Here is a 57,671-nt window from a genome sequence, read left to right as displayed (position 1 = left end):
AATTGGTCAATTGATGCATTTGAATTAACCAGTGACATAATGCGGTCTATCGAACTGCTTAACATATTTTCTTGCATATTTGCTGCTGCTGAACTACTAGGTGAGACATATCCAACCCTTTCTACAAACTTTGAGATTTCTGTTTGTATGTCAGGACTAATAGATTTGTTTAAGGATGCAGCTAATTTCATCTGCGCAGCTTTTGCTGCTAACATATCAGTGTTTGCATGTCTGACCTGACTTTTTGTTGCGACTTCGGACATCCTATTGACAGATGCATTTGCAACAATTAACCATACAACAAATACGAAAAGGAAGCATGCCTGCAAAAATAATTGCCAATTAAAGGATACTCTATATGCATATCCCATAACTATGCACGAAAATATTAAAGGCACGTAAGTCCACAATGCGTACATTTTTACTCCAGTGGCTGGCACATCGCTTGCAAATTTTTCTGTAGAAACAAACAGACCGCCATATACATAAAGAGCTAGTGTGTACGCAATAACCAGCACACTCCCATCTAGAATCAGTACTTTTTTATCTTCAAATGCGCCTGAGAGTAAAACACATAAAAATACAATAAGGCCTACACCTATCAGCCAAATAAAGAAATTGGATATTTTCATAATGCTACCTTATTTTATTACCACATTTGGGACAGAAATTGGAGTCATTAGGCACTTCTGCTCCACATCTTGAACAAAAACTAGATGCTACAGGAGCCGTTTGCAATGGTGTACCGCAATTAACGCATCTTCTACTATTGTTTAAATTGTCAGACCCACATTTGGGGCAAGGAAAATATTGCTTACCACAATTTGGACAGAAACGACTTACATTTGTGTCATATTTGCGGCCACAATTTCCACAGTACACCATATGTGCATTGGGATTTACTTGCTGCTGGGGTTGTTGTGGTTGCATTTGCTGGGGTTGGTTATAAGATCCACCTTGTCGCGAAGATGAATTCATTGAATTTACCATACCCATTGCAAGTACAGCTCCCAAAAGCCCATTGCCACCACCTGATAAATTATTGATGGCTTTTTCCTGTATATCAAGAATACGCTGACGTTCAAATGATTCTCTATCAGTACCAAAACCACTGGCCATCATAAGTCCTTCTTGACTGGTATCTTGAGTAATACGTACGTTGAAGTCAACAAATTGCAATCCCCAATCTTGAATAAGTTGTAGGCAAACATTTTGTGATTGCTGGGAGATAATGCTTAATCGTGAGTTGATTTCTGCTACAGTTATACCAAGTTGATCTACCAATTGTGATATTTTTTCTGAAATGACCCGAGTAACTCTGCCTTGAATTGCTTTAATCATATCAGATTCGCTGAAACATGGATTCCCATTGACAAGTTTTAAAAAGAATGGTTCACCTTCTTCTACTTTAATGCCGACATTAGCGATTGCAATTGCTGGAAATCCTTGTGGTTTAGTAGGATCCTTCAACAAGAAAGTGTCTGTCACAATTTCCATGTTAACTAAATCAGCCTTATTGATAAACCATACTGCGGCCAAAACAGGATTACTGCCGCCGAATGGCAAGCCAAAAAGTTTTCTCACAATGGGCAAGTTAGCCGAATCTAGTGTATAAGGTCTTGGGCCATTTGGAGGGAATTTCATTTCTATCCTTCCTCCTAAAACCAGAAGCGCTTCCTGACCTTGACGTACATTCAATTGCGTGTTCGATGAAAGATTCTTCTCTGGATATTCATAAGCGAAGATTTTTCTTCCCCCGATATCAAAGTTAGCATGATCAATGATAGCCATAGGCTTTCGACATCTTTATGTCTCGCAGCTACCCCTATACAAGACGGTTTTAGCTATTGATCCCTCACATATAATAAAAAGTGTGGGTCGCTGTACATGTTGCTCGTCCCACTCGCTAGGGCGTCTCGCATTGCCCGTCTCTCAAGGAAGAGCAACGCAGAAGCCCACACATGTATGCAAAGACACACACATACACGTCTCATATTGACGTAATGTGGGCATTCGTTTACATACCCTATGAGCATCTACTGTTGCTTTGGTTCTGAGAGACTCTTTTCTTGTTTGCGAGACAATTTAGCGAGTCAAAGAACAAAGCGCCATAGTAGACACTTTTCTATATATGTATCCCCACTCATCAGCTTCAGCTTTCGCATAGCGTCAACGCGGAGATGCTGCAAATATACAAAAATTTATCCGTATAAGTTTTTTTTTTACCATTTTTTTGCAATTTTTCTTTCCAAATATGATGCCAACATTTCATATTTTGGATAAATTTTGTCTCCTTATATCAAATTGATGGATGTACTATTAGTCAATATTAGAAGATTTAATGGTGCTAGATTGATCGCCCATTTCCGTATTTTCTGTTATAGGGATCTCCGGTACGTAGTTCTTCAAGCGCATTGAAAGTACCATCACGCCAATAGTATTCTATCATGGGGCTTGCAGCATCTATTACTCCTCAGCATACAGTGAGATATGGGGCAATCCCGACTTGAAACCCATGTCGCAATACAGCGTCAATCTGATGTGGCAACTCAACCACAAATACACATTTACAGCCTTTGCTATGATCGAACCCGACTATTTTGTGCAACTCGCCTATCAGCCTTCCGACCGCATGGCAGTCATCATGAAGGAAACAAATTTCAACTACTCCAACTATTATGGACTACAAGCCTCGGCACAGTTCCACATCGGCAGTTGGATCAACGGCAATGTGATGACCACCGCACTCTATCGCCACGACAAGAGCGATAGTTTCTTCGACCTTCCCATCGACCGTACTTGCATCTCTGGCATCTTCAGTGGTGTGGCTGTAGTCAAATTGTCTCAGCGTCATAACATCCGTTTCACCCTCAATCCGTTCTTCCAGTCGAAAGCCGTACAAGGTGTGTATGATATTGATCCTCTGTTTCTTCTCGATGCCACACTCCGCTACACAACCTCTAATGGCAAATGGAGTCTGGTGGCAAAGGGTACGAACATCCTCAATGCCCACATTGATACTCGCTCTTGCATAGGCAATCAAGACTATGCCATGCGTGTATGGAAGCCCTACACCAACTATTCTCTCACCGCCATTTATCGCATAGGCAATTTCAAGGAAAAGGCGAAAAAGGAGGTCGATACCTCACGAATGGGACATTAGTTTGGCTTTCGTGGTCACACTTAACTGTGGGATCACGGAATTACGGGATTACGGATACACTCCAGAATTGATGGCATTGATCTGTTTTTATAGCATCCAGAATCTGCCAGTTCTCCAATTGGTGCCCCTTCTATTGGAAGGTAAGTATAGTGACAACAATCATCTCAGATGGGTGGCATGTTGCCTATACTTGAAATCCATAAAATTTTAGTTTTTCTAAAAATTTCGACCACACGACCACAGATGTGGTGTAATCTGTTATGAGACAGTAGTATAGACTGTGGTCGATTGCTCCGAGGCGCGTGCTTTCGACCACGCTTCGACCACACATGATTTTCCCGATAATCATGGTGGATATTCACACAAAGTAAACAAAAATTATTTTCAGGCATTTTCAAACGGCTGACAAAGTTATTGTCCAACGTTGGATAAAGGTGTTATCCAACGTTAGATAAGAGTATTGTCAAACGTTAGATAAAAGTGTTGTCAAACGTTAGATAAAAGTGTTATCAAACGTTGGATAAGAGTGCTGTCAAACGTTAGATAAGGGGCTTTTCAACGTTGGAAAAAAGTTGTTTCAACTATCGGAAAAGAGTGGTGTCAAATATTATGCAATAGTCTTGTCCAACGTTTGACAAGGGTGTTGCCCGACATCAGAACATACAAAATCGTGTATTGGCGGCTATTCCGGTTGGGCTGTTTCTGTGATGGCAACGGTAGAGAACCTGGTGGTCGAATGGTGGTCGAATACCGCGAGTCAGCGTAATCGACCACCCACGTAAACAGCATACACATAGCGTGTTATGCTGTTGTGGTGGTCGAGTGGTCGAAATTTTGCGACATTGCGTGTGCGCGTGCATACATGCGCGTACCTATTATATAACTGAACTTTCGCATGTGGGGAAGTTAAGGGAAGTTAGAGAAGTTAGGGAAGTTAGGGAAGTTAGAGAGAAGTTAGAGGGAAGTTAGAGAGAAGTTAAGGGACAAATCCCTCAGTTGCGAAACTTGAATTATATAACATATAAAAGGATTGCCTCAGTCTTTCTGCCTACATGGGAAGAATTGCTGTCCTCCGCGTAGCGCCTAAACATCCGATGGCTTCTTTTCTAATTGACTTCTGGTTTTGGGCATGTCGGCAAATTCGGAACTTAGATTGTCGAACAGAATCTTTTGCTCGTCGGTAAGTGCGACGAGTCCGTGGCCCACTTCTCTGAACCATTTTCGCAATTCAATCTCATTGCGATCGCCATCCATGAAAGGATAACGCTTGTTTTGGATGACAAAGAGACGGAAGCGGGAAAGTATTTCATAGAATGATCCTGTGGGGAACGGTACTGCTTGTCCGTCTTGGTCGTAATCGTATTTTTGAGGTATTATCACTTTGTGAGTCTGCTCATCAATGTTCATGTTGTAGGCTTCCTTCAGTAGCTGGCATAGGGTAGCGATAATCCGATCCTGATGCTCTGTGCCTGGAACTACATAGTCACTTAATGGAATTTCAAGGGTGTTTTGATAATTCCAATATGCTTTCGTTGTGATCTCTTTCAGCACCTTTCGCCAGTCTATTGACTCCCAGATATCAAGGTCGATATTGTAGCAGACTCCTTTTATGGTAATCTGGTTTTTGATTTTCTTCTTCTTTTCTTTGGGTTCTGCAGGTGTTTCGGGCGTGACAGAAACGTCTGGAGTCTGAGGCTTCTGATGTGCTGATACATATTGTTGGATTAGTTCGATAAACCGTTCGCCGTAAGTATTGCATTTGTGTTCACCGATGCCATAGGTGTTGCCGAATGCTGATAGTGTTGTGGGCATATCTGTGGCCAGGGCATGGAGAGACTTGTCGGACATCACGACATACGCAGGATAGTTGTTCTCATTGGCAATTTCCTTTCTCAGCGTTTTCAGTTGTTCAAACAGTTCCATGTGCTCTGTTGTTGCAGATGCTGTTGTCGTTGCCTCTTCAGCAGTCTGTTTCTGACGACCTCTTGTGCGAGCCTCCCTACTGACAACTACCAATTGCACTTTGGCTTTTCCGTGAAGCACATCCTGTCCGAGGGGGGTGACGTGTAGATGGTTGTCTTCGTTGTAGGCAATCTCTATATATCCCATTTGCAACATTTGAAGCAGATAGTCGCGCCAGTCTCTTACAGGAACATCTCTGCCGGCTGCAAAGGTCTTGATTTGGTTATAACCACGTGACACGAGTTCCGGCGAGAAGTTTCCGTGCAAGATGTCTATGGTGAGCGTGAATCCTATTTGCTCATCGGTTCTGATAATGGCAGAAAGCGCCTTTTGTACCAGTTCTGTACCGTCGAATGTCGTTGGTGGAGTCTGGCAGACGTCACAGTTGCAACAGTTCATGTCGCTTGTTTCTCCAAAATAGTTCAACAGAATGCGTCGGCGACATATTTGTGCTTCGGCATATTCCTGCATGCGTTGTAGCTTTTCGGTGTTGATTTCGCGTTGTCCGCTTTCCTCTGCGAAATGGCGTAGCGTGATAATATCCTGCAAGTTGTAGAACAAGATAGTCTCGCAAGGCAGACCGTCACGTCCGCCACGTCCAATCTCCTGATAGTAGTTCTCTATAGTTTTGGGCAGATTGTAGTGGACAATGAAGCGCACGTTGCTCTTATTGATGCCCATACCGAATGCAACAGTAGCACAAACCACCTGGATGCGATCGTTGATGAAATCCTCTTGTATTCGATTGCGTTCGTCGGTGGGTAACCCTGCATGATAAACACCAACGGAAAAACCTTCTTTCCTAAGTTTCTCTGCAACAGTCTCGGTGGTCTTCTTTGCCAGACAATAGATAATGCCGCTATCGCCCTGATGACGCTGAATCAGATTGGTTATTGTGCGTAGCTTCTCTTTGGCAGAGTATCCCCTTCTGACATCCAGACTCAGATTAGGCCGGTCGAATGAACTGATAAAGGTTTCGGCATTTTGCAGACGTAACTGTTCTATAATGTCGGATCGCGTAATTTTGTCGGCAGTAGCCGTAAGTGCCATTATGGGAACATCAGGAAACAGTTCGTGCAGATTGCCCAACTGACTATACTCTGGTCTGAAGTCGTGACCCCATTGTGAGATACAGTGTGCTTCGTCGATAGCAAAGAGAGAAACTTTCAGCATGGTTTTCATCCATCCCAATTCCGTGATGAGTCGCTCGGGCGAGATGTACAGCAGTTTTATTTCACCTCGCAGACACCTTTCAGTAATTTGCCGATTGGCAATCTCGTCGTTTGCGCTATTCAGTGCCTCCGCTGCAATACCGTTGGCTACCAGCGTTTCCACTTGATCTTTCATCAGCGAGATGAGTGGGGAGACAACTATGGCTGTGCCCTCCATCATCAAGGCAGGTATCTGAAAGCAGATGGATTTTCCACCTCCAGTGGGCATGAGTACCAGTGCATCCTTGTGTTGCAGCACGTGATTGATGATTTCTTCCTGTAAAGGACGGAAGGAATCGTAACCATAATATGACTTGAGAGTTTCTAAAGCTGTATTCATCGTTGTAAAGAACTTGTGTTGTTTGTATCTTGTCATTCCCTCCTATGTACCTACCTATTCAGTCCCAATGATCGATTGGGGTTAGAATATAGATTCCTCGGTTTCCGAGGTGAAGAGTTCGAGAGCTTTCATGCCCATAATAGAATTTCCTTTGGCGTTGAGGCGCGGACTCCATACGGCAATGGAATAGCGGGAAGGATAGATGGCAACAATGCCTCCGCCAACACCACTCTTGCCAGGTAAACCGACCAGAAAGGAGAACTCGCCAGCCTCGTCATAGAAACCACAGGTTTGCATGATGGCATTGATGCGCTTCACTCTCGATATGGTGAGATTGACACCTGCATGGGAGAAGGGTTCGTTGCTCTTGGCAAATGTCATGAAGGCGCGTGAGAGATCCTCACAACTCATCTCCAACGAACACATCCTGCAATAGAGGTGCAACACTTGGTTGACATCGTTGTGCAGATTGCCGTGATGCTTCAACAGGTAGGCTATCGAGGCATTGAGGTAACTGCAACTCTGCTCTGACTGCGCCACCTCGTCGGAATAGTCGATGGTGGGGTTGCCGCTGATGGTGCGCACGAAATTCAGGTAGAATGCTTCGGGATCGTCAAGATTGGAGAGCAACACATCGGCAGAGACCAGAGCTCCTGCATTGATGAAGGGGTTGCGAGGAATGCCGTGCTCATACTCCAACTGCACCAATGAGTTGAAGGCAGACCCAGAAGGTTCTTTCGCCATGCGCTGCCATAGGTCTTTACCCATGATGCTCAGGGCAATGGCGAGGGAGAATACTTTCGAGATACTTTGTATAGAGAACTTCGTGGCGGAGTCTCCTAAGCGGTAGGTCTTACCATCGAGCGTGTTGAGGCATAAGCCAAACTGGTCGGGGTTGACACGAGCCAGTGCCGGGATGTAGTCGGCTTGTTTTCCTTCGTGTGCATATACCTCTATTTCCTTCCTTATTTTGTCTAATATAGGCTGATAGTCCATAGTTCTTTTCGGTTGTTGGTGAGCCTTGCAATTGCAAAGCTAAACATTTTTTTTCAATCCTCAAAACAGTATTGCTGTTTTTTCGCCATCGGAGAGGTTTTTATCATCGGAATTTAAACAGAATCTAAACGGATTTTTGGAATTATGAAACTACGGATATATAGAAAATATGGGAAATCTGTACAAATCTGTATGCTCTGTGGATTTCGGTTCCGTGTATGATGACTGATGAACGAAAGAATTTCGCGAGAGATGTGTGACATTACAGATTTTATTTGTAATTTTGTGACATAAACTAAAAAAACGAAGTATTATGATTCAACGACTATTATCCTTTCTCGATGCTTCGCCAGTGAATTTTCTGGCAGTGAAGAACATTGCTGATGAACTCGAACGTCATGGCTTCCGCCGTATCAATCCTAAGAAACCACTGGGGAAACTGGTGGCTGGCGACAGATTCTATGTCACTAAGAACGATTCTGCGGTCTTTGCCTTCCAAATCGGGAGTATGCCGATGGCTGATCGGGGCTTCCACATGATTTGTGCGCATAGCGATTCACCGACCTTCCGCATCAAACCGAATGCTGAGATGGACTGTGAAGGCGGTATCGTGAAACTCAATACTGAGGTGTATGGTGGACCTATCATGTCCACATGGTTTGACCGTCCGCTGACTCTTGCGGGTCGCGTGATAGTGAAAGGTGAGGATGCGATGCACCCACAGACTCGGCTTTTGCATATCAAACGGCCTCTGTTGCAGATTAGTAATCTCGCCATCCACTTCAACAGACAGGTGAACGACGGTGTGAAACTGAGCAAACAGAAAGATGTGCTGCCTATCCTTGGCATCATCAACAATGAGTTGGAACGTGGCAATCTGCTGATGAATATCATTGTGGAAGCACTCGACGGAGTGAAAGCCAGCGATATTCTCGACTTCGACCTCTATCTGGCTGACACCACACCTGCCTGCACTTTCGGTGCACACGATGAGTTTATCTCCTCTGGCAGGCTCGACGACCTGTCGATGTGTTATGCCGGCCTTGAGGCTTTGCTGGCATCACAACCCACCACGACCACGCAGGTACTTGCCATCTTCGACAACGAAGAGACGGGATCGCAGACCAAACAGGGTGCGGGCAGTCCGTTCCTATCTTATATGTTGAAGCGCATTGCCCTGGCACAAAGCGGTAGCGAGGAAGCATACTACCAGGCAGTGGAGCGTGCGTTTATGATTTCTGCAGATAATGCACATGCTTGGCATCCTAACTACAGTGAGAAATTCGACCCCACCAATCATCCTAAACTGGGCGGTGGTCCCGTCATTAAGTTTAATGCAGCGCAGAAATATGCCAGCGATGCGGTGTCGGCTTCTATCTTCGCCAGCATCTGTCAGGAGGCAGGAGTGCCTTGCCAACGCTTTGTGAACCATAGCGATGTGGCAGGAGGAAGCACGCTCGGCAATATCCTGGCATCGAGCATTCCTGTGAAGGGAGTGGATATGGGCAATGCCATCCTCGCTATGCACAGTTGCAGGGAGACCGGAAGTGTTGCCGACCATGAATACTGTGTGAAGGCTTTCACTGCGTTCTATGGTATGGAATAATATCTCAGACCGAACGAACAACCCTTTCACACCATCAACGACAACGATACACTAAAAGATGAAACAACAATACACCACGCTGCTATTCGACCTTGACGGAACCTTGGTGGATAGTGGCGAAGGTATTATGCGCAGTGCCGAACATGCACTCAACCATTTCGGCATTGAGGTTGCCGACTACCGTACGTTGCGACCCTTTGTGGGTCCGCCACTCGAAGACTCGTTTATAGATTTCTACGGCTTCACTCCAGAACAGGCTGCTGAGGCCGTCGAGGTCTATCGCGAACGCCATGCTGCCATCGGTATGTATGAAGAGGAACTCTATCCCGGCGTGCTCGATTTCCTGCGTGAAGTGAAACGCAGGGGTTATACCACCGCTATTGCCACGAGTAAGATGCGCGGATATCGTCGTGAAGGAGATCTTTCCAGAACTATCTCCTTATATCGATGATGTGTTTGGCAGAGATGACGAAGGACTGCTCCACACCAAGGCGGACGTGATCAATGACGGACTGAAACAGTTGCAGATTACCAACCTCCATGAGGTGTTGATGATAGGCGACCGCCGTTTCGATATTGAAGGGGCGAAGGTCTGTGGACTCGATTCCATGGGTGTGCTCTTTGGTTATGGTGATCGTCCTGAGATGGAGCAAGCCGGTGCCGATTATATCTGCGAATCGTATGACGAAATGCTGCAATACCTTTAAACTCCAACAATGATGAAGACAAAGAATAATCATGGAATGAGGCTGATGGCGGTGACGGTGACAATCATGCTGCTGACGGCAATGTCGTGGTCATCTTGTATCAAGCGACTGCCCGGTAGTGACCAACAACCGCGCTCTGCCAGCCGCCCACTTATGGGAGGTAATCTGCATCAAGAGCGTAAAGCGCTGAAAGCTACGATGGCTTCTCTGCCTCCTGACAAGCAAAGGGCTATGTCAAGGGAGGAACTTACATATACCCTGACGCGTACTGCCAAGGGAGTGAAGGCGCAGGAGATACGTCACTTTGGCTATTTGACTTGTTGGAACTCGGATTGGCTTATCCCCAACTGGGTGGCGTATAGTCTGAATCCAAGGAAGGTGACTGGTAGCGTGAAACGTCCTAAACGCCAGTTTGAACCCGACCCACAGGTGAAGGGTCGTTCGGCAGAACATAGTGACTATACGCATTCTGGGTATAGTCGTGGTCACATGGCTCCTGCTGCCGATATGAAATGGAGTGAGCGGGCGATGAACGAGAGCTTTTATCTGAGTAATGTGTGTCCGCAGGTGCAAGCCATGAATGGTGGTGTATGGGAACATGTGGAGCGCAAATGCAGGCAGTTGGCAAAAGAGACTGAGATTTTTATCTGTACAGGTCCTATCATGGGCAAACGTCCAGAGCGCATCGGTAGAAACGGTGTGGCTGTTCCGGAACGATTCTTCAAGGTGGTTTGTATGCAGCGCAACGGTAAATGGCAAGCCATCGGCTTTGTTGTTCCTAACAGTGATTGCAAGGGAAGTATGTTTCGCTATGCTTGTTCGGTAGATCAAGTTGAAGCGTTGACAGGCCATGATTTCTTCTATGAATTGCCTGATTCGATAGAAAACAAAATAGAGGCGGCATGGGGAACGCAAGCCGATTGGCAATAACTTATTCGCGTGGATAAGTTGAATGCCATATAGATATTATAGAGCAGCGAAAGCATAGTGAAATTGAATTTTCACTTTGCCTTCGCTGCTTTATTATCGAGATGTGATGTTAACGATTGGCGATTAGTAGTCGTAAAGACGGATGTGGAGAATCTTCCAATCGTCGCACGAGATGCGAGCGTGACGGCCCTGATGGTCTTGGTCGCCATTGTGGCGACGCAAGAACTGTAGGCTTCCATCGGAAGCAATAGTTACCTCATCCACAAAACCGATACCTTTGCGCTTGCCAGTGAAACGACCTTTTTGTTGTTTGGCGGTCTGTTGACCAGCCAAGGCAAAACCATCTTCACCCAGCGTTTTGTGTTCTTCGCGGTTCTTCTCGTATTCGGTGGCAAAGCTCACGACGATGCCAGAACCCGCCAACAGATATTCGTTGGCTGCCAAACGGATGATCATAGCACCACCTTCGGGCCATGTTGAACCATCGGTGGCACGAGCGTCCCAAGGTAAGGTGTAGTAATGGCGCGCGGTAATCATCGTGCCTTTATCGTTGATGATGCGCTCTTTGTCCTCTTGGTCGAAGAGCAGTCCCCACGAAGGTTTGTTCATCAAGGGGCGCAACTGGCGTAAGAGGTCGTACGACTTGCTGATGCCATTGGTTTCTGCCTTACTGGCTTGGTCGATGGCAAAGGGTGAAAATCCCAATGCCTGATGTTCGCCGAAGGCATACATGGCACGCACACCACTGTTGGCGCAGCAACGCGTTTCGGGAATAAACAGACGATTGTTGGCAAGCGCATATTGACTTGCCCAACCCTTGAAGCCCGTGTCGTAGATGTCGGGAGCCAGCAACAACAGTTGTGGAGCTCCAGCATGCCAGAGGTCGATGAGGTGGGCGAGCGGTCCTGCCGAAGGATATTGTCCCGGCAGACGTCCTCGGCTGTTCATGGCAGCATTGACATAGAACGGAAGCTGTGTAATTTTTCTGCCAGCCTCACACAGTCTGCCTACATATTTCGCATAGTTGTAAGCCATAAAGACCTCGTCGGCATAGACATCGGTGCCAAACATGCCATTCCATGTGCGTTCCTTGAGGTTGAGACGATTCGTCAACCAAGGGTGGAGCGACTTCTGGTGTTTCTTCAGATAACTTATCAATTCGTCGGGCACAGGCTTTTGCCATTCGCGTTCTGCCAATGGTGCATGGTCGCGAGCATCTTCCAACATACCTATTTCATTCTCCACTTGAATCATGATGACCACATCCTTACCTTGTTCTTCCACTCGTTTGAGCAGTGCTTCGAAGGCACGGCGGTCTGCTTGGAACACCTCTTCGGAGAAGCAACTGGCAATTTCCAATGGTTTGCCATCGGCTGTTGTGGCGCGAGGGAAACGTTTGGTGTCTTCTTTGAACCATAGTGGTGCGTAACACGACATGGAGTTTTTCCATGCTCCAAACCACAATAATACGAGTTGCAACTGATTCTCACGTGCTTGGTCGATAGTGCGGTCCAAGAGTGTAAAGTCGAACTTTCCCTCTTGTGGTTCAAGAAATTCCCAGTAGATGGGCGCCAGTACGGTGTTCAGTCCAAGGGCTTTCATGCGAGGCATGACCTTGTCTATGTCGGCAACCGATGTGGTTGCCGAGTTGCTGAGCTCTCCGCCGAGCATGAAGAAATCGTTTTTCTGCTGTGCATGAACGGGCGACAGCAGACATAAGAATAATATAAAGGAGAGTGGAATCTTCATATACTATTGTTTTTTATTTGCGAATCCACCGAAATACTTCAAGCAAACATCGCGCCATTCACGTGCATTCTGCACCTGATCTTCCAAGCGATCATCCACTTCGCGCCATCGCTGTTCATCAACATAATGGCGCATCTTGTTGTGCCAGATGTTATGATAGGTCTCTACGTTGATGACACCTTGGTTGTAGTGATACTGCAGCGACTCCCACAGGGTGCTTCCGTCTTTCATTTGATAAGTCCAAGGCACATGATGGAACCACAGCAGGAGATTCTCCGGACAGGTCTCCAACTTATCGTACATCGACGCATAGGGTTCGCGATACTGGCTCACAGCATCGGTACCCTTAGACGAACGGTCGAAACCAATGCCGTTGGCGTCAGCCTGATGATAATATACCGGGCACCATTCCAATGGATATTCAGCCTTGAAGCCATCGGGTTCTGGACCATAATGGTGGTCGAACTTGAAGATATGGTGTAAGCCCAATGGCATCATGTAATCGACACAGGTCTCACGACTCTCTTCCATGATGGTTGACATCATATAGACGAAATTCTCATCGGTACTGAAAGTTTGTCCCAACCATTCTTTGGCAATATCCTCAGACGATAGTGATGGATCCCATGCCAAACGTCCGAAGGCATACCAGTTGGCTTGCGAGAAATGGTGACCACACCAGTTGCGGTCCTTGCCGATATTGGCTACGCCTGAAATGCCCGCCAGCCATTCGGGTTCCACATACTGGAAAAACTCTTTCCACATAGGACCGAGATAGACCAGATGGTGTGACTGACCAGTGTATTCCTGTGTGATTTGCAGTTCAGCCATATTGGGCGTCTCGCTAATCTGATCGAATACAGGACTGTAAGGTTCACGTGGTTGGAAGTCGAGCGGACCGTTTTTGGTTTGCAGAATGACGTTTTCGCGGAACTTACCGTCGAGCGGTTTAAACTCCGACACCGCCTGTTTTACGCGGTCTTCCCCTTTATGGTTAGCGCCATAGACGAAGCAACGCCAGATGACGGTACCGTTGAAAGGTGCTAAAGCATCAGCCAACATATTGGCACCTTCGGCATGTGTGCGATGATAGTCGCCCGGTCCGGGTTGTCCTTCACTATTGGCTTTCACCAAGAAACCGCCGAAGTCGGGGATGATACTGTAGATTTCCTTTGCCTTTCGCTTCCACCATTGACGCACACGCTTGTTTTTTGGATCAGCGGTGCGTGTATCGCCAAGTGCCATTGGTGTGGCGAAATTGATAGAGAGATAGACGCGAATGCCGTAAGGGCGCAACAGATCGGCAATCTTTCTGACCTCGTCGAGGTATTCACGCGTCAGCATCTTAGGCGAAGCGTTGACATTGTTGAGCACCGAACCATTGATGCCGATAGAGGCATTGGCGCGTGCATACTGATGAAGCAATGCTTCATCGAGGTGGAACCACTCGAAGATACTCTCTCCTGCATAGCCACGTTCGATGCTTCCGTCAAGATTGTCCCAGTGGTTGAGCATTCTCAAACGAAACCTTGGGTGCTGTTCCACGTGGTTCATGTTGCCTTGTGTGGCTTGACGACGCAGTACGTCGTAAGCGCCATAGAGCAGACCGATGTCGCGTCGGGCACGTACCACGACGCTGTCTTCATTGCCATTGATGGTAAAACCCTCGTCGTCTGTAAGGGCAGGGTCGATGAGTAATGTTGCCTTTGTACCAGCGAAATAGTCGGTAAGTTCTTGTTTTGCCAAGTCTATCGTTGCCGATTGTGCATTGGTGCTCACGTGTGCTGTTTGGCTTTTCTGTGCCGGCAACCATAAACGATGGCCGTCTTCAGCCCATGAAGATAGGGTGAAGACGGTCAGAGTAAGTAGTGTGAATAGTTTTTTTTTCATTTGCTTTATTGTTGTTTCAACAGGTTCATGGGTTGTTGCAGTGGCAGAGCATCGGTTGTTTTCTCAGTATATTCTGTGAGTTTCAATGTGGCAGAAGCCTTGATGGTCTCTACATCAGTACCGATTTGGAAGGTATAAACGCCAGCATCAACTTTCCATTGGCATCCAGCTTCATCGTAGCTTGCCAAGTCGCGCTTGTCAATTTGCATGGTGAGGGTCTGACTCTCGCCTGGCTTCAACTCTTTGGTTTTGCCGAAAGCCTTCAACTCGCGAGTTGGTTTCTCATAGTTGCCTTTAGGTGCTTTCACATAGACCTGAGCCACCTGCTTACCAGCAACGTCACCCGTGTTTTTCACATTGATGCTCACATTGATGGTGTTGCCGTTGAGTTTCACTACCGGTTTGGTGAGTTCGAAGGTGGTGTAGCTCAGACCGAAACCGAAAGGATAAGCCACCCGCTTGTTGAATGTGTCGAAATAGCGGTAACCTACGTAGATATCTTCCTCGTGGTTAGTGTAATCCACATTCTTCACATGACCACTTCCCTCCATATTTTTATAGGTGTACATATCGTAGTCTTGTGGGAAATTGGCAGTTGAAGGATGGTCGGTGGCAGCGATGGGCCATGTCATGGTGAGGCGTCCAGAAGGATTTACCTTACCTGTAAGAATGTCAGCCACAGAGTTTCCACCCTCAATACCCGGTTGCCAAGCCACGAGAATGGCATCTACACGGTCGCGCCAACTGGCAGTTTCCATGACCGAACCAGAGTTGATGATGACAATAACCTTTTTGTTTTTAGCGTGGAAAGCATCTGAAACGCGGAAAATCATGTCTTGCTCGTCCTTGGTGAGATTAAACTCGCCGTTGATGTTGCGGTCCATTCCCTCGCCAGCTTGGCGTCCGATGGTGATAATAGCCGCGTCAGCCAATGGTTCTTCATGGGCTACACAACGCTCAGTAATCTCTATTTCATCGTATTTGGGCTGTCCCTGATTGAGGAACCACATCATCGGATTCTTGTCAGCTTCAAGTTTTGCCTTGGCATACTTCACATAGCTCTGGTAAATCTCCGTCAGTTGTGGAGTGGTGTTGACGCCGATATTCTTCAGTCCTGTTACCATATCGACAGAATATCCTACGTTGACACAGCCGCTACCGAGACCACCCGACATGAAGTTGTAGGAGCTGACACCAAACAGCGCTACTGTTTTCAGCGAACGTATAGGCAGTGTATTGTCGTTTTTCAGCAGTACCATACCCTCAGTGCTACTTTGTCTGGTGATGGCAGCATGAGCTTTGAGATCGGGTTCGCTACTGAATTTATAACCTTTGAAGCGTGGTGTTTTCACGATATACTCCAGCATGCGGCGTACATTGCGATCTACATCAGCCACATCGAGACGTCCAGCTTTCACCGCAGCCACGATATCTTCCACCTGAGCAGGGAATCCCGGCATCATCAAATCGTTGCCGGCAGCCACCTCTGTTTCTACGGGAAGGTCTTTGCGCTTGCCAATCCAGTCGGTTTCTACAATACCTTTATAGCCCCAATCCTCGCGGAGCACCTTGGTAAGGAGGTCTTTGCTGCCTTGTGCATAGTGTCCATTCACTTTGTTGTAAGCCGACATGATGGTCCAAGGATTGCTGCGGCGCACCACCATCTCAAATCCTTTCAGATAGAGTTCTCGCAGTGCACGTGGGCTGACGCGCTCATCCACACGGGTGCGGTCAGTTTCTTGTGAGTTGGCAACATAGTGCTTTGCACTGACACCAACGCCCTGACTCTGCACACCTTTGACGAAGGCAGTACCGATGAGTCCCGTCACGATAGGATCTTCTGAATAGTATTCGAAGTTGCGTCCGCATAGCGGATTGCGGTGAAGGTTGAGGCCAGGACCCAGAATCACATCACATCCGTATTCCAGAGTCTCGTTGCCGATGGCTTGTCCCACCTGTTCTACGAGGTCGGTATTCCATGTGGAAGCGAGACAAGTGCCGATGGGGAATCCCGTAGCGAAATAGTTTTTACTATCGCCCTCACGGTGTGCATCGATATGTACGCCGGCAGGACCGTCGCATTGTACTGTCGATGGAATGCCCAGTCGTGGTATGGCTACGGTGTAACCAGCCGCTCCAGGTACGAATTTCTTCTGGTGTCCCAACATGGCACCACTACCCACGAAGCCGTCGTTGCCGCCGCCTACCAGCAGTTGTGCCTTTTCTTCCAACGTCATGGCTTTAACGATTTCGTCGATGTTGTCAGCAGTTAGTTTGGGCTGCGCCGTCATTGATGCAGCCGTCATGGCAATTGCAATACCTGTCATCAGTGTTCTTTTCTTCATAGATGTTATTGGAATTTTGGTTATTATCGTAATTGTTGTAGTTGTATATTGCCTACAAAATTACGATATTTCTGTCATATTCGCAAATTTCCGATAGTGTTTCCCTAAAAAATAAAATGTCCGCAGGGATGCTGCGGACATGATGTATGGTAGGAGGTTCCCGTATGTCTCTCTTATTCGTGGACGTAGATGTTCCATCCGAGATAGGTCTCGATGGCCTCTTGCAGAATATCAACAACATCGGTGCGACACATGGCAACGTGGTGTTCGAAACCGTTTTTGCAGATGTATTTCATCAGTTTTTGCAGGTTATCTACCTTTGTTACAGCGATGCAACCGTCCATTCCGTAGGGATCGTCGGTCAGTTCGCCCTTGCCCAGATAGGTTTTGATGCAGCCCTTGGTATCGTCGGTGGAAAGTCGGAAAAAGGTGAAGTCGCCCTTCGACACTTTCGCATAGACCGCACCAAAGGTGTTGATCTTGCCCAAGGTGCGTCCGAGCACACCGAGAGGACCGAGCCGGAGTTGGTCGTTGCCGATAAACGAGCGTGGGAAGTTACCGCAGTGGGTACATACACACTTATTGCGGTCGTCGGCAAAATTGTTGTTCCAGTCGAGCAGGGCAGGAGCTTGTCCTGATGCCAGACTGAGTGCATACATCGATACAGCGCCAGCCAAGTCTGTTTCGCAAGCCGCAGGAATGAGTCTGTCGCTGAGCATTGACATGGTGACGCACGCTGCACAACCATAATTCTGCTCCAGCGAATCCCAACACTGAATGGCAACAGCCTGCACATCGTTGTCAGCAATCCAGTTTTCCACTGCCACTCCAAACTTCACTTGCAGTGCCAGTTTGCTGTTGTAAGCCTCAGGCACTTCAGCATAGTGGCGTATGCGGTCGCACATGGCTTTGAATTTCGGGTTGTCATCGCTGATGCGTTGTGCCGCAAAGAGAATTTCCGAGAGGTCGGCAGGCACTACGGTAATGCCTGAACGCTGTAGGAGTTTCTCACTGGCGCGGCATGTATTGAATCCTAAGGGACGTGTACCAATCTGTCCGATACGGCAGTGTCGCAGTCCGTTGACCACGCGGCAGATGGCAGCAAAGCGGTTGATGTCCTGTAAGAGTAGTGGACTGTAGATGGAATAAGTATGCAGCGAGGTGTCGGTAAAGGGGATGCCATACTGATAGAGGTTGTTGCAAACCGATATTTTACCGCAGAACGCATCGCGTCTGCTATCCAAATCCACTTTATCGTTATCATCGTCGCAGGCTTGAACCATGACGGGCACGTTGAGATCAGCATCGCTGATGGCATTGATGATACCGATTTCAAAACCGAAGTTTGGCAGTGAAACGATGATACCATCTATCTCGTCGCGGTGTTCGCGAAACTGTTTTGACACCTTCAGACCGTCTTCGCGTGTTTCAATGCTACTGCTTCCTGTGGGTGTAGCATCCTCTGGAAGGATGACATATTCATAACCATTGGCATCGAGAGTAGCCAGTAATTGTTTGCGAACATCGCGTGCCAGTTCTGAATTGAAGTATGCTCGTGTGCCAATAATCACTCCAAAGCATGTTTTTCCATTTCTCATATAGTAGTGGTTTTAGTTTAGTAATTCTTATTTGCAGAGTTGTCCGACAGCCTTTCGCCATTCGCCATAGAGTCTGTCGTGTTCTGTTGTGTGGTGAGGCAATACCGTGCGCGTCACTTTTCGTAGTGATGCGACCTTGTCGAAACTGTTCCACAGTTGGCGTGCAAACCCATTCATCACTACAGCTCCCAGTGCCGAAGCATCTTCCACCTCGGTGCAAACGATGGGAGTTCGCAGCATATCGGCTTGAAACTGCATGAGGAAAGCGTTTCTCGTAGGTCCACCATCGGCACATATCTCAGTGAGTGCGCCCCCCGTGGCTTGTGCCATAACGTCAGCCAAGTCCTTCACTTGATAGGCAATAGACTCAAGTGCTGCCCTCACCACATGGGCTTTTGTGGCAGCAAAGGTCAGTCCGAAGACCGCACCTTTCACTTGGCTGTTCCACCATGGAGCGCCCAAACCTGCAAAAGCCGGTACGATATAGACTCCACCGTTATTATCTACCGATGTGGCGATGGCTTCCATTTCAGCCGGATGATCTACGAGTTGCAGTTGGTCAGCCATCCATTTGAGTGTGGCTCCTGTGCTGTAAATGTTTCCCTCGTAGCCATAGAAGGTGCGTCCCAATGCTGTGAATGCCACACTGGTGACGAGTCCTTGTGGTGCCGGCAACGGATTTTCTCCGATGTTGACCATCACGCTCGACCCTGTGCCATAGGTCACTTTTCCCTGTCCGGTATTGAAACACATCTGTCCCACCAGTGCACCGTGAGAGTCGCCGAGTACTCCTGCAATCTTGATGGGTGCAGTGAAGATGCCTTCCACGGTTGTTTCGCCATAACAAGCATCGCATGGGCGCACCTCCGCCATCATTGATCGTGGAATATTGAACAGTCGGAGCAGTTCGTCGTCCCAGTCCATGGTATGGATATTGAATAGCATGGTGCGTGATGCGTTAGTATGATCGGTGGCAAATACCTTGCCTTGGGTGAGCCGCCACACGAGCCATGTGTCGATGGTGCCCATCAGCAAGAGTCCCGCTTCGGCTTGTTGCCGAGCCCCGTCGATATGGTCGAGCAACCATTTCACACCACTTGCCGAGAAGTTTGGATCGATGAGTAGTCCGCTGCGTTGCATCACCATCTCGGTCATGCCCCGTTGGCGCAGGTCGTTGCAACAGTCTATACCGCGTGTGTCCTGCCATACTACGGCATTGGCGATGGGGTGTCCGGTCGTTTTATTCCATACCACAGCCGTCTCTCGCTGATTGGTAATAGCAATAGAGTAGGTGTGTTGGCCGGTCTTTGCCTCGTCACCCACCAGTTGGTGGATAGCCTCTACCATGTTGCGGTATATTTCTTCGGCATCGTGTTCCACCCATCCTGTCTGTGGATAGTACTGTTGGTGATCCACGTTGGTGCGTGCCAACAGTCGGCACTGATCGTCGAACAGCAGTGCTTTGGTCGATGAAGTGCTTTGGTCGATGGCTATGATACGCTGGCTCATGATGGTTGTTATTTACGGATGAAATCGAGAGTTTTCTTCACTATGCCTGCGGCATCGAGTCCGTAGTGATGGAATATTTCGGTGTTGGAACCGTGTACTACGTTCTCGTCGGGAATGCCGATGATGCGCACCGGAACAGGATTTTCTGATAATGTTTCGCAGACCATGGCACCCAATCCACCATATTGGCTGTGTTCTTCAACGGTGATGATGCGTCCAGTCTCTGCAGCTGCGCGTCGAATGGCAGCTTCGTCGAATGGTTTCAGCCATGAGCAATCGAGCACACGGGCGCTGATGCCCTGTGCTTTGAGTTGCAGTCCAGCCTGCCAGGCATGATAGACAGTTTCGCCAGTGGCTATGATGGTGAGATCGGAACCATCGAGTACGGTGATGGCTTTGCCCACTTCAAAATCGAAATTATCGTTGGCATAGACGTCGGGCACAGCCGCACGTCCCACCCGTACATAACACGGTTGTTGGAAATCGACCAGTGTGTTGACCAGTTTGCGAGTCACTCGCCAGTCGCTGGGCAGACAAATGGTCATGCCAGGGAATGTGCGCAACACGGCAATATCGTGGAGCGAATGGTGGGTAGCACCGAGTGCACCGTATGCCACGCCGCCGCTAACACCGAGAATGGTCACAGGATTCTCGCTATACGCCAAATCCACTTTCACCTGTTCGAGTGATCGTGCCACATAGAAGCATGCCGGTCCGCAGCAGAATACCTTCTTTCCACTGTGTGCAAGTCCAGCCGAAATACCCACGGCATCCTGTTCGGCGATGCCACATTCCACAAACTGTTGGGGCAATGCGGTAGCATAGTCGCCCAGTGTGACCGAACCACGTGCATCGGTGGTAACGGCTATAATATCTTTGTCCTTACGTGCCAGTTCGAGCAACGTATCGGTAAACATCTTTCTGCAAGCAATCATATCTGATGGTTTAATGCGTTAATTATATAGAAATCAACTCTTGAGGGCGTCTATACGCTGTTGTATTTCAGCCACAGCAGCCTCACACTGTTCGGCATTGAGCACGCCGTGGTGCCATTTGGCAATGCCCTCCATGAAGCTGACCCCCTTACCTTTCGTAGTGTCTGATACGAGGAGATGAGGCTTTCCGTTGTTATAGTCGATGTTGTCGAAGGTGCGTATGATGTCATCCATACTGTCACCGTTCATCAAAATGACGTCCCAACCGAAGGCAGTCCATCTGTCGTGGATATTGTCGATAGGCATTACATCCTCTGTGTTGCCACTGATCTGCAGGTGATTGCGGTCTATGATTGCCACGAGATTGTCGAGATGATAGCGATTGGCAGCCATTGCCGCCTCGTAGATAGACCCTTCGCCCTGTTCACCATCGCCCATCATGACATAGGTGCGCCATGGCTGTTGGTCCATTTTTGCAGCGATAGCCATGCCCACGCCGATGGACAGTCCATGGCCGAGTGCTCCTGAGTTGACCTCGATACCTGGTACTTCGATGGTGGGGTGACCACTGAGAATGGAACCGAATTGTCCTAAGGTGTCGAGAACTTCGGGTTTCAGATAGCCTTTAGCCTCCAGCGTGACATAAAGTGATTCCACGCAATGCCCCTTGCTGAGTATGAATCTGTCGCGTAGGGGTGCTTTCGGATCTTTTGGATTGAGTCCGTTCATGACATGGAAATAGAGTGCCGTCATCACGTTGAGGCATGACAGGTCGCCTCCAATATGTCCCGCTTTGGCGGCATACACCACCTCGACGAGTCGTTTGCGGTTTTGCTCGGCGATGAGTTGCAGTTGTTTTGTATCCATAATATTGTCTTAGTAGTTGCTTTATATAATGATGCACGAAAGGACGAAATGTAATCACTTGAAGGGGGAAAAACGACAAAAACGATGTGTTAGGGGCATCTTCAAGCCTTATATGTAACATTTAGCGTGTTGCTTCAATGGTACTCTCGCTCGGAAATAAAAGAAAAATCGAATTTTTTCTTTGTATTTCTCTCGCTTATTCGTACCTTTGCAGTCTATATAAATAAGGTATAAGAAAACAGATAATATTATGGCAAAGAAAGCATTATTGATGATTCTCGACGGATGGGGAATCGGCAAACATGGTAAAGGTGACGTAATCTACAACACACCAACACCGTATCTTGACTATCTGACAGCCGTTTCGGCACACTCACAACTCGCTGCTTCAGGCGAAGATGTAGGTCTGCCCGACGGACAAATGGGTAACTCTGAGGTGGGACACCTCAATATCGGAGCAGGACGCGTGGTATATCAAGACCTCGTAAAGATTAACCGTGCATGCAAAGATGGCTCTATCATGGACAACGCACAGGTAAAGGCAGCTTATACCTATGCCAAGGAAAACGGTAAAAAGCTCCACCTCATGGGATTGACATCAAATGGCGGCGTACACTCAAGCCTCGATCATTTGTTTAAACTCATCGAAGTGGGAAAAGCATACGGACTGAAGAATCAGACCTTCATCCACTGCTTTATGGATGGTCGCGATACCGACCCGAAGAGCGGTAAGGGATTCATTGAGCAGCTCACCAAGGTGTGTGCAGACAATGATGCTGCCATTGCCGACATCGTGGGACGCTTCTATGCCATGGACCGTGACAAGCGTTGGGAACGTGTGAAAGAGGCTTACGACCTGATTGTGAAGGGCGAAGGCAAACAGTCGGCTGACATGGTGGCTGCCATGCAGGAGTCATACGATGAGGGCGTGACCGACGAATTTATCAAACCTATCCACAACAGTAGCGTCAACGGTGTGATTGAAGAGGGCGATGTGGTTATCTTCATCAACTTCCGCAACGACCGCGCTAAGGAACTTACCGTTGTGCTCACCCAGCAGGATATGCCCGAACAGGGTATGCAGACCGTGAAGAATCTGCAATACTACTGCATGACTCCATACGATGCATCGTTCCAGGGTGTACACATCCTCTTCCCTAAAGAGAATGTGGAAGATACACTCGGCGAATATCTCTCTCGCCAAGGTAAGAAACAGTTGCACACTGCAGAGACAGAGAAGTATGCACACGTGACATTCTTCTTTAACGGCGGACGCGAGCAACCTTACGAAGGTGAGGACCGCATACTCGTGCCATCTCCTAAAGTGGCTACTTACGACCTCAAGCCAGAGATGAGTGCCTACGAGGTGAAGGATAAATTGGTGGCAGCCATCAATGAAAACAAGTATGATTTCATCGTGGTAAACTTCGCCAATGGCGACATGGTGGGTCATACCGGTGTTTACAACGCTATCGCTAAGGCGGTATGGGCTGTTGACCACTGCGTGAAAGACGTGATTGAGGCTGCTAAAGCCAACGACTACGAGGCTATCATTATTGCCGACCATGGTAATGCTGACAATGCTATCAACCCCGATGGCACACCAAACACAGCACACTCACTCAATCCCGTTCCATTCATCTATGTGACCAACAACAACAGCGCTACCGTGAAAGACGGTCGTCTGGCTGACGTTGCTCCATCTATCCTCCACATTATGGGACTGGAGAAGCCTGCCGATATGACGGGTGAAAACCTGATAGAAGACTAATCTATATCAAGTATAAAACATTCCGAAGAGTGCAAAGCCCTATGGGTTTTGTGCTCTTTGCCTTTTATAGATGATCCATTTGAAAGCCACATCGCTCTGCAAAGTAAATTGATTTGCTGAGGAAAACAAATTGATTTGCTGAGCAATTCAAATTGATTTGCTGAGCAAAGTAAATTGATTTGCTGATCTGTATGACGTTTTTGATGTTGTAAAATGCAGTAGGAGAGTGATTTATATCATATCTTCAGACCATGAAAAATCGCTGTCTTTTCATGCTGCGAAATAAAAGCTTGTATATTAGCGAATTTTCAGCAACAGAAAAGTTGCTGATTGAAGCCCATCAACACCACGCACTGACGACCGTCACGGCGGTTGCGAGCATCGGAAAAGCGAGGCTGGCAGACTAAGAAACAAAGATGCTGATTTGGCATTATGAAATATTTTGCGTAACTTCGCAGCCAGAAATATACACCCTGACCGATGGGCTGAACAGGGACTGAAACGATAGGATGACATCTTGTCAGCACCACGATTCAACCGCACGACCTATCGGGCATAAATGCAGAACAAGCAATGAACGTAGAGATAGAACCATCATGGGCGCAACGGTTGAAGCCGGAATTTGACAAACCCTATTTTCAACAACTCACCCAAACGGTGCGCATGGAGTACAGCCAGTATTCATGTTTTCCACCAGGACGACTGATATTCAATGCCTTCAACCTTTGTCCGTTCGACAAAGTGAAGGTGGTCATTCTCGGCCAGGATCCGTATCACGAGCCAGGACAGGCTCATGGACTGAGCTTCTCGGTGCTCGACGGTGTGCGTTTCCCTCCCTCATTGCAGAATATCTTTAAGGAGATTCACGATGATTTGGGTACGGATATGCCTTTTTCGGGCGATTTGACGCGATGGGCACAACAGGGTGTGTTGCTGCTCAATGCCACACTTACCGTGCGTGCGCACCAAGCCAACAGCCATGCTGCCTTTGGTTGGCAACAGTTTACCGACGCTGCCATCCGTGCACTGGCTACCGAACGCGAGGGCGTGGTCTATATGTTGTGGGGCGGATTTGCACGCGGCAAGGCTTATATGATAGATAAGCAGCGCAATCTTGTATTGGAGTCTGTCCATCCTTCTCCACTTAGCGCCAACCGCGGCGGATGGTTCGGACAACATCAGTTCTCGCGTTGCAATGCCTATCTGACCGAACATGGACAGCAACCTATCGTATGGTAAACCCGAAAATAGATAAATGATGAAGATACCACCTATTATAGATATTGACGGCATACTGGTGTCGTCGGACATACTGACAGAGTGTTTTTGTTGCGACCTCGATGCCTGTAAGGGTATCTGTTGCGTGGAAGGTGATGCCGGTGCACCGGTCACTACCGATGAAGTGATGGCTATTGAGGACAGTCTCGATACCGTTTGGGAAGACCTTTCGGCATCGGCACAAGCCGTAATTGACCGTCAGGGGGTGGCTTACAGCGATCCCGATGGCGACTTGGTGACGAGTATCGTTGGTGGAAAAGACTGCGTGTTTACTTGTTACGACAACGGATGTTGCCTCTGTGCACTGGAACGTGCCTATCGCAATGGTAAGGCGAAATTCTGTAAACCCATCAGTTGTGCACTCTATCCCATTCGCGAGAAACGATTCTCCAGTGGGCTCGTAGGACTGAACTACAACCGCTGGGCAGTGTGTAAAGATGCGGTGAAGAAAGGAAACGAGTTGCAACTTCCTGTCTATCGTTTCCTCGAAGGCCCGTTGACACGTCGCTTTGGCGAAGCGTGGTATAAAGAACTCTGTGAAGTGGCACAGCAGTTGTTGGCTGCCGAATAGCATTCAGGTAGCCCATGCCACTTGTTGAAGGGAACAGGTCGCTATGAACGGCGGTATTCCGAGGGACTCATACCGACGTGCTCCTTGAAGAACTTTCCGAGAAACGACTGATTGGGAAAGTTCAATGCTTCAGCAATCTCCTTGATATTCATATTCGTATTCTTCAGCAACACGCGCAATTCGCGGGTCACATAACTGTTGATCCACTCGTAAGGCGTACGCTTGCTCACCTTTTTGATGGCTTCCGACAGATATTTCGGCGTGATGCAGAGTTGCTCTGCATACCAGCTGACACGGCGTTCGCTGCGGAAATTGGCTTCGAGCAAATGGATAAACTGTGTGAAGAGTTGGCTGCCGCGCAGCACACGGTGCTCGGTTGGCTTGCGCGTGTGATAGACCAAGTCGCTCAAATCGTAGAACATGGCAAGCAGAAGGGTGGATACTAACTTCTTGCGGTAATGGTGGCCCTTGTTCTCCAACTTGCCCTTGATGAAGTTGTAGTAGTTGCTGAAGGTGGTCATCTCCGATTCAGTCAGGCTCACCACATGGTTGTTGAGCGAGAAAAGCAGCAACGACGACATGTCGGTGATGTCTTTCATAAACTCATAGTAGAAATCCTTGGACAGCATGATACACTGCGCTTTGAGGTCTGCCGATGGCACAAAGCGCTCGACAATATGTCGGTCGGAAATCATGATGAGGTCGCCAGGATTGACAGTGACCTCTTGGGTGTCGATAGAACATACGGCATGACCCTCCTGACAAAGGGCTATCAGGATGAAGTTCATGCGCTTAGCCTCTTTCGGAATAGGCGCTTCGGCAATCTCTTCGCTCAACACAATGTCGTCGTCGAAGAAATGTATGTTTTGCCAATGCTTGGTATTCTGCAAGTTGGTTTCTACTATTTTTCGCTTTTCCATGTTGTTACTGTTTTTGTTTCACCGACTTTCAGTGTCAGTACGGCTTGGTCTTGACCGCAAACCAATGTTACTTTGCCTGATGCTTTGGCGGTGACAGTCACCTTGGTGGGATGCCCTTCCTGCCAGGTCATTGTCACAACGTAGCCTCCGCGAGCGCAGAGTCCACTTACGCTGCCGTTGCTCCAAGCGGAAGGTAAGGCAGGTAGCAACTCGATGGTTGCCTTGCCGCCCTCATAACTGCTTTGCACCAGCATCTCGGCAACACCGGCTGTTCCACCGAAGTTACCGTCAATCTGGAACGGGGGATGGGCATCGAACAGGTTGGGGTAGGTGCCGCCAGCATGGGGCAACGTAGAGTTGCGGTCTTCTTCAGAGCGCACAGGAGTGAGCAGCTTGCGATAGATGCGGTAAGCGCGCTCGCCATCGTGGAGACGTGCCCATAGGTTGATGCGCCAACCGGTGCTCCAACCTGTGGTTTCATCACCCTTCTGGATGAGCGTTTGGCGGCATGCTTCCTGCAAACGGGCATCTTGCAGATGGTGGCCGGGATAGAGGCCGATGAGATGTGACTGGTGGCGATGTTTCGGATCCTTATCGCGCCAGTCGTAATACCACTCGTTGAGATCGCCATCCTTACCGATAGTATAGGGGCGCAACTGGTTCAGGCGGCGCTGCATGGCCGACAGTTGCGATGATTTGGCACCAATGGTGCGAAGTGCCTCCATGAGGTTTACTTTCAGTTCGCGTATGATGGCGAGGTCGGCTGTGCCGCCGTAGCAGGTCACACCCATGTAGCCTTGGTCGGTGATATATTCGTTTTCGGGAGAAGTAGAAGGCGCTGTGATGAGTTGGTGCTTACCGGATTGCTTGGGATCTTCTATCAGCCAGGCATCGCAGAAATCGTGGGCACCCTCCATCAGTGGCAGGGCAATCTGGCGCAGATAGTTGCGGTCGCGAGTGAAGAGGTAACGCTCCCACAGGGTGTTGACAAGCCATGCACCACCCATGTTCCAACAGCTCCACATCGGACTCTCGCGGTTTTCTCCAACAGGATTGGTCATTGCCCATAAATCACTATTATGGCAGGCACACCAACCACGGTCTATGCCATAGAAATGGTGGGCGGTATGCTTGCCGTTTTCTGCCAGTGCTTGTATGAAAGCATCAAGCGGTTGCGCCATTTCTGCTAAGTTGGTGGTGAAGGCGGGCCAGTAGTTTTCCTCCAAATTGATGTTCATGGTGTAGTTGCTGCGCCATGGCGACCACAAATGTGGCGTCCACAGGCCTTGCAGATTGGCAGGTATGCCGGGCGTGCGCGAACTGCTGATGAGCAGATAGCGGCCATATTGGAAGTAAAGCGTTTCGAGATAGGCATTGCCGCGAGGTGTAGGCAATGGTTTTCCATTGGCAGTTTTTCCATCGGCGGGAGGCAGTTGTGGCACTTGTGACCGCAACAGGCTATCGGTAGTGACGGTGGGTAGCTCGCCACCGAGGTTGAGTTTCACGCGGTTGTAGTATTGCTGATAGTCGCTGACATGGGCGCTGCGCACTTGTTCGTAGTTGGTGTTGGCAGTGTGCCAAGCATCGTCGGCAGCATTTTCCAAATAGGGTGCTCCGGCTGTGACGGGGTGGTTGCGGGGACCGTTGTAGCTTGTGGCATTGACAAAATAGATGGTTGCTTCGCTGCCGTGACGCAGTGTCAGACCCTCACTGTCAGCTGTGACGGTGCCATCGGTCTCGCAGAGGCGCACAATGGTGCAAAAGTGGACACTCTCTTTTGCATCGCCAGTGGCATGACCAGTCATGGTGAGCTGTCCGCCCTGACTGGCTTTCACCTCATGAGGCAGTTGCGAACCGAGGGCAATACGGAAGTTGAGCGCTCCTTTCTCGCTGGCTGTCAGTCGGATGGCAATAGTGCGGTCGGGATTTGATGCGATATATTCGCGCGTAAAGGTCACGCCGTTACGGTCGAAACGGTCGGAGGCAACGGCTCGGTCGATATCGAGTGTGCGCTGATAACGCTTCACTTTGCCTTCGTTCCAATCGTAGAGATGAACCGTGGCAAGCGGCTGGTAGTGGGCTGAGTTATGGCCTTCCACATGCAACTGTAGGCTGTCGGCACGCTGATAATCCTCGGCAAAGAGGGCTTTGCGTATTTCGGGAATCCACTTGGAGGCACCTGCTCCTTCGTTGTGATCTACAGGACTGCCGGTCCAAAGCGTGATATCGTTGAGATAGAGAAGGCAGTCGTCGGTGCCGCCATATACTAATGCACCCATTTTACCATTACCGATAGGCAGCGATTCTTCGAAGAATTGTGCTGGACGGTTGTAGGTGAGGCGCATCGGGAGTTGTTGGGCTGAAGTGCTGATGGCTGTGAACAGCGACAGGAGCAATAGGATTTTTTTCATATTTACAGTCTTATTCAGGCGTAATTTTGATGTTGGTATAAGTTGTTATGTTAGTCTTTGACACATCTGTAATCTGTGTGATAGACCTCCAAAATGATAGACACGAGGGCGGACACCATTGCTGGTTCCGCCCTCGTGTTGATATGGTAGTTGGCCTTTATGCATCAATATTGGCATAGGTGGCGTTCTTCTCGATGAATTCGCGACGTGGTTCTACGTCGTCGCCCATAAGCATGGAGAAGATTTCGTCTGCCTCGGCGGCATTCTCGACAGTAACCTGTTTGAGCAAACGGTTGGCAGGATTCATTGTCGTCTCCCACAGTTGCTCGGCATTCATCTCACCAAGACCTTTGTAACGCTGTGTGTGCAGACTCTTATCGTCATCGCGACCATCCACGTATTTGTCGATGAAAGCCTGGCGCTGTTGGTCGGTATAGCAGTATTCTGATATCTTCTTGTAGGTGCACTTGTATAGTGGTGGAGTGGCAATATACAGGTGACCGCCCTGAATAACCTGGGGCATGAAACGATAGAACAATGTCATGATGAGGGTGTCGATGTGTGAACCATCGACGTCGGCATCGGTCATGATGATGATCTTGTCGTAGCGCAGCTTGTCGATATTGGCTTCACGGTCGCCTTCGCCTTCAACGCCAAAGCGTACACCGATACTCTGGATGATGTTCATCACTGATTCGGCTTCGAATACGCGATGCCACTGAACCTTCTCAACATTAAGGATCTTACCACGCAAAGGTAGGATGGCTTGGAAGTGACGGTCGCGACCTTGCTTGGCAGAACCACCGGCTGAGTCACCCTCGACAAGGAAGATTTCACACTCCTTCGGGTCTTTATTGGAACAGTCGGCAAGTTTGCCGGGGAGTCCACCACCCGTCATGGGGTTCTTGCGCTGTACACTTTCGCGGGCTTTGCGGGCTGCAATACGTGCTGTGGCAGCCAGAACAACCTTGTCGCAGATGAGCTTTGCCTCCTTGGGATGCTCCTCCAGATAGTTGCTCAATGCTTCGCCAACTGCCTGCTGAACGGCACCTGCTACTTCAGAGTTGCCCAACTTGGTCTTGGTCTGACCTTCAAACTGTGGTTCGGCTACCTTGATAGAGATAACAGCGGTAAGACCTTCGCGGAAATCCTCACCTGCAATTTCTATCTTTGCCTTCTCGATTTGCTTGGAAATCTGCGGATCGGCATCGGCATAAGCCTTCAGCGTGCGGGTCAATGCCATACGGAAACCTGTCAGGTGGGTACCACCTTCGATGGTATTGATATTGTTGACGTAGGAGTGAATGTTTTCGGTATAGTCGGTATTGTACATCACGGCAACCTCAATGGGGACTCCTTGCTTTTCGGTCTTCAGATAGATTACATCGTCGAAAAGGTGGGTGCGATGGCGATCAACGTAGCGCACAAACTCTTTCAAACCGTCTTTGGCATGGAATACTTCTTCCTTAGTCTTGCCTTCTTCGTCGGGACGCATGTCGCGCAGCGTGATGGTGATACCGGCATTCAGATAAGCCAACTCGCGCATACGCTTGGCGATGATGTCATACTTGTAGATGGTGGTGGTAAAGATATTGGGATCGGGCCAGAACTGCTGGCGAGTTCCGGTCTTATCGGTGTCGCCCACAATCTTAACGTCGTAAAGGGGCTTGCCCTTCTCGTATTCCTGCTGGTAGATATGACCATTGCGGAACACCTGTGACATCATGTGGGTAGAAAGTGCATTCACACAACTTACACCTACACCATGCAGACCACCGCTGACTTTATAACTTCCCTTGTCGAACTTACCACCGGCGTGGAGCACGGTCATAACAACCTCAAGGGCCGATTTGTGCATTTTTTTGTGCTGGTCAACGGGGATACCACGACCGTTATCCTGCACGGTTATAGATTCATCTTCGTTGATCGTTACTTCAATATGTGTGCAATAGCCTGCCATCGCTTCGTCGATGGAGTTGTCAACGGTCTCGTTCACCAAATGGTGCAAACCCTTTTCACTGATATCGCCGATGTACATCGCTGGGCGTTTGCGCACGGCTTCAAGTCCCTCGAGCACTTGAATATTGCTCGCGGAATAGTTGCTTTCTTTCGTAATGTCTTCTGCCATTGTTATTTTAGAGCTATTATAGGTTGCAAAGATACAAAAAATCTGCGACTTATCAGAATCTTTTGCGCACAAAAATAACAAAGACCACATCCTTTTTGCAGAATGTGGTCTTTGGGAGAATATTCTTGGATTGTTTTTATCCGAGTTTGTTGATGTACTTGGTGAGGCTTGACTTCAAGTTAGCTGCCTTGTTCTTATGGATGATGTTGCGCTTTGCGAGCTTGTCCAGCATCTTCTGTACGCAAGGATACAGCTTGGTAGCTTCGTCCTTGTCGGTCATGGCACGCAGTTTGCGAACAGCGTTGCGCATGGTCTTTGCATAGTAGTGATTGTGCAGGGCTTTAACTTTGTCCTGACGGATTCTCTTAAGAGATGACTTGTGGTTTGCCATTGTTGTTGAATTGTTTAAAATTGATAATGTTGATTTAAAGCTTCTGGGTCTTGCGTTAAAATAACTGCCCTGGGCGGTCTCTATTAAGGATGTACCTAAAATAAAAACCTCCGTCACCTTTTCCCGATTATTATCAGTAGCGCATCGCTGCGCAGATGGCGGACTTAAATGTTGTAGTCCCTAGGAGAGTCGAACTCCTCTTTAGAGAATGAAAATCTCTCGTCCTAACCGATAGACGAAGGGACCATGCGTTTTCTTAGCGGGTGCAAAGGTACGGCATTTTTTTTATTCTGCAAAACTTTCTCGCAAAAAAATGCATTTTATTCGTGTTTTTTTTGTAATTTCGCCCTCATGATAGCAAAAACAGACGCAATAGTGCTGCATACCATTAAATATGGTGATAAGAAAATTATAGTCGATATGTTTACCAAAGAAATGGGTAGAATGGCGTTTGCCGTGACTGTAAGCAGCAAGAATACGGGAAAGATGAAGAAGCAGTATTTCCAACCGATGACTATGTTGGAACTGACTTGTGACCTCAGGTCTGGACAGCAGTTGCAACGACTGAAAGACGTGAGGTTGACGGCTCCGGCATCTTCCATTTGCCTCTGTGCTGATAAGTTAGCTATTGCGCTCTTTGTTGCTGAGTTCCTGTATTACAGTCTCCGATCGGAGCAACGCAATGTGACGCTCTATGATTATATTTGTGACTCATTGCAGTGGTTGGATGCTGCAAATGACGGTTATGCCAACTTCCATCTGACGTTTCTCATGCGCATTTCAAGATTTCTGGGTTTCTTTCCTAATCTTGAAGATTATCATGAAGGATGTGTGTTTGATATGAGAAACAGTTGTTTCTCTATGACGGTTCCTATGCATCACGACTTTATTGCGGCTGACGATGCGGCATTGTTGCAACAGTTGATGCGGATGAATTTTGCCACCATGCGGCTTTTCCGTATGTCGAGACATGAACGAAATCGTATTGCGGAAGTGCTCGTGGAATATTACAGAATACATATTCCGGGATTCCCTATGCTTAAGAGTCTTGAGGTGTTGCAACAATTGTTCGACTGATTGCTGGTGTGTGTCATGGGTTTAAACGAACTCTGACTGGTGTTGGATAGATGTTCGATGGGTGTTGATAGACGTTGTTGAAAATGTATCGAACATCTGTGTAAGGACTTGTCAATTAAAAGATTAAGCAAGGAAGATGTTTGGTGCTGACAAAATGAATGAGTTACGCGTGTGCGTATATGTACGTGTGTGCGCGCGTATATCATTAATGTGATGGTTATGGGATTTCGATAGCTTGGTTATTATACAATCGGCGGACACCCTTATCAACAAGGTGTCCGCCGATGGTTGTATATGATATGTGGTGTTATGCAAACACGATAGTTCCCTGTATGTCTTCCTTCGGAGTTTCATCTACAGTAGTGGGATGTCCGTTTGCCTGGTTGTGGATGTTTTCCAGTATCTCGCGTGTGCGCTTGTAGGTGGGACTTTGTTCTACTGCAGAGATGACATTCTCGTTGTCGAGGTCTTCGGCATTAAAGCGATAGATATGCGGGCGACGACGGTAGCGTGTCTTGTTGGGGGTGTCGTGATAGTATCGGTCTCGGCGATCTTCCCTCTTGGCTTGTGCTTCGATGGCATCGGCATCTTCTTGGGCGAAGCGGTCTTTTATGTGGTCTTTCATGCCTTCCACATGTTCTACACCAAAACCAGTGGCAAGGATAGTGACCTTTACCTTCTTTTCCAATTCAGGATTGATGGCAAGTCCCCACTTGATTTCAAAGTCGCTAAACTTCTCCATGAACTCGTTGACATCGCCCATTTCATCCATCATCAGGCCGTTGCCATTTTTTCCACCTGCGAATGTGATGTTGAGAAGAATCTTCTTGGAGTTGAAAACATCTTTCTCGTTGAGCAAAGGTGAGTTGATTGCGGCTTCGATGGCTTTCTTTACACGACCTTCGCCCTCACCGTAACCTGTTGACATGATGGCCACACCACCGTCTTTTAATACGGTCTTCACATCGTTGAAGTCAAGGTTGATCAGTCCATGCTCGGTGATAATCTCAGAAATGGACTTTGCTGCTATTGACAATGTGTCGTCGGCTTTTCCGAAAGCGTCCTGTACGGACAGGTCGGGATATATCTCGCGAAGGCGGTCATTGTTGATGACAAGCAGGGCATCAACATGCTTGGCCATTTCTTCTACGCCGTCGAGGGCTTGGTCTATCTTTTGCGTGCCTTCCCAACGGAAGGGAATTGTAACGATACCTACAGTCAGAATGTCCATCTCTTTGGAGATGCGTGCAATGACAGGTGCGGCACCTGTACCTGTACCACCGCCCATTCCGGCAGTGATGAATGCCATGCGGGTACCATCGTTGAGCATTTCTCGAATGTCATCTGCGCTCTCTTCGGCAGCCTTTCGGGCTTTTGCGGGTTTGTTGCCGGCACCGAGTCCTTCTTTGCCCAACTGCAGATGGACAGGGACGGGAGAGTCGTTGAGGGCTTGGTTGTCGGTGTTGCAGAGCACGAAGGTTACATCGTGGATGCCTTTCCGATACATGTGGTTGACTGCGTTGCCGCCTCCGCCACCTACACCGATAACTTTGATGATGCTGTTGCTCTTGTCCGGATCGCCAAAATCCAATATATTGTTTGTATTATTTGTCTCGCTCATAATTCTTTGATTTTGTGGTTTAGTCTTCATCCTTGGTAAACTCCTGGCCGACTTTCTTCAGCCATCCCATCATCTTGCCGACAGGATTGTTCTTCTTGCGCTCTTCGGCTGCAGCACGGGCTTTTGCTACTTCTGCCTCGCGTTTTTTGTCTTCTTCCTGCTTCTTTCGCTTGGCTTCTTCTGCAAGGGCTCTTTCGTCTGCTGTGGGAACTACTCCAGGAGGAATCTCGCCGACTGTGCGTACTGGACGATGGATGCCTTGTGTGACAGTGGCGGTATGTTCGCCGGTGCTAAAGAGGTCGGTCTTGTTTGCGAGATCGCCACCGGCACAATTGATGTCTCCCTTTGCCAATATTCCAAGTACGGTATTCATTGTTCCGTCTTTGGCTGTTATCTCGGGCTGGTTGCCTGTGATGGTCATGTTGACGGTCTTAGCAATGCGAATCTTTTCGATATTGGTATAGGAACGGAATGCCTTTTCTATATTCTTCATCTTAGAACCGCCACCGGTGAGGATGATGCCACCCAGCAGTTTGTCGCAGTATTTGTCGGGTATCTGATACAATACATTGGCGATAATCTCTTCTATGCGACTTTCGACAATCTCGATAAACTTACTGCTTTCTACCTGACGGTCACTGTCGATGGGGTATTTCTTCTCATTGTCGATTTCATTGGGATCAGTAAAGGCTGAGGCATATTTCAGCTTCATTTCCTCTGCATCGTTTTCTTCTATTGACAGGGATGCGATGTCCTTGGTGACATTGTTGCCGCCCAATGGGATGACTGCCAGATGGCGCAGCACATTTTGCCAATAGACACTAACTGTGGTGGTGTCGGCTCCAAGATCTACCAGGACGCAACCTGAACGCTTTTCTGCTTCGGTCAGTACTGCATCGGCAAGTGCAAGAGGGGCAAGGAATAGTTCGGCAACATTAATCTTAGCGGTCTTGAAGCAGAGGTTGAGATTATTGTTGAGGGTCTTGCGCTGAAGGATGTTCAAAAAGTTTCCTTCAATATGACTACAGGGAATGCCTACAGGATCAAGTTGGTTTTGTGTATCAACCTTGTATTCTTGTACTGCAACGTCGATGGTTTCCAAATCGGGATATTCCATATTGCGGTTGGAATCCAAAAGGTCGTTGACCATTGATTCCGTCACAATAGTATCTGCAGGCAAATCTTTAGTGATAACGTTATGTACTGAACGGATAGACTGCCCACCTACGCCGACATATACGCATTTGATGCTTGTCTTGAGTTGGGTTTCGAGCTTTTTGACAATGCTGTTTAGGCTTTTGGCTGTCTTGTCGATATTGTTCACATAACCTTTTCTGATGAACGAAGAGGAATCTTCTTTCACCACGGCCAGCACTTGTGTGCTGCCATCCAGGTTCTTCTTTCCTGCGATACCAGTCATCTTGGATGATCCTAGTTCGATTGCGACGATAAAATCTTTTGGCATCTCTATATCTATATTTTACGGTTTGCTTGTTTTGTTCTTTTTGCAGATAATCTGGTTGTTGAATTCCAGATTGATGTAGGAGTATTTATTCCAGCCAGCGACATTCAGGCCGTAACGGTAGAATTTCTCCAGACGTGTAAGTTTCTGGGGAATGTCGGTGGGTGGTCCCAGATAGACTATATGGTTGCCTACACGAGGCACCATCTCTATTGTTCCGTCATGCAATACGTTGAGTTGTTCTATCTGGTTGTTCCAGAAACGGTCATGCAACAGGTTCTCTCCGATAGGTGCTAAATATCTCTTTGCGTAATTCCTGTTGAAGTGACCTGTGGCAATGACGAGGTCGCTGGTGTAGTGCGTGTTGGGCATTACGTTTCCCTTTTCGTCGAGGTAATAGTCATCGCCATTCTCTGCTTTGATGCGCATGACAGGAAGACGCTGGTTGAGTAGAATGATGACTTTACCGCCTTGCGTCTTATAGCATTGTGCTTCCTTGACAAAAGGATTGAGTAACAGCGACTCTTCGATAGCTCGCACGTTGACTTGCGACATGGGCTGCCCCTGTGGGTAGAGTTTATTGGCCTTCAGTTGCGATTCTATTTCTGACTCACCAAGGAATCCCTCCGCCATTCCGTCGGTGATGCGGATATCCACACGGGTGCATACTGCTTTCTGATCTTGCGGTTCATTGAAAACCGTGATGGCCAGAAACAGATAGACAGCCAGAGCGATATCTATCACAATAATGGCGGATTTCTTCCAGTTGATGTTCATTACTTGCTGTTGACGTTGTTTATTATTGTTGTTTCTCTTTCAGTATCTTGGTGATTTGTGGCACTTGATTGTCAAGGTCACCGGCACCAAGCACGATGAGTACATCAAACGAATGGTCCTTGATGTATTGGAGCACATCTGATTTGGCTATCATGTGCTTCTCTATTCCAGGACGCAGGTTGTCGTAGATGAGTTGTGAAGTCACACCTTCGATAGGTTGTTCACGTGCAGGATATATCTCGGTGAGAATGACTTCATCCAAAAGACTCAGCGCATTGGCGAAGTCCTTATAGAAATCTCTTGTGCGAGTGTAAAGGTGCGGCTGGAAGATTGCAGTAATCTTACGGTCGCTATAGAGTTCGCGAATGCTCTTGGCACTCTGATAAATCTCTTTAGGATGGTGGGCATAGTCGCTGAGGAATACTATCTTGTCGTTCTTCAACTTAAAGTCGAAACGACGTTCTACACCACCATAGGTCTGCATGCCGTAGCGCAGTTCTTCGGCTGTACAACCTGAGAGCTGTGCCATGGCCATGGCTGCCACACCATTTTCGATATTGATGGGCACGGGTTGTCCCAATTGTACATCCTTCACACATTCGATGGGTGATATGAAGTCGAAGGTGATTTCGCCGTTGGCGATACGAATATTTTCTGCATGGAAGTCACCTTCATGAAGGGAATAATCGTACCGGTTTACACCTTCTTGCAGGTTTTCCTTCATCTCAAGGTCGCGATGGATGATGAGATTGCCACCTGGCTGTATCAGTTCGGTATAATGGCGGAAACTCTCAAGATAGGCTTCCTTAGTGCCGTAGATATCCAAATGGTCAGGGTCGGTAGCGGTGATGACTGTCATCCATGGGCTAAGCCAATGGAACGAACGGTCGAACTCATCGGCTTCTATTACCACATAATCGGAATTGGAAAGAATGTAATTGGTGCCATAGTTCTTGGAGATACCACCCAAGAAGGCATTGCAGTCCAAATGGCTCTGATGCATGATATGTGCACACATGGTAGATGTGGTGGTCTTACCATGAGTACCTGCCACACAGAGGCCTTTGTGTTCACGAGTCAATGTACCGAGCACTTGTGCACGCTTTTCTACTTCAAAACCGTTTTGACGGAAATATTGCAGTTCCTGATGGTCGGAAGGTATGGCTGGTGTGTAGATTACTAGACATGTCTGTGGTTGCTTGCAGGCATGGGGAATCTCATCGATATTTTCTTCGTAATGAATGAGCATGCCTTCACGTTCCAATTGTAGAGTTAAGGCACTTGGGGTTTTGTCGTAGCCGGCAACAACCAATCCACGATGTATGAAATAACGGGCGATGGCGCTCATGCCTATGCCACCAGCTCCGATGAAATATACAGCTTTGATGTCTTTAATTTCCATTGTTTGCTAATCTTATCACTTCTTTGGCGATGATTTCTGCCGAATCGGGCAGTGCGAGTTTTAATATATTCTCTTTAAGCGATGTGAGCTTGGCATTGTTGCCTACTGTCTCGATGGCCAAAGGCAAGAGCTTGGTTGCTGCTTCGGCATCTTTTACATAGAGTGCCGCATCGGCATCTACCAGTGCCATGGCATTTTTAGTCTGGTGGTCTTCGGCTACATTCGGGCTGGGGACGAGAATGACGGGCTTGCCGATGAGGCAGAATTCAGAGATGCTGCTTGCTCCGGCACGGCTGATGACGAGGTCGGCTGCTTTGTAAGCTACTCCCATATCGCTGATGAAGTCGGTAACGATGAGATTGTCAGGCCTAACGTCATGAGCTAACTGATCCATAATGGCGGCATGATAGTATTTACCTGTTTGCCAGATAAACTGTACGTCGCTCTTGCGAATGAGGTCGAGATGCTGCATCACACTATCGTTGATGGTGCGTGCACCCAAGCTACCACCTACCAACAGAATAGTTTTACGGTTGGCATCCAAACCGAATGAACGTACGGCATCTTCGTGAGATGTCGTAGTGTCGAGTAGAGACTGGCGCACGGGATTGCCCGTCTTCACAATCTTGTCGGCTGGGAAGAAACGTTCCATGTGGTCATATGCTACACAAATTTTCTCGGCTTTCTTGGCGAGAAGTTTGTTGGTAACACCAGCATACGAGTTCTGTTCTTGAATAAGACAGGGAATGCCCATAGCAGCAGCCTTGTTGAGGGTAGGGCCACTGGCATATCCACCAACTCCTACAGCTACTTGCGGTTTGAAGTCGTTTATGATGTGCTTGGCCATGCGCTGGCTCTTCCATATTTTGTAGAGCACCTTGAAATTCTTTAGTAGATGCTTACGGTCAAAACCGCAGATGGGAAGACCCTTGATGTCGTAGCCTGCAGCAGGCACACGTTGCATCTCCATGCGTCCTAATGCTCCTACAAATAGAATTTTTGCATCTGGACGTAATGTCTTTAAAGCGTTAGCTATGGACACGGCAGGAAAAATGTGTCCTCCCGTTCCGCCGCCGCTGATAATAACTCTAAGCTCTTTACTCATACCTTATATATAGTATTTTGCAAAATTACAACTTTATTTCGTCATTGCCGAATTCTCGTTGCATTTTTTATCAACATTCTTGTCTTTCTTGATTTTAGCCGTACGGCTGACGCTGAGGATGACACCAATATAAGCGCAGTTGATGACCGTTGACGAACCACCTTTTGATACCAATGGTAACGGTTGGCCTGTGACAGGTCCCAGACCTACTGCCACAGCCATGTTGGCTATGGCTTGTACTACGAGCAATAAGGTGAGTCCCATGACGAGAAATGCAGGAAAATAGTTCTCACATCGGTTGGCAATGCGGATGCCACGATAAAGCAATACCGTATAGAGGAAAATGACGCCAATAGCTCCGAACAATCCCAATTCTTCGATAATGATGGCAAAGATGAAATCAGAATATGCCTGTGGTAGGTAGTCGCGCTCTACCGATTTTCCAGGTCCGATGCCGATGATATTGCTGGTGGCAATAGCTATGTTGGCGTGTGCTACCTGGGCATCCTTACCTTGTATATCGAAGTCTTTTGGGGCTACGTCTGGTTTATTGAAACTCAGAATACGTCCTTTCCAAGTATCAGCACGGTGGAGAATCTTGTCGGCAAAATTTTTCTTTCTCGGGGCTTCTACTTTTTCGGTCTTGGCCTTACTCTCCATGGCAGGTTCTTCCTGATGTCCCGCCACCATGACGAAAGTAAGAACAGCAACTCCCAGACTGGCGCATAAAGCAAAGAGACGGAACAGTTGTCTCCATGGTACTCGACCGATTATCATCATCAAAGCTACAACGAAAAAGAGCAACATGGCTGTTGAAAGGTTCTCAAGACCAATCAGAATACATATGCCAACGGTATAGAACATGATGTATTTGAAGGCTTTGAAATCGGCCCTGTCTTCTCGTTGCATGACTGCCAGTACTTGTGCAGTTGCAAGCACTACCGTTCCTTTTGCCAGTTCGGATGGCTGGAACGACAGTCCTATGATATTGAGACTTCGATTTGCTCCGTTGATGGTTTCTCCGCCAACTAATACAACAATCAGCAATAATGCGCTTAGGAATAATAGCGGTACTATCATCAGTTTGAAATAACGACAAGGTATAAGTGGCATGACGAGTGCAACAGCAAAGCCAGCGATGATGGTTCCTGCATGAAACACGATAGGGCCGATGTAGTTCTGACTTCTGTAGGTTTGTTGACTTGAAGCCGAGAAAACTTCGACGATACTGACCATGCAGAGGAAGAAGAAGACCATCCAGATGACCTTGTCGCCTTTGAAGATATTGCTGATCTTAAAGTTCATTGCTTTTGTTGTTGATATAGCTTCTATGATGTGTTATAAATTTCTGACCAGCGTCTTGAACTGTTCGCCGCGGTCTTCCATGTTTTTGAATAAGTCGAATGATGCACAGCACGGACTCAGCAGAACAGTCATACCCGGTTCTGCCATTTCGTAGCAGGCTTCTACACATTCTTTCATAGAATGGGTGTCGCGTACTGGTATTCCGAGATTGTCGAAATTGTCGTGTAACTTCTTATTGTCGGCTCCAAGATATACAATGCCAGCACATTTCTCTTTTACTAATGGGATGATAGGACTATAGTCGTTGCCCTTGTCTTTTCCGCCAATGATGAGGATGGTCTTGTTTTTCATTGATTCCAATGCGTACCAGCATGCATCCACATTGGTGGCTTTTGAATCGTTAATATACTGGACGCCACGTACCGAACAAACCTTTTCCAAGCGATGCTCTACGCCGGGGAAGTCGCTGAGCGACTGGCGGATAATGTCTTTCTTGATACCTGCTATGTTGGTAGCGATACCTGCAGCCAGCGAATTGTAGATATTGTGTTTGCCCGTCAAACTGAGAGACTCCTGCTCCATGTTGAATGGTTCGGGTTTCTCAATCTTGTATTCTCCTTCTTCGATGTAACCGATGCTTCCTTTTTCTTTCAGTTCGGAGAAAGGATACAGTATGGCTTTGATGTCATATTTGCTCAGTTCGTTATGGATGATGGGATCATCGTTCCAGAAGATGAAGGCATCTTGAGGTGTCTGATTCTGGATGATGCGCATCTTTGCATCTACATAATTCTGCATGCAGAAGTCGTATCGGTCGAGATGGTCTGGAGTGATGTTCAGCAGAATGGCAATGTTGGCACGGAAGTCATACATGTTGTCCAACTGGAATGAACTCAGTTCGATAACGTAATAGGCATGTGGATCTTCTGCCACTTGAAGTGCCAGCGAATTGCCGATATTGCCTGCCAATCCTACATCGTATCCAGCCTCTTTGAAGATATGGTAGATGAGGCTCGTTGTGGTAGTTTTACCATTTGAACCAGTAATACATATCATTTTCGAATCGGTGTATCGACCAGCAAATTCTATCTCGCTGATGATATGAATGCCCTTCTCCTTCACTTTAACTATCATTGGTGCTGTGTCAGGGATGCCAGGACTTTTGATAATTTCATCGGCATTGAGAATCTTATCCTCTGTGTGTTGACCTTCCTCCCATTCGATATGGTGGTCGTCCATCAGCTTTTTATACTTGTCTTTAATTTTCGACATGTCGCTGACGAACACGTCGAAACCTTCTTTCTTGGCCAGTACAGCGGCGCCTGCACCGCTTTCTCCGGCACCTAATACTACGATTCTGCTCATCTTACTTTTAATGTTATAATCGTTATTGCTGCTAATATAATGGTTGTAATCCAGAAACGGATGGTAATTTTAGATTCATGGAACGGACGATGTGGCCAGTTGCGCAACAGATAGGTACTGGTACTGTCGAGTTGTGAATCAAGTCGGCGGAATGTGTCATGGATTGGTGTGGCACGGAACACACGTACGCGCTTGCCCTTACGTTTCTGCCATTTGAACCATTGGGTCTGGATGATGACACTCAGACTCTCGATGAAGAAAATGCCACAGAGAACTGGCAACAGCAATTCCTTATGGATGATGACTGCGCATACACCGATAATGCCGCCGATCGTCAGCGAACCTGTGTCGCCCATAAAGACCTGTGCAGGGTAGGCATTATACCATAGGAATCCTATCATGGCTCCGACGAAGGCACATAGGAATACTACAAGTTCCTGTGAACCGGGAATATACATGATGTCGAAGTATGCCGCATAGACAATATGACTGCTGACGTATGCAAAGATTCCAAGTGCCACACCAATGATGGCCGAGTTGCCGGCACACATACCGTCCATACCGTCGTTGAGGTTTGCGCCGTTGCTCACAGCCGTTACTACTATAATTGTCATAACGACAAAGAGAATCCATCCGGCTGCAACTTTATGTTCTCCGCAGAATGCCATGATGTTGGAATAATCGAGATTATGGTTCTTAAAGAATGGAATAGTCGTCTGCAGCGACTTGACATTTTCAGTCTTATGCTTGATAACAATTTCTTGATTCTGTTTTTGTACAGATATATTTTCCCGTACTACAGCATCAGGACTCAGCCAAAGTGTTAATCCCACAATGAAGCCAATACTGATTTGCCCCACAATCTTATATTTGCCCTTTAGACCTTCCTTGTTCTTTTTGAAGATCTTGATATAGTCGTCGAGGAATCCAAGGAATCCCAACCATACCGTAGTGACAATCATCAGAATGAGATAGATGTTGCGCATTCTGCCCAACAGTAGGACAGGTACCAGAATGGCTACGATGATGATAATACCGCCCATGGTAGGCACACCTTTCTTTTCCACACCGAAGGGATCGATACTGGCGTCGCGAGCAGTTTCTGATATATGGTGTCGCTTCATCCAGCGAATGAATTTCTCGCCGAACCATGCCGAGATGACCAGCGATAGAATTAATGCCAGAAGTGCACGGAAGGAAATGTACGACCAGATATGTGCTCCTGGGATGTCGAATCCTTCTAAAAATCTAAACAGGTAGTATAACATAGTCTGAATTATGAGTTAAAAATATCACTGACCACTTCGCGGTCGTCGAAATGATGTTTTACGCCTTTTATCTCTTGATAGTCTTCATGACCTTTACCTGCTATGAGGATGACATCGCCTTTTTGTGCCATCATGCAGGCGGTACGGATAGCTTCTTTGCGATCGACGATGCTCACGACCTTCTTCATCTGTTGAGGAGTGAGGCCCGCCAACATGTCGTTGATGATATCTTGTGGTTCCTCAAAGCGTGGGTTATCGCTGGTGATGATGACGCGGTCGCTCTGTTTGACAGCCTCTTGTGCCATGAGCGGGCGTTTGCCTTTGTCGCGGTTGCCTCCTGCGCCACAAACTGTGATGACGTGTCCCTCTTTGCCTTCGAGTACTTCGTGGATGGCATTAAGTACATTCTCCAATGCATCGGGAGTATGTGCATAATCTACTACGGCTGTGATTCCGTCTTTGGAACGAATCGGCTCCAAGCGTCCAGCCACGCTTTTCAGCGTACTCATCACAACGAGAACGTCTTCGGGATTCTTGCCCAGCATGACAGCAGCGCCATAGACAGCCAAAAGGTTGCTGACGTTGAACTTACCGATGAATTGCACGCCTACTTCTCGACCGTTGATTTCGAGATACATGCCTTCAAAGTGACATTCGATAATGTGTGCGCGGAAGTCAGCCATTTGGCGTATGGAGTAGGTCTTGATATTGGCTTTGCAGTTTTGAACCATGACGCTACCGTTTTTGTCATCGGCATTGGTGATGGCAAAAGCCTCTTTGGGCAGTCCGTCGAAGAATGCCTTCTTGGCGTTGCGATAGTTTTCGAAAGTCTTATGATAGTCGAGGTGGTCGCGTGTGAGATTGGTGAAGATGCCTCCTGCAAATGTCAATCCGCCGATACGTTTTTGCGCAATGGCATGGCTTGAACACTCCATGAAGGCGTATTCGCATCCAGCTTCAACCATGCGGTGGAGCAGATGATTGAGTTCGATGGGGTCTGGAGTGGTATGATCGGCTGCAATGGCTTCGTCTTCAATATAATTGCAGACGGTTGAAAGCAGTCCGCAACGGTGTCCGAACTTACGGAACATGTTGTAGAGCAATGTGGCGATGGTTGTTTTACCGTTGGTGCCAGTAACTCCCACCAGTTTGAGCTTCTTAGAAGGATTGCCGTAGAAATTGGTTGCCACCTGACCTACCACATCTTCGGTTGAAGCCACTTGCAAGTAGCTTACGCTTTCGATTTTTTCCTCAGGCATATCCTCGCAGAGAATGGCAGTTGCTCCCAGTTCTATGGCTTTGGCTATGAACTTGTGTCCATCAGTCTGTGTGCCTTTGATAGCCACAAAGAGATGTCCCTTCTCTATTTTGCGTGAGTCGATATTCACGCCTGTAATTTCGGTTTCTGCCGGTCCTGCTATTTGCAGGATGCTGACGGATTTCAGCAGTTCGCTAAGTTTCATATACCTTATTATATTATATAAGAGTTCAACATATGTTTATTTATTCCAATATCAGGGTGCAGACGGTTCCTTTTTGTAGTTTCTGTCCGGCTTGGCAACTTTGTCGTTTGACATGCCCACGGCCTTGGAGCTTTACTTTCATTCCTGTTGACTCCAACAGATAAACTGCATCTTTGGCGCCCATGCCCACAACATCGGGTACGATACCCTTGCCTACGTCGTGTTTGTGGAGAGCCACTTTGTTACTATGACGTTCGGCTGAGCCCCATATCGGGTTGCCGTCTGCATACGATCCGCTCCAGTTTTCTGAGGTTTTAATGCCGAGATGGCTCAATACATAGCCGGCGGCTCCCATATCGCCTCGTTTTACATCGGGTATTACTATGGAGTTTTCGTCATGGGCATCGTTGATGCCGAGTTTGAGGTTACGCGCCATTACACCTTCTGAAATCTGGTGGAACACATCGGCACTCATACCGCCAGAACCACCGTATCCTGATCTTTTGATGCAGACGATGCAGGAGTAGCGTGGCTTTTCTGCGGGGAAATAACCTGCAAATGAAAGCCAATAGGCAATACCTCCTGTTTTATAACCGCCACCCTGTGCCACTTGTGCGGTTCCGGTTTTTCCCGCCACATGGAACATTCTCGATCCGGCTTTCTTACCTGTGCCTTTGCTGACCACTCGTTCGAGTAGCGATTGCACGATTTTCACGGTTTTCATTTTAGCCATTCGTTTCTCCATGACCTTCGTCGGTGGATATTCCTCTACGACTTTCCCTTCTTTCATGATGTATTTCACAAAGCGTGGGCGCATCATCACACCATCATTGGCAATGGCGTTATAGAAGGTGAGTGTGGATATTGGTGGAAGCTGAGTCTCGTATCCTATCGACATCCACGGTAGTGCGGTCTTACTCCAGTTGAGCCATTGTCCTCGCTTGTTCTTCTTGGGCATGCGGATGTGAGGTCTTGCATATCCCTGAATGGGCAGTTTGAGGTCGGCTGCAAGTCCTGTGCGGTAGATTCCTTCCACATATTTCTCAGGTCGGTTGCCGTAGTTTTCGTCGATCACTCGGCTGATACCGATGTTCGAACTGACTTCCATCGCACGTCCGAGAGAGATGTAGCCATAACCGCCTTTTCGCCAGTTGTGGTCTTTCATCTGTGCGCCGTGCATGGGCCAGATGCCTCCAGCTGTTTCTATGTGTTGTGCGGTATCAGCCACTCCGTCGTCGAGCGCCACCATGACAGATGCGGTTTTGAATACCGATCCAGGTTCGCGCAGGTCAGCCACGGCAAAGTTTTTTGTTTCGCGGAATACGTCGCCTGGGCAACGCTCCATGTTGACAATAGCCTTGATATCGCCCGTCGCCACTTCCATGAGGATGGCAACGCCGAGGTCGCAGTTGTCTTTTTTCAGTTCTGCCACGAGTGCGCGTTCTGCCAAGTCTTGCATGTTGACATCAATAGTTGTGACGATGTCGCATCCGTCGATGGGTAGCGTGACCGGAATGTTCAGTTGTGCGTTGAGCACTTTGCGTCGCTTATTGAGACCTGGTGTTCCGCGGAGAATTGTGTCGTAAGCCAGTTCCAGTCCGAGTCTGGCGCTGTCTTTTGCGCCATACATAGAACCGATGGTGCGTTCGCCCAGTGATCCGAATGGGCGCCGGCGTGCATTAAATTCCTCTTCGTGGAATCCGCTTGCGTTTTTCGAGAGTGAGAAGAACGGCAGCGCCTTCACCTCCGTATAGGTGTTGTAGGTGATGCGTTTGGGCCAAATGGGCCAGTGGCGTGCCTTTTTGTTGTGTCCTTCTTCGAGATGTCGTTTGAACTCCGCAGCCGAACGCTCAGGGAATATCTTGCTGAGACCTGTGCAGACAGAATCCACTTTGTCGTTCCATAGCGAGTCTTGGTCCTCGTTATCTATACCGAAGTCCATATAGATTTTGTATTCGGGAATAGAACTTGCCATGAGTTGTCCGTCGCAACTGAGGATATTTCCTCGGTTGGGCTTGACGGTAATACTGTCGCTCTTGAGTCTGCTTGCCACCTCTATCCAGTATTGTTTCTTTGCCGTCATGGTATAGAATGCCTTTCCGATAATCATAATGAATACGATTACCAGTGCGAAAGCGATCCAGAAATACCGCTGTGCTATGCTGCTATTGTTTATTTTACTCATTGACGGGTTTAGTTTTCGGGCACTTGTATAATATATGGTGGCTGGTCGGCTATGTGTAATACCGAGTCCTTGTTCTGTTGAAGTGTTTCGAGTACATGGCTCTCACGGCATTTTTCGGTGAGCGTGCTCGATGCTGCCAATGCTTTGTTTTTAGCATCCTTGAGCTGAATTTCCAGTTTTCGTATGGTTACCATGTCTTGCTGATATTGATAGCGGAATGCGATATAGACGAGTGTGAATGCCACCACGAGGAGAATCAGTCCGACTTGAGCGCGCACAAAGTCTGCCGTCAGGAAGTCGCCACCCAATACGCTCTTCATGCTGAGCTGTTGTCCGGGATGGGTATCGCTGTCCTGTGCCGTCTCCTGTATCTTCTTCAGCGTCTCTTGCAGCTGCTGTTCTGCCTTTTCGGCGCGCATCTGTTTTTTACTGACGGCGGCGTCTTCTGTGGTTTCCTTATTCTCGTCGAGAATGATGTCTGAATCTTTATTTGTCATTTTCTTGTGGTGTTATTCTGTTTTCTCTGCTATTCTCAGTTTTGCGCTACGGCTTCTGGGATTGTTTTGAAGTTCTTCGTCGCAGGGTGTGATGACCTTGTTGTTGACCAACCGGAATGGGCTGGTGATGCGTCCGAAGAAGTCTTGTTCTATTTTTCCTTCCACATTACCGGCTTTCATCACGTTTTTCACGAGTCGGTCTTCTAATGAGTGGTAGGTGATGACGCTCAGTCTTCCGCCTTTTCCCAACATTCGGGTTGCTCCCAGCAACATGTCGCGAAGGGCGTCCATCTCATGGTTGACTTCGATACGAAGTGCCTGATAGAGTCTTGCCATGTCTTTTTTCTCCCGCTCGGAGCGCATTAGCGGTTCGATGACGGTGGTCAGGTCGCTTGTTGTGACGATGGGGTGAGCGGCTCTTGCCTTGACGATGGCGGCGGCGATGCGTCGTGCACTCTTCATTTCTCCGTAGAGGTAGAAGATGTCTGCCAACTGACTTTCTGCATAGTTGTTGAGAATATCGGCTGCAGTCGTACCTGCGCGTTTGTTCATTCTCATATCCAATGGTGCATCGAATCGGAAGGAAAAGCCCCTGGTCTCGTCGTCGAAGTGGTGGCTTGATACGCCAAGGTCAGCCAACAGCCCGTCGATATGGTCGATGCCATAGTAACGCATCCAGTTGCAGAGGTAGCGGAAGTTGCTTCTGACAAAGGTGAAACGGTCGTCATTCACGATGTTTTGCTCTGCATCGGCATCTTGGTCGAAGCTGTAGAGATGTCCATTGGGACCGAGATGACGCAGTATTTCGCGCGAATGTCCACCTCCGCCGAATGTCACATCTACATAGATGCCGTCGGGCTTGATGTCAAGTCCGTTGATGCTCTCGTTGAGGAGCACAGGTACGTGGTATGTTTCTGCCGTTTTTGCCATGTCGGTTTAGAGTTTATCGTTGTCTGTCATCAGTTCTTCGAGTGCGTTTCCGAAGTCTTCGGCACTCATTTTCTGCTGTTCTGCCTCGCTATTGCTCCATATTTCGATGGTGTCGCCCATGCCGATGAATCGGATTTCTTGTTCGATATTAGCCATCCGTTGGAAGCGTTTGGGTATGAGAAAACGACCGTTTCCGTCGAGGCTGACAAGTTCTACGTCGCTCACAAACTGTCGAAACACTTGCTGTTGGGTCTTGTTCCAGCGGTTCAGTCGTTGGCGCATGCTGTCCATTTGCTCGTTCCATACAGATTCGGGATAGAGCACGAGGCAGGTCTGAAACACGTCTTTTCTTAGCACAAGACGCTCTTCACCCCCAGTCTGCAATACTTTTCTGAATGTTGCAGGCAGGAATGCACGCCCCTTGGCGTCAGCCTTTGCTTCTATATTACCTAAAAAACGCATGCGTACTTATTTATAATATGATTTTAATTCTCGCTTGCAAAATTAAACAAAATCCTCCATATTTCCCCACATTTCCCCACTTTTTTTATGATTATTTTTGTAGGTATAATGTTAATAGTTTGTAAGTGGTTGATTTATAGTGGTATTCTTAAATATTTGTAAGTGACATTCCGGTGGAGCGTTTTTCGTAATATTGAGGTTCGGTTTTACAGTAAAGCGTATTGTGTTTTTGAAGTCTTGGCGTTAAGCTCTCGCAAGCGAAACTTTAACTTGCATTTTGACGAACTTCATCAAACCCTTTGTCTTCGGGATATGTTCGGGATGCCTTCGGGATGAAGTCGCCCGCAGGAGCATGTGGGCAACTCAAAACAGAGTCAGATGAAAGTCTTGTATTCTTTCGATGAAATTCTCAACTGAGTCCGATGTATCTCCCAAGTAAGTCCCAAGTAAGTCCCAAAACTTGCGGTTGATTATGAGAAAGTGAAGGGAGAATGATGGGAAGAAAATGGGAAACTTGTCGATGCAGAACAAATCAAAAAGTTGGTTGATAACCGAGTTAGGCAGACAGTTTCTTGCTCGTTTTTGTGGTTGTTTTATGCTGTTTGCTATTTGAGTAATGTTGCAAAAACGCCCAATGTGATTACAAAAACACGAAGATTAAAAGTTTTTCGTGAAAAAATGTGCTGTTTCTCAAACTAATTTCTTAATTTTGCATCTGATTAGTATGTATGTAAGAGAGAAATGAATCAGATAACAGAGAAAACGATTGATATTGACCAGATACTCAAGAATAAGTTGGGCGCCAAATCCAAATGGGTGCCCCGCCCATTGGTATCGTGGCTGAAACGTATTGTGCATCAGGATCGCGTCAACGCATTCCTGTGGGAAAGCCGCCATAAAACAGGTACCGAATGGCTCGAAGCTTGTGTCGAATATCTGCAAATGACCATCAAGATCGTGGGTAAAGAGAATCTTCCCGATCCCAACGACGGCCGCCTCTATACCTTTGTTTCCAACCATCCGTTGGGCGGAGAAGATGGTGTAGCGCTCGGCGCCATTATCGGTCGTCATTACGACAGTCGATTCCGTTATCTCGTCAATGACCTGCTGATGAATCTTCCAGGACTGGCTCCGCTTTGCATTCCTATCAACAAAACGGGTAAACAAGGCCGTAACTTCCCGGCAATGGTGAAAGCTGGCTTTGAAAGCGACAACCACATGCTGATGTATCCTGCGGGCATTTGTTCACGTCGCCGAAACGGCGTGATTCGCGATGTGGCATGGAGCAAGACTTTTATTGTCAAGAGTGTGGAGTATCAGCGCGATATTGTGCCCATCCATTTCAGTGGGCAAAATTCTGATTTCTTCTATCGTTTGGCTAATTTTAGCGACAAACATCTGAAGTTTAACCTTGCCATGCTTTTCCTTGTAGATGAAATGTATAAGAACGTAGGCAAAAACTTCGAAATAAAAATAGGCAAGCCTATTCCCTGGCAAACCTTTGATAAATCGAAAACACCGATGGAATGGGCACAATATGTGCAAGATATCGTGTATAGTCTATAAACCAACAGAAGAACAACTTATAGCTAACAGACAGATAAGCAAATGGAACAGCCAATTATTCAACCCATTGACAAGGAAGTGCTCAAAAGCGAACTGACGCCCGACAAGCGCCTTCGCATGACCAACAAGAGCAACAATGAAATCTATGTCATTACCGCACACAATGCACCCAACGTGATGCAGGAGATCGGGCGACTGCGAGAGATTGCTTTCCGCGAGGCTGGCGGAGGAACTGGCAAGGAAGTCGATATCGACGAGTTTGATACGTGCGAGCGATGCTACAAACAGCTCATCGTGTGGAACCCGGAGGCGGAAGAGATTATCGGAGGTTACCGTTATTTGCTGGGTACTGACTGGGAATATGATGACAAGGGACAACCTATTCTTGCCACCAGTCACATGTTCCATTTCTCTGAAAAGTTTATCAAAGACTATGCACCCCAGACCGTAGAACTCGGTCGGTCGTTTGTCTCGCTTCCTTATCAGTCGTCTCGCATGGGCGCCAAGAGTCTCTTCGCACTTGATAACCTGTGGGATGGACTTGGCGCACTCACGGTTATTCGTCCTAATATACGCTACTATTTCGGAAAAATGACCATGTACCCCTCTTATATCCGTAAGGGACGCGACATGATTCTCTATTTCTTGAAAAAGCATTTCGACGATAAAGAACATCTCATTATCCCGATGAAACCGCTGCAATTGGAGTCTGACGTGCGCGAATTTGAGGCGCTCTTCTCTGGCAAGGACTTTAAAGATGACTATCGTATCCTCAATCGGGAGATTAGAAAGTTGGGCTATAATATTCCCCCATTGGTTAATGCTTATATGAGTTTGTCGCCCACCATGAAACTCTTTGGCACAGCCATCAATTATGGTTTTGGCGATGTGGAGGAAACGGGAATCCTTATAGCCGTTGACGAAATACTTGAAGAGAAGCGTCAGCGCCATATCGACTCGTTTGTTCAGTCGCATCCTGAGGCTTTGAAGATTACAAGCGGCGCTAATAATGTTATCTATAAAGAGAAGACGCCCCAAGGAGAATAAGGAGCGCCTTCTATGGATTTTCAGATAATCGGTTCCATTGCAAATATCCTTGAATGATAGTGGGAGAATTGCGATGGAACCGATGTTTTTTTGCTGTTTTGGCTCAAAGGTCTAATCGAGAAAGGAGCTGATTGCTTTAGCCCACTCCCGATGCGTCAATCAAGTTTGGCTTATACGATAGGTAGTGAAATACCGTTGATCTTCTGATAAACATCGAGTGCATAAACATCGGTCATTCCTGCAATATAGTCGATAACCGCCATGATGCGTGTTTCAAGGTTGTCGGCCTGAATATCGTATTGGCTGGAAACCCTACTGATGAGCTGTTGTGAATAGTAACGCTCGGGATGCATGACGGCTTCGGTCATTTGTTTCATGAGCGTTTCCATAATCTTATAACCCGAAAGCTCCACGTCAAGAACCGGTCGGCTGCGATAGATGCGCACCTTTGAAAGTTCAGCACACCGGCGGTAGGCCTCTTTTTGAGTGGGATGGATGTGGTCTATCAAACAGCCGGTAAACGTACCGTTGAGAATGTTTTCTTCGTTTTCGACAAATGCGTTGGCACATTCGTTTTCTAACTTTCCTATCACGCAAGCACGCAAATACACAATCTTTTCGTTGGTGTCCTGCAACGCCTCGTCGTCGATGCGTTGGCGAATCTTCGCCTGGGTGGCTTCGTCGAAGAAGTTGAGCAGTAAACGCTCGGTCTCTTCGTATGATAGAATCTTCAGTTTGTGAGCATCCTCAATATCCATGACTTCATAGCAGATGTCATCGGCTGCCTCTACCAAATAGACTAATGGATGGCGTGCGTACCGCAAGGGCTCTTCTGTGTGGGATAAGCGAATTATCCCCATTTCATCGGCAATTCGTTGGTAGAAATCCTGTTCTGACTGAAAGAAGCCGAATTTGCCCTTCTTGCCAGCTGCCGATGAGGCATAAGGGTACTTTACGATACTTGCCAGCGTGCTGTAAGTCATGACGAAACCACCTGTGCGCCGCCCCTTAAACTGATGGGTCAACAGGCGAAAAGCATTGGCATTACCCTCGAAATGGGTGATGTCGTCCCAAAATGCATCACTTACCAACGGTTTCAGTTGCAGTCCTTCGCCTTCGGTAAAGAAGGTTTGAATGGCTTTCTCGCCACTATGACCAAATGGCGGATTGCCCAAATCGTGTGCCAGACAGGCCGTTGAAACAATCTGCCCAATCTGTTCAAAAAGGGTATCTTTCAGTTCGGGACGCTTCTCGGCAATAAGTCTTTGCGCCACATCGTTGCCCAACGACATTCCCACACTTGCCACTTCCAGCGAGTGGGTAAGGCGATTGTGAACAAAGACGCTACCCGGCAGAGGAAATACTTGCGTCTTGTTTTGCAGTCGTCGAAAGGGCGCCGAGAATATCAGTCGGTCGTAATCACGCTTAAATTCAGTACGGTCGTCGTGGCGCTCGGTGTGGCGATGCTCCTGTCCGAGGCGTTTGTTTGATATGAGTTTAGTCCATTCCATGATGGCAAAGTTACTAAAAAGTATGAAACCTACAAAGTTTTCTGCAAAAAACGATGGCAGTTTGATAGGAATTCTGTAAATTTGCACATTAATATAAATAAACCAACAAATGCTGAAAATTAACGCTATCAATCGTGGACGCCAACCTATGCCCACATACGCCACATCGCAAAGTGCGGGAATGGATCTCCGTGCCAACCTTGAAGAGCCTGTTGTGCTCCATCCTATGGAGCGTCGGCTCATACCCACCGGACTGCATATTGCATTGCCTGAGGGTTATGAAGCACAAGTAAGACCCCGTAGCGGATTAGCGCTGAAGCATGGTTTGACCGTACTTAATGCCCCTGGCACTATCGATGCCGACTATCGCGGTGAGATTGGTGTGGTGCTTATCAACTTATCGCAGGAAGACTTCACCATCAACGACGGAGAGCGCATTGCCCAGTTGGTAGTGGCACGATATGAGCAAGTAGAGTTCTCACTCGTAGAAACACTCGATGAAACCGAGCGTGGCGAAGGCGGGTATGGTCATACTGGCGTGAAGTAATTAGTAGCGCAGTAACAGACGAGATGTTAGTGTAAAGAAGATACATGAAACGCAGATATACAATCATTCTATTGGTAGTGGCTCTGGTCTGCACGGCTGTAACAGCACAGACCGATGAGGATACATCGAGAAAATACGATGCGTTCTTCCTTGAAGCCATCAACCAGCGTGTCAAAGGCAACAACGATGCGGCCTTCGACCTGTTGCGCCATTGTGTCGATATAGACTCTACCAAGTCTGAAGCATGGTATTTTCTGGCACAATACTATGATGCTTTGAAGGAAAACGACAAGGCACAACGTTGTGTGGAAAAGGCTGCTTCGCTCGATCCCGATATTTCTACCTATCAAGAAATACTCGCCAATCTGTATCTCAGCAAGCAGGATTACCCCAAAGCCATCGAGGTGTTGAACCGTATCTATGAGGCTAACCACGATAGAGAGGATGTGCTTGGTGCACTGGTGTCTATTTATGAAGACCAGCAAGATTACAAATCTGCCATCCAAACACTCAACCGCTTGGAGGTGATGGAAGGCAGAAGTACACAGTTCTCATTGAAGAAAAGCGGATACTATACCCAACTCGGCAATAAGAAAGCTGCCATCCGTGAGATGCAGAAACTTGCCAATCAGTATCCTAATGATTTGAATTACAGGGGACTCTATGCACAGGCGCTTATCAATAATGGGCAGGAAGAAAAAGGACTCGACATCTATGATGAAATCCTTGAACAGGATCCCGACAACCGTTTCACACTCCTTGCCCTGTTGCAATACGAGCAGAAACATGGAGACCCTGATGTGGTTGACTCGCTGATGCAGCGTGTCCTGGTCAGTAAAAATGCTACTTCGCAGGATAGGGTGTCGCTCATGAGACAAGAAATTGCAGAGAGCGAACAGAATGGCGGTGACTCCACTCGTGTGCTCTACCTCTTTGACCGCATGCTTGAGCAAAAGCCTCTCGATGCTGATGTTGCCATGCTTTGTGTCGCTTATATGACGCTAAAGAATATGCCACGCGACACGATTACCGTTGTGCTCGACCGTGTTATTGCAGAAACACCGGATAATGCAGCAGCAAGATTGCAACTCGTTGATTATGCCTGGCGAGATCAGGATATGCCGCGAGTGGTCAGTCTGTGTCAGGGGGCACGCCTCTACAATCCCGATGAAATGGCATTTTATTATTATCAGGGTGTGGCTTACTATCAACAAGACAAACTTGACGAGGCGCTCAATGCCTTCCAGAATGGCATCGGAGTGATCACACAGGACAGCGATCCTGATATTGTCAGCGATTTCTATGCTGTCATGGGGGATATCTACCATCAGAAAGGATTCGACAAAGAGGCTTATGCGGCTTATGACTCCTGTCTGCAATGGAAAGAAGATAATGTGGGATGTCTCAACAACTATGCCTATTATCTCTCAGAAACCGGCCAGCAGCTCGATAAAGCCGAGCAAATGTCGCTCAAAACCGTAAAGGCTGAACCTAAAAACGCAACGTTCCTCGATACATACGCATGGATTCTCTTTCGGCAGAAACGTTATGCCGAAGCCAAAATCTATATAGACCAGACCCTGCAATGCGATTCCGACACATCGGCAGTATTGTTGGAACATGCCGGAGACATCTATTATCATGTAGGCAATAAGCAGCAGGCGGTCGAGTATTGGAAGCAAGCTTTGGAACGAACCCGACAAACAGTCGGATCAGAAGATAACCGTTTAAAAATCATAGCACGTAAAATTAAACTAAAGAAGTACGTAAAAGAATGAAAGCAACCAGCATGATGAAACTTGCAGGACTGGCAGTGGCATTTGCCCTCGCATCCTGCGGAACTCAGAAAAAAGCCGTCAAGGACAATGCCTCGAAGGCACCAGTGGCTACCGCCCAACAGCAGGAATTCCTGCAAAAGGTTACTGACAATGCGCAGTATGCCAAGTTTATCACATCTAAAGTGAAGTTCTCTGTAGAGGTGGGCAATCAGCATCTCACCCTCACCGGCAACCTCAAGATGAAGCGCGATGATGTGATCCGTCTGCAACTCACAGCCTTTGGATTTGTGGAGGCAGGCAGACTGGAATTCACCAAAGACTATGTCCTCATCATGGACCGTATCAACAAGCAGTATCTCAAAGCCAACTACAATCAGTTGGACTTCATGCGCAATAGCGGACTCAACTTCTATTCGCTGCAGGCTCTCTTCTGGAATGAACTCTTCCAGCCGGGCAATACTGCGATGACCGATGAGATGCTGAAGAATTTTACTACCGATCTCTATGGAGACGATGCCGTTATCAGTTTTGCAAAAGATAAGCTCAGCTATCGTTGGCTGGCTGATAAGGAGGGCGCACAGGTGAAGATGGCTAATATTGTCTATGAAGACAGAATCCGTGGCAACTACTCGTTGAACTGGGATTATAGCAACTTCAAGCAGACCAGCAAGCGTCTCTTCCCCTATACACACGCCATCACATTCCGCACTCCAGATAAGGAAGTGAAGTTTGGAATGACGCTCAACTATCTGTCGAATGATGATAACTGGGAAACCAGAACAGAGGTTTCTGCCAAATACCGTGAGGTGACGGTCGATCAAATCCTCCGCCGCTTTATGGCTCTCTAATATAGCGAATGAAGCGAATTATTATACTCACTCTTCTTGCCTTTGCCTTTGTGGTAGTGCCGGCACAGCAGAAACGTACCGCAAAGCCTAAGGCAAGAACTACAACCACAAGTGCCCAGCGCAAAAAAACTGCGTCGGGCAAAGCAACATCTACCCGGAAGCGAACAGGAAATGCTGCGGCAAAACGTAAGACAACGCGCCAACCAGAGTCGGTGCAGAGTCTGCAGAATCAAAGAAAGAATATTCAGCGACAGATCAAACTGCAGGAACAACGACTGCGTAGCAACGAGCGCGATGTGAAACAACGTTTGCAGAATCTGATGATCATCAATACCGAGATTGCCTCGAAGCGTCGCACCATCGACACCATACGTCGCGATCTCTCCAATATTGATGTGGAAATACAGACAATGAACCGGGAGCTCGATGCCTTGCAAAAGGATTTGGAACTGTGTAAACAACGCTATGTCAAGTCGATGCGCTATATGCACCGCAATCGATCTGTACAGAGCCAGATGATGTTTATCTTTAGTGCCAGCAGTTTCTCGCAAATGTACCGACGCTTGCGATTCATGAGGGAATATGCCTCCTATCAGCGTTCGCAGGGTGAAGATGTGAAAGTGAAACAGGCTGAAGTTGCTGCCAAGCGCAGCGAACTGGCTGGTGCTCGCGATGCAAAACACAAACTGTTGACTCGTGGTGAGAGTGAGAAACGTTCGCTGGAAGGTAAGCAGGCCGAACAGCAGAATGTGGTATCTTCGTTGCAAAAACAGCAGAAGACCATCCAACGGGTCATTGACCAACAACGCAAGAAGGATGCTGCTATCAATGCGCAGATTGACAGACTGATTGCCCAAGAAGTGGCAAGACAAAAGGCAAGAGCCGCCGCAGAGGCCAAGCGCAAGGCTGCTGCCGAAGCTGCACGCAAGCGTGATGCAGAACTGGCTCGCAAGAAGCGGGAGGCCGAAGAGGCTGCACGCGAAAACGCGCGACGCATTGCCGAGGCTAAAGCTCTTGAGGACAAGGCACGTGCAGAAGTCAAGGCGGCTCGCGATAAGAAAGCGCGTGATGCTGCCGATCGTGCAGCCCACGAAGCATCACAGGCTCGTATTGCTGCCGAGCGTAAGGCTGCCGCAGATGCCAAACGACATAAACAGGAGGTGGCAGAAGCTAAGAAAAAATCGGATGAGGTGCTCTATAACATGAGCAGCGACGACCGGCGCATCAGTGGTAACTTTGAGAGCAACCGAGGCAGACTGCCCATGCCTATCACGGGTGGCTACCGCATCGTCAGCCATTTCGGTCAGTATAATGTAGAGGGACTGAACAACGTTCGCCTCGACAATAAGGGTATTAATATACAAGGTCAGGCTGGCGCACAGGCACGAAGCATCTTCGATGGTGAAGTGAGTGGTGTCTTCAGCTTCGGAGGCACGGTCATTGTCATGGTGCGTCACGGCAGTTACATCTCTGTTTATTGCAATTTGTCATCGGTCAACGTACACCGTGGACAGAAAGTGACTGCTCGTCAACCCCTTGGACGTATTGGTCAAGACAATATTCTGCAATTCCAATTACGTAAGGAAACGGCTAAGCTCAATCCTGAAGCATGGCTCGGAAGATAGTAGAGGTCTCGCAATAGATGAACATAGCATTCCCCAATTGGTCGTTTGGCTGATTGGGGGATGTTGTTTACCAAAGTGCATTAGAGGTAAGCTACTCTAAATTTCAGTTTTCATATTTATTTCGAACACTCGAACACCACTATGGTTTAAACGGTTGTGAGATAGTGATTTAGTAGGGTGTAAGATAACTTGAACTCCCGTGTTTTCTAACACCATTCGAACACCGCGATTTTTTCTGTAATTATGTCGGATGTTCACACGAAGTAAACAAAAATTACCCCAATTCGGGATAAAATAGCGATTAGTTGCATGTGAAGACAGATACGTGAATTCTCTTCCCATACCATCAGACATGGGCTATATATAAAGAATCGAAAGAGATTATTCTGTCCTTAGAACAATGTAAGTTGCTTCGTGTCTTCGATGCAGTATCCTTGCAATGCCTTTGGCTTGTTATCAAAGAAACAATATGCTCCCAAGGCAGAAATAAGGTTCATGATAAAGTTGCTTACAGATCTATGGCGTGAATGTACAATCTGTGCCGTATTCTTC

General features: G+C 47.7%; 43 protein-coding genes, 1 tRNA gene and 2 pseudogenes (1 of these 46 running past the window's edge). 15 read left to right on the top strand and 31 right to left on the bottom strand.

Features of this window, described 5'->3' with window-relative positions:
• Together CIK88_RS04015 and CIK88_RS04010 are read right to left on the bottom strand one after the other, a co-directional pair.
• Positions 1-632 carry the 5' portion of a hypothetical protein gene (locus CIK88_RS04015; RefSeq protein WP_094434688.1) on the bottom strand. 58 nt of this gene lie to the left of the window's left edge, so only the first 632 of its 690 coding nucleotides appear in the window; it begins with the start codon at positions 630-632; its stop codon lies beyond the left edge, outside the window.
• A gap of 4 nt (positions 633-636) precedes the next feature.
• Positions 637-1,791, bottom strand: coding sequence for an SPFH domain-containing protein (locus CIK88_RS04010; RefSeq protein WP_094434686.1), 1,155 nt, complete (start codon positions 1,789-1,791; stop codon positions 637-639).
• A gap of 622 nt (positions 1,792-2,413) precedes the next feature.
• On the opposite strand from CIK88_RS04010, the gene CIK88_RS04005 reads away from it, so the two are divergent.
• On the top strand, positions 2,414-3,163 hold the full coding sequence (locus CIK88_RS04005) for an outer membrane beta-barrel protein (protein WP_094434684.1): 750 nt from the start codon (positions 2,414-2,416) through the stop codon (positions 3,161-3,163).
• Positions 3,164-4,873: 1,710 nt separating this feature from the next.
• Here the strand turns inward: CIK88_RS04005 and recQ are convergent.
• Positions 4,874-6,676 (bottom strand): annotated as a pseudogene (gene recQ / locus CIK88_RS04000) (DNA helicase RecQ); the annotation flags it as partial.
• 81 nt (positions 6,677-6,757) lie between these two features.
• Positions 6,758-7,672: a glutaminase gene (locus CIK88_RS03995; protein WP_094434681.1), complete on the bottom strand. Its 915-nt coding sequence runs from the start codon at positions 7,670-7,672 to the stop codon at positions 6,758-6,760.
• A gap of 313 nt (positions 7,673-7,985) precedes the next feature.
• On the opposite strand from CIK88_RS03995, the gene CIK88_RS03990 reads away from it, so the two are divergent.
• The 4 genes from CIK88_RS03990 to CIK88_RS03980 are packed head-to-tail and all read left to right on the top strand — an operon-like array spanning position 7,986 to position 10,915.
• Positions 7,986-9,278: a M18 family aminopeptidase gene (locus CIK88_RS03990; protein ID WP_094391719.1), complete on the top strand. Its 1,293-nt coding sequence runs from the start codon at positions 7,986-7,988 to the stop codon at positions 9,276-9,278.
• Positions 9,279-9,336: 58 nt separating this feature from the next.
• A complete protein-coding gene (locus tag CIK88_RS12770; protein WP_371591496.1) occupies positions 9,337-9,729 on the top strand; it encodes an HAD hydrolase-like protein in 393 nt (130 codons plus the stop codon).
• Positions 9,689-9,985 carry an HAD hydrolase-like protein gene (locus CIK88_RS12765; RefSeq protein ID WP_371591494.1) on the top strand — a complete coding sequence of 99 codons (297 nt, stop codon included), beginning with the start codon at positions 9,689-9,691 and terminating at the stop codon, positions 9,983-9,985. The genes CIK88_RS12770 and CIK88_RS12765 overlap by 41 nt, the downstream gene beginning before the upstream one ends.
• A gap of 9 nt (positions 9,986-9,994) precedes the next feature.
• A complete protein-coding gene (locus tag CIK88_RS03980) occupies positions 9,995-10,915 on the top strand; it encodes a DNA/RNA non-specific endonuclease (protein ID WP_094434679.1) in 921 nt (306 codons plus the stop codon).
• Between the two features lie 123 nt (positions 10,916-11,038).
• On the opposite strand, the gene CIK88_RS03975 is transcribed toward CIK88_RS03980, so the two are convergent.
• From CIK88_RS03975 to CIK88_RS03945, 7 genes are all read right to left on the bottom strand, one after another.
• On the bottom strand, positions 11,039-12,664 hold the full coding sequence (locus CIK88_RS03975; protein ID WP_094434677.1) for a DUF5597 domain-containing protein: 1,626 nt from the start codon (positions 12,662-12,664) through the stop codon (positions 11,039-11,041).
• A 3-nt stretch (positions 12,665-12,667) separates the two neighbouring features.
• Positions 12,668-14,554, bottom strand: a complete 1,887-nt coding sequence (locus tag CIK88_RS03970; RefSeq protein ID WP_094434675.1) for an alpha-glucuronidase — start codon at positions 14,552-14,554, stop codon at positions 12,668-12,670.
• 5 nt (positions 14,555-14,559) lie between these two features.
• On the bottom strand, positions 14,560-16,899 hold the full coding sequence (locus CIK88_RS03965) for a glycoside hydrolase family 3 protein (RefSeq protein ID WP_094434673.1): 2,340 nt from the start codon (positions 16,897-16,899) through the stop codon (positions 14,560-14,562).
• A gap of 173 nt (positions 16,900-17,072) precedes the next feature.
• Positions 17,073-18,497 (bottom strand): L-fucose/L-arabinose isomerase family protein, encoded by a 1,425-nt coding sequence (locus tag CIK88_RS03960; protein ID WP_094434671.1) that lies wholly within the window; start codon positions 18,495-18,497, stop codon positions 17,073-17,075.
• A gap of 27 nt (positions 18,498-18,524) precedes the next feature.
• On the bottom strand, positions 18,525-20,006 hold the full coding sequence (locus CIK88_RS03955; protein ID WP_094434669.1) for a glycerol kinase GlpK: 1,482 nt from the start codon (positions 20,004-20,006) through the stop codon (positions 18,525-18,527).
• 8 nt (positions 20,007-20,014) lie between these two features.
• Positions 20,015-20,941 carry a transketolase family protein gene (locus CIK88_RS03950; protein WP_094434667.1) on the bottom strand — a complete coding sequence of 309 codons (927 nt, stop codon included), beginning with the start codon at positions 20,939-20,941 and terminating at the stop codon, positions 20,015-20,017.
• A 33-nt stretch (positions 20,942-20,974) separates the two neighbouring features.
• Positions 20,975-21,808, bottom strand: coding sequence for a transketolase (locus CIK88_RS03945; protein WP_094434665.1), 834 nt, complete (start codon positions 21,806-21,808; stop codon positions 20,975-20,977).
• A gap of 250 nt (positions 21,809-22,058) precedes the next feature.
• Between CIK88_RS03945 and gpmI the strand changes: the two genes are divergently transcribed.
• From gpmI to CIK88_RS03930, 3 genes are all read left to right on the top strand, one after another.
• A complete protein-coding gene (gene gpmI / locus CIK88_RS03940) occupies positions 22,059-23,579 on the top strand; it encodes a 2,3-bisphosphoglycerate-independent phosphoglycerate mutase (RefSeq protein ID WP_094391729.1) in 1,521 nt (506 codons plus the stop codon).
• Positions 23,580-24,152: 573 nt separating this feature from the next.
• Positions 24,153-24,818 carry a uracil-DNA glycosylase gene (locus CIK88_RS03935; RefSeq protein WP_094391730.1) on the top strand — a complete coding sequence of 222 codons (666 nt, stop codon included), beginning with the start codon at positions 24,153-24,155 and terminating at the stop codon, positions 24,816-24,818.
• Positions 24,819-24,834: 16 nt separating this feature from the next.
• Complete coding sequence (locus tag CIK88_RS03930) at positions 24,835-25,428, top strand: DUF3109 family protein (protein ID WP_094391731.1); 594 nt, start codon at positions 24,835-24,837, stop codon at positions 25,426-25,428.
• A 41-nt stretch (positions 25,429-25,469) separates the two neighbouring features.
• Here CIK88_RS03930 and CIK88_RS03925 read toward each other — a convergent pair whose 3' ends face one another.
• The 5 genes from CIK88_RS03925 to CIK88_RS12350 all read right to left on the bottom strand — a co-directional run bounded on the left by CIK88_RS03925 (position 25,470) and on the right by CIK88_RS12350 (position 31,524).
• Positions 25,470-26,348: a helix-turn-helix domain-containing protein gene (locus CIK88_RS03925; RefSeq protein WP_094434663.1), complete on the bottom strand. Its 879-nt coding sequence runs from the start codon at positions 26,346-26,348 to the stop codon at positions 25,470-25,472.
• Complete coding sequence (locus CIK88_RS03920) at positions 26,330-28,759, bottom strand: glycoside hydrolase N-terminal domain-containing protein (RefSeq protein ID WP_094434661.1); 2,430 nt, start codon at positions 28,757-28,759, stop codon at positions 26,330-26,332. The genes CIK88_RS03925 and CIK88_RS03920 overlap by 19 nt, the downstream gene beginning before the upstream one ends.
• A gap of 157 nt (positions 28,760-28,916) precedes the next feature.
• Complete coding sequence (gene gyrB / locus CIK88_RS03915; RefSeq protein ID WP_094434659.1) at positions 28,917-30,887, bottom strand: DNA topoisomerase (ATP-hydrolyzing) subunit B; 1,971 nt, start codon at positions 30,885-30,887, stop codon at positions 28,917-28,919.
• 136 nt (positions 30,888-31,023) lie between these two features.
• Positions 31,024-31,278 (bottom strand): 30S ribosomal protein S20, encoded by a 255-nt coding sequence (gene rpsT, locus CIK88_RS03910; protein WP_094434657.1) that lies wholly within the window; start codon positions 31,276-31,278, stop codon positions 31,024-31,026.
• Positions 31,279-31,452: 174 nt separating this feature from the next.
• Positions 31,453-31,524 (bottom strand) — tRNA-Glu (locus CIK88_RS12350).
• A gap of 105 nt (positions 31,525-31,629) precedes the next feature.
• Between CIK88_RS12350 and recO the strand changes: the two genes are divergently transcribed.
• Positions 31,630-32,355 carry a DNA repair protein RecO gene (recO, locus tag CIK88_RS03905; protein WP_094434655.1) on the top strand — a complete coding sequence of 242 codons (726 nt, stop codon included), beginning with the start codon at positions 31,630-31,632 and terminating at the stop codon, positions 32,353-32,355.
• A gap of 307 nt (positions 32,356-32,662) precedes the next feature.
• On the opposite strand, the gene ftsZ is transcribed toward recO, so the two are convergent.
• Genes ftsZ through mraZ form a run of 13 tightly spaced genes read right to left on the bottom strand, consistent with a single transcriptional unit; the run spans position 32,663 to position 48,197 of the window.
• Entirely contained in the window at positions 32,663-33,976 is a 1,314-nt protein-coding gene (gene ftsZ, locus CIK88_RS03900; protein WP_094435028.1) for a cell division protein FtsZ, read from the bottom strand.
• 19 nt (positions 33,977-33,995) lie between these two features.
• Positions 33,996-35,441, bottom strand: coding sequence for a cell division protein FtsA (gene ftsA / locus CIK88_RS03895; protein WP_094434653.1), 1,446 nt, complete (start codon positions 35,439-35,441; stop codon positions 33,996-33,998).
• Positions 35,442-35,456: 15 nt separating this feature from the next.
• A complete protein-coding gene (locus CIK88_RS03890; RefSeq protein WP_094391738.1) occupies positions 35,457-36,215 on the bottom strand; it encodes a cell division protein FtsQ/DivIB in 759 nt (252 codons plus the stop codon).
• Positions 36,216-36,237: 22 nt separating this feature from the next.
• The gene (gene murC, locus CIK88_RS03885) at positions 36,238-37,617 is read right to left on the bottom strand and encodes a UDP-N-acetylmuramate--L-alanine ligase (RefSeq protein WP_094391739.1); all 1,380 of its coding nucleotides are present in this window, start codon (positions 37,615-37,617) and stop codon (positions 36,238-36,240) included.
• A complete protein-coding gene (gene murG / locus CIK88_RS03880) occupies positions 37,607-38,722 on the bottom strand; it encodes an undecaprenyldiphospho-muramoylpentapeptide beta-N-acetylglucosaminyltransferase (protein ID WP_094434651.1) in 1,116 nt (371 codons plus the stop codon). The genes murC and murG overlap by 11 nt, the downstream gene beginning before the upstream one ends.
• Positions 38,723-38,755: 33 nt before the next feature.
• Positions 38,756-40,027, bottom strand: a complete 1,272-nt coding sequence (locus CIK88_RS03875) for an FtsW/RodA/SpoVE family cell cycle protein (RefSeq protein WP_094434649.1) — start codon at positions 40,025-40,027, stop codon at positions 38,756-38,758.
• 33 nt (positions 40,028-40,060) lie between these two features.
• Positions 40,061-41,392: a UDP-N-acetylmuramoyl-L-alanine--D-glutamate ligase gene (gene murD, locus CIK88_RS03870; protein ID WP_094434647.1), complete on the bottom strand. Its 1,332-nt coding sequence runs from the start codon at positions 41,390-41,392 to the stop codon at positions 40,061-40,063.
• Positions 41,389-42,660: a phospho-N-acetylmuramoyl-pentapeptide-transferase gene (locus tag CIK88_RS03865; RefSeq protein WP_094434645.1), complete on the bottom strand. Its 1,272-nt coding sequence runs from the start codon at positions 42,658-42,660 to the stop codon at positions 41,389-41,391. Before CIK88_RS03865 ends, murD begins: the two co-directional genes overlap by 4 nt.
• Before the next feature lie 8 nt (positions 42,661-42,668).
• Positions 42,669-44,123, bottom strand: a complete 1,455-nt coding sequence (locus CIK88_RS03860; protein ID WP_094434643.1) for a UDP-N-acetylmuramoyl-L-alanyl-D-glutamate--2,6-diaminopimelate ligase — start codon at positions 44,121-44,123, stop codon at positions 42,669-42,671.
• Positions 44,124-44,163: 40 nt separating this feature from the next.
• Positions 44,164-46,308 carry a penicillin-binding protein gene (locus CIK88_RS03855; protein ID WP_094391745.1) on the bottom strand — a complete coding sequence of 715 codons (2,145 nt, stop codon included), beginning with the start codon at positions 46,306-46,308 and terminating at the stop codon, positions 44,164-44,166.
• A gap of 8 nt (positions 46,309-46,316) precedes the next feature.
• A complete protein-coding gene (locus CIK88_RS03850) occupies positions 46,317-46,805 on the bottom strand; it encodes an FtsL-like putative cell division protein (protein WP_254046324.1) in 489 nt (162 codons plus the stop codon).
• A 12-nt stretch (positions 46,806-46,817) separates the two neighbouring features.
• Positions 46,818-47,735 (bottom strand): 16S rRNA (cytosine(1402)-N(4))-methyltransferase RsmH, encoded by a 918-nt coding sequence (gene rsmH, locus CIK88_RS03845; RefSeq protein ID WP_094434641.1) that lies wholly within the window; start codon positions 47,733-47,735, stop codon positions 46,818-46,820.
• 6 nt (positions 47,736-47,741) lie between these two features.
• A complete protein-coding gene (gene mraZ, locus CIK88_RS03840) occupies positions 47,742-48,197 on the bottom strand; it encodes a division/cell wall cluster transcriptional repressor MraZ (protein ID WP_094391747.1) in 456 nt (151 codons plus the stop codon).
• Between the two features lie 741 nt (positions 48,198-48,938).
• On the opposite strand from mraZ, the gene CIK88_RS03835 reads away from it, so the two are divergent.
• Positions 48,939-49,763, top strand: a complete 825-nt coding sequence (locus CIK88_RS03835) for a glycerol acyltransferase (RefSeq protein ID WP_094391748.1) — start codon at positions 48,939-48,941, stop codon at positions 49,761-49,763.
• Positions 49,764-49,805: 42 nt separating this feature from the next.
• A complete protein-coding gene (locus CIK88_RS03830) occupies positions 49,806-50,810 on the top strand; it encodes a GNAT family N-acetyltransferase (RefSeq protein ID WP_094434639.1) in 1,005 nt (334 codons plus the stop codon).
• A 170-nt stretch (positions 50,811-50,980) separates the two neighbouring features.
• Here the strand turns inward: CIK88_RS03830 and dgt are convergent, their stop codons facing one another.
• Positions 50,981-52,321 (bottom strand): dGTP triphosphohydrolase, encoded by a 1,341-nt coding sequence (dgt, locus tag CIK88_RS03825; protein WP_094435026.1) that lies wholly within the window; start codon positions 52,319-52,321, stop codon positions 50,981-50,983.
• Between the two features lie 109 nt (positions 52,322-52,430).
• Here dgt and dut point away from each other — a divergent pair, with 109 nt between their 5' ends.
• Genes dut through CIK88_RS03805 form a run of 4 tightly spaced genes read left to right on the top strand, consistent with a single transcriptional unit; the run spans position 52,431 to position 57,119 of the window.
• A complete protein-coding gene (dut, locus tag CIK88_RS03820) occupies positions 52,431-52,868 on the top strand; it encodes a dUTP diphosphatase (protein ID WP_094391750.1) in 438 nt (145 codons plus the stop codon).
• A 44-nt stretch (positions 52,869-52,912) separates the two neighbouring features.
• Positions 52,913-54,646: a tetratricopeptide repeat protein gene (locus CIK88_RS03815; RefSeq protein WP_094434637.1), complete on the top strand. Its 1,734-nt coding sequence runs from the start codon at positions 52,913-52,915 to the stop codon at positions 54,644-54,646.
• On the top strand, positions 54,643-55,494 hold the full coding sequence (locus tag CIK88_RS03810) for a DUF4292 domain-containing protein (RefSeq protein WP_094434635.1): 852 nt from the start codon (positions 54,643-54,645) through the stop codon (positions 55,492-55,494). The genes CIK88_RS03815 and CIK88_RS03810 overlap by 4 nt, the downstream gene beginning before the upstream one ends.
• Positions 55,495-55,502: 8 nt before the next feature.
• The gene (locus CIK88_RS03805) at positions 55,503-57,119 is read left to right on the top strand and encodes a murein hydrolase activator EnvC (RefSeq protein ID WP_094434631.1); all 1,617 of its coding nucleotides are present in this window, start codon (positions 55,503-55,505) and stop codon (positions 57,117-57,119) included.
• 392 nt (positions 57,120-57,511) lie between these two features.
• Here CIK88_RS03805 and CIK88_RS12560 read toward each other — a convergent pair.
• Positions 57,512-57,671, bottom strand: a pseudogene (locus CIK88_RS12560) (IS982 family transposase); the annotation flags it as partial.

It is taken from the genome of Prevotella sp. P5-50 (genome assembly GCF_002251295.1).
Taxonomy (GTDB): Bacteria; Bacteroidota; Bacteroidia; order Bacteroidales; family Bacteroidaceae; genus Prevotella.
The sequence above is the reverse complement of the archived record's forward strand: the minus strand, read 5'-3'. Positions and strand labels throughout refer to the sequence as shown.

Coding starts and splice junctions, on each gene's coding strand:
- CIK88_RS03835 (WP_094391748.1), top strand. CDS start 48,939: ATGAATCAGATAACAGAGAAAACGATTGATATTGACCAGATACTCAAG.
- CIK88_RS03890 (WP_094391738.1), bottom strand. CDS start 36,215: ATGAACATCAACTGGAAGAAATCCGCCATTATTGTGATAGATATCGCT.
- CIK88_RS03860 (WP_094434643.1), bottom strand. CDS start 44,123: ATGAAACTTAGCGAACTGCTGAAATCCGTCAGCATCCTGCAAATAGCA.
- murC (WP_094391739.1), bottom strand. CDS start 37,617: ATGGAAATTAAAGACATCAAAGCTGTATATTTCATCGGAGCTGGTGGC.
- CIK88_RS03925 (WP_094434663.1), bottom strand. CDS start 26,348: ATGGAAAAGCGAAAAATAGTAGAAACCAACTTGCAGAATACCAAGCAT.
- CIK88_RS03810 (WP_094434635.1), top strand. CDS start 54,643: ATGAAAGCAACCAGCATGATGAAACTTGCAGGACTGGCAGTGGCATTT.
- rsmH (WP_094434641.1), bottom strand. CDS start 47,735: ATGGCAAAAACGGCAGAAACATACCACGTACCTGTGCTCCTCAACGAG.
- CIK88_RS03950 (WP_094434667.1), bottom strand. CDS start 20,941: ATGATTGCTTGCAGAAAGATGTTTACCGATACGTTGCTCGAACTGGCA.
- CIK88_RS03945 (WP_094434665.1), bottom strand. CDS start 21,808: ATGGATACAAAACAACTGCAACTCATCGCCGAGCAAAACCGCAAACGA.
- CIK88_RS03990 (WP_094391719.1), top strand. CDS start 7,986: ATGATTCAACGACTATTATCCTTTCTCGATGCTTCGCCAGTGAATTTT.
- CIK88_RS03875 (WP_094434649.1), bottom strand. CDS start 40,027: ATGAACTTTAAGATCAGCAATATCTTCAAAGGCGACAAGGTCATCTGG.
- CIK88_RS03960 (WP_094434671.1), bottom strand. CDS start 18,497: ATGAGAAATGGAAAAACATGCTTTGGAGTGATTATTGGCACACGAGCA.
- CIK88_RS03975 (WP_094434677.1), bottom strand. CDS start 12,664: ATGAAGATTCCACTCTCCTTTATATTATTCTTATGTCTGCTGTCGCCC.
- ftsA (WP_094434653.1), bottom strand. CDS start 35,441: ATGCCAAAAGATTTTATCGTCGCAATCGAACTAGGATCATCCAAGATG.
- CIK88_RS03830 (WP_094434639.1), top strand. CDS start 49,806: ATGGAACAGCCAATTATTCAACCCATTGACAAGGAAGTGCTCAAAAGC.
- CIK88_RS03865 (WP_094434645.1), bottom strand. CDS start 42,660: ATGTTATACTACCTGTTTAGATTTTTAGAAGGATTCGACATCCCAGGA.
- CIK88_RS03970 (WP_094434675.1), bottom strand. CDS start 14,554: ATGAAAAAAAAACTATTCACACTACTTACTCTGACCGTCTTCACCCTA.
- rpsT (WP_094434657.1), bottom strand. CDS start 31,278: ATGGCAAACCACAAGTCATCTCTTAAGAGAATCCGTCAGGACAAAGTT.
- recO (WP_094434655.1), top strand. CDS start 31,630: ATGATAGCAAAAACAGACGCAATAGTGCTGCATACCATTAAATATGGT.
- CIK88_RS03930 (WP_094391731.1), top strand. CDS start 24,835: ATGATGAAGATACCACCTATTATAGATATTGACGGCATACTGGTGTCG.
- ftsZ (WP_094435028.1), bottom strand. CDS start 33,976: ATGAGCGAGACAAATAATACAAACAATATATTGGATTTTGGCGATCCG.
- CIK88_RS03935 (WP_094391730.1), top strand. CDS start 24,153: ATGAACGTAGAGATAGAACCATCATGGGCGCAACGGTTGAAGCCGGAA.
- CIK88_RS04010 (WP_094434686.1), bottom strand. CDS start 1,791: ATGGCTATCATTGATCATGCTAACTTTGATATCGGGGGAAGAAAAATC.
- mraZ (WP_094391747.1), bottom strand. CDS start 48,197: ATGCGTTTTTTAGGTAATATAGAAGCAAAGGCTGACGCCAAGGGGCGT.
- CIK88_RS03850 (WP_254046324.1), bottom strand. CDS start 46,805: ATGACAAATAAAGATTCAGACATCATTCTCGACGAGAATAAGGAAACC.
- dut (WP_094391750.1), top strand. CDS start 52,431: ATGCTGAAAATTAACGCTATCAATCGTGGACGCCAACCTATGCCCACA.
- dgt (WP_094435026.1), bottom strand. CDS start 52,321: ATGGAATGGACTAAACTCATATCAAACAAACGCCTCGGACAGGAGCAT.
- CIK88_RS03805 (WP_094434631.1), top strand. CDS start 55,503: ATGAAGCGAATTATTATACTCACTCTTCTTGCCTTTGCCTTTGTGGTA.
- CIK88_RS03980 (WP_094434679.1), top strand. CDS start 9,995: ATGATGAAGACAAAGAATAATCATGGAATGAGGCTGATGGCGGTGACG.
- CIK88_RS03815 (WP_094434637.1), top strand. CDS start 52,913: ATGAAACGCAGATATACAATCATTCTATTGGTAGTGGCTCTGGTCTGC.
- CIK88_RS03955 (WP_094434669.1), bottom strand. CDS start 20,006: ATGAGCCAGCGTATCATAGCCATCGACCAAAGCACTTCATCGACCAAA.
- CIK88_RS03995 (WP_094434681.1), bottom strand. CDS start 7,672: ATGGACTATCAGCCTATATTAGACAAAATAAGGAAGGAAATAGAGGTA.
- gpmI (WP_094391729.1), top strand. CDS start 22,059: ATGGCAAAGAAAGCATTATTGATGATTCTCGACGGATGGGGAATCGGC.
- CIK88_RS03920 (WP_094434661.1), bottom strand. CDS start 28,759: ATGAAAAAAATCCTATTGCTCCTGTCGCTGTTCACAGCCATCAGCACT.
- CIK88_RS12770 (WP_371591496.1), top strand. CDS start 9,337: ATGAAACAACAATACACCACGCTGCTATTCGACCTTGACGGAACCTTG.
- gyrB (WP_094434659.1), bottom strand. CDS start 30,887: ATGGCAGAAGACATTACGAAAGAAAGCAACTATTCCGCGAGCAATATT.
- CIK88_RS03855 (WP_094391745.1), bottom strand. CDS start 46,308: ATGAGTAAAATAAACAATAGCAGCATAGCACAGCGGTATTTCTGGATC.
- murD (WP_094434647.1), bottom strand. CDS start 41,392: ATGAGCAGAATCGTAGTATTAGGTGCCGGAGAAAGCGGTGCAGGCGCC.
- murG (WP_094434651.1), bottom strand. CDS start 38,722: ATGAGTAAAGAGCTTAGAGTTATTATCAGCGGCGGCGGAACGGGAGGA.
- CIK88_RS03965 (WP_094434673.1), bottom strand. CDS start 16,899: ATGAAGAAAAGAACACTGATGACAGGTATTGCAATTGCCATGACGGCT.